The sequence below is a fragment of the Streptococcus sp. ALY_208 genome (genome assembly GCF_058314295.1).
Map to the genome: position 1 here is coordinate 57,672 of NZ_JBZFUI010000006.1, position 57,230 is coordinate 114,901.

The following is a 57,230-nucleotide window of genomic DNA, read 5'->3' on the forward strand; positions in this document are numbered from 1 at the left end:
ATAAGTTTCTCCTGCTTGCAGGTTTTTTGTGAAATTATAAGTAGCAATCTTATCATTGAGGTGGTATACCTCTGTGCTAAGCGTGATGTCTTGCGCTGCGTCTGTCGTATTTGTGAAATCTACATAAAGCTTAACATCTTCACCTTCTTGGTAGCTAGCTTTATCAGTGTTAACGTCAGCAATAGCTGTACCTGTTTGAGAATCAACAATGGATTTAGAAGTGTTGTTCTCAACGTCGTAAAAATCATTGTAACGCGCATCTTCAGGATTTGGTGCTTCTTGAATAGTAGCAATATCCTTAGGACGGTAGTTTTCAGCTACTTGTGACTCTGTAGCAACTGTGGATGCTGCTGCATCAGTGTTAGCAGTTGTTGTTAAGTCTGTTGGAGCTGTTTCCACCTGAAGCGCATTAGACGAACTTGGTGTTACTTCATTTGCAGTTGTAGAAACTTGCTGAGTTGCCGCTTCTGTCTGAGGAGCGTTTGTAGCTGCTACCTCATCTGCTTTTGCAACTTGTCCATTGGCATCTGCCATCATGGCAAAAGCAAGAAGTAAAGCAGCGCTTGGGAGAGTAAACTTTTTGTGTTTCACGTTCCTAAATTCCTTTTCTATTGTTTTTTGTAAATTGATTAGAACTAGCGATCAAGAGCTAGAACAAAAAGAAGTCAGTGTGTATTGTACTGGAATCAGCTCAAAACACAACCCGTATTCTAACAAACACTTTCTAAAAATTACCCAAAACCTAACCTAATCCTCCCTTAAAAAGAGACCCTATTTCTGAACACAAAAAAAGCTAGTCTATTGAAAAACTAGCTTTTTAGTATTTGCATAAAACTTAAAACTCGCTGCATATTTCTTTTATATTACAATTATTAGACAGTTTGTTAATTGAAATATTTCAACTGTTCAATCAAAGTTAATAAATCCCTTGAAATCAATGTTTTCAAAGCATTTCTTGAGTATCTAGTAGAATGGTCACAGGACCATCATTGGTCAATGTTACTTGCATATCAGCGCCAAATATTCCTGTTTGGACTGAAAGCCATTCAGCCAACTGACTATTGAAAGCATCATAAAGATGGCTTGCCTTTTGAGGTGAAGCCGCATCCGTGAAAGCCGGGCGATTGCCTTTTTTGACATTGGCAAAGAGGGTAAATTGTGAAATCGATAAAATTTGACCGCCGATATCTTTTACAGATAAGTTCATTTTCCCAGCTTGATCGGGAAATATCCGCATATTCACAATCTTTCTAACAGCATACTCAATATCTGCTTTATCATCATTAGGGGCAATGCCCACAAACAAAAGTAAACCGCGATCAATTCGACCGACGGTTTTAGCATTAATCTCCACTTTTGCATTTTTTACTTTTTGCAAAACAATTTTCATAAAACTGGTACCTTACTTGGGAGTTTTCTTTAAATTATTAGGGTTTTAGGGTCCTTTTAGGATCGTTTTAGCCATTTGTCCGTTTAACCGAATAGACATCAGGAATTACTTTTATTTTATCCACAACTGTTGTTAAAGCTGTTAGATTAGGGATTTTGAAACTAATATGGATAGTTGCAAACTTCATATCCTTGGTAGGCTGGGCATTGACTGTCGAAATACTCTTGGTTTGATTCGATATAATCTGCAAGACATCATTCAAAAGACCTGAGCGATTGAGCCCATAAATATCAATTTCAGCCAAGTAGTCTGTGCCTAGATTACTGGTATCGTCCCAGGCTACTTCGATCAAACGTTGCTCATAGCCTTCTTGACTCTTAATATTGTGGCAATCTGATCGATGGATAGCTACGCCTCGTCCCTTAGTAATGTATCCCTCAATAGGATCTCCTGGAACAGGATTGCAACATTTGGCGATGCGCATGAGCAAGCCAGATGACCCCTGGATGATGACACCATTTTCACTCTTTACCTTGAGGACATTTTTATTCTCATGCTTGACTTCGCCGCCCTTCATCAATTCTTCCGCTTCAGCCTTAGCTTTGGCACGTTCTTCCTCTCGGCGCTCTTTTTCTGTCAGACGATTGTAGACTGAAGCAGGATTGATTTCACCAAATCCGATAGCTGCATAAAGAGCCTCTTCATTACGTACACTGAGGCGAGGAAGAATTTCTTCTATATGCTTCTTATCCAAGTATCTATTAGCAACGCTGCCTTGTTCTTGGAAGTAAGCCACTAAGAGGTCACGTCCCTTACTGATGGACATTTCCCTGTCTTGATTTTTAAAGAATTGGCGAATTTTATTCCTGGCCTTGGTTGTCTTAACCAGTTTGATCCAATCTCGGCTAGGTCCAAAGGAATTGCTATTGGTTACAATTTCGACAACATCACCTGTCTTAAGTTTTGCGGTTAAGGGAACCATACGTCCATTAACCTTGGCACCGACGGCTTTTTCACCCACTTGCGTGTGAATAGCATAAGCAAAATCAATAGGACCAGAATCCTTAGGTAATTCTTGGACATCTCCAGATGGGGTAAAGACATAAATCCGCTCTGAAAAGATATCTTCTTTTACGGAATCGACAAATTCTTGAGCATTGCCGTTGGAGCCAGCTTGTAATTCGACTAGGTCTTGGATCCAATTCATCCCAATAGCCGATTCGCTAGGATCTACCTTATTGGTAATTCCTTTTTTATAAGCCCAATGAGCTGCAACCCCATATTCAGCAACATCATGCATTTCTTGGGTACGAATTTGAATTTCGATAGGACCTGTAGGGCCATAAACCGTTGTATGGATTGATTGGTAACCATTCGATTTAGGGTTGGCAATGTAATCCTTGAAGCGACCAGGCATTGGCCGCCAAAGTTCGTGGATATAGCCTAACATAGCATAGACATCACTCGGAGTATCCATAATACAGCGTATAGCAATTAGGTCATAAATCTGATCAAAGCGTTTTTTCTTGTCATGCATCTTCCGATAAATCGAGTAAATATGCTTTGGACGGCCATAAACCTTACCTATAAGTCCTTGTTTTTGGGTATACTTTTCTATTTTAGCAACAATTTCTTCTACCAAAGACTCACGCTCACGGCGTTTTTCACTCATCATATGAGATATACGGTAGAATTCCACCTCATTCAGATAACGAAAAGCTAGATCTTCTAGTTCCCACTTGATGGCACTGATCCCTAGGCGGTGAGCAAGGGGGGCATAAATCTCCATGGTTTCACGTGAAATCCGTCTTTGTTTATCAGGACGTAAATGTTTTAGGGTACGCATATTGTGGAGGCGGTCAGCTAACTTGACTAAAATAACACGAATATCCTTAGACATGGCCATAAGCATCTTGCGATGATTTTCGGCTAATTGCTCTTCATGTGATTTGTACTCGACCTTACCAAGTTTTGTAACCCCATCGACGATCTGGCGAATATTAAGGCCAAACTCTGCCTCCAAGTCATCTAAGGTCGCTTCAGTATCTTCCACAACATCATGCAAAAAGCCACATGCGACGGTTACAGAATCCAACTGGAGATCAGCCAAAATCCCAGCTACCTGAATAGGATGTATGATATAAGGCTCACCTGAGCGACGCTTTTGCTCCTTATGAGCCTCGGTTGCGTACTCCAATGCTTTTTGTACTAGGTCAGCATCCTCTGACGTCAAATAAGTACGAACTTTTTCAACGACTTCGGGACCTGTGACATTAGGTTTCTCTGCCATAAGCTTACCCCTCACTTGATTATTGACTTCATTTTAACACTTTTCATAAGGGAATAAAAGATGAACACCCTTATGAAAGTCCTTAGTAAAAGGTCTCAAAAGTTCTGGAATCGAACCTTTCACAATACGAATCTTTTCTTTTTGACTGTAAACACACCATAAACCACTACCAAAAACTTTTATGAGTTTTGGGGATCAGAATCAGATATATGAAGAAACATTGGTATTCACCATAACTTCCTCATCGCTAAAAATCCTAATACCTTTCATTTCGGTATAAAATAATGGACAAAGATCAGTAAACTGTGAAGGGATCACGGTTTACTGATCTTTGTCCTACTCTATTTACGGTTCATTTCTAATTCATAACTGATAGCACTCAAGGCATATAGGGGAGCTGTTTCAGTTCGCATAATACGAGGCCCCAATCCTACACTTAAACCTCCTGCTTGTTCAAAAATTTCAATTTCTTTGGGTGAGATTCCACCTTCCGGTCCAAATATTAATAGGAGCTTATCAGATGACCTAACCTTTGCTAATTCCTGTGCTAGAATAGCCAACTCCCCTGACTTAGCTACCTCTTCATAGGCAATAAAAATCTTGTCAAAATCTGAGAGATGGGCTAAGAAATCCGCCTGTTTTTCAAATAGTTGAACTTTAGGAACATAATTGCGCTTGGACTGTTGGGCTGCACCTAAGGCAATTTTGGTTAACTTTTCTTCTTTTTTTGCTAATTTCTTTTTATCCCATTTGGTTACAGACCATTCAGCCGGATAAGCCCAGATGGCGCTGGCACCTAACTCGGTCGCTTTTTGAGTGATCATATCCAGCTTATCTCCCTTAGGAAAGCCAGAGGCGATTGTCACTTGAACAGGTAATTCTACCCAATCAGGCAAGACTTTGAGAAGCTCAAAGCTATGACTATCTCGGTCTAAAACTTTAGCCAAATGCTTGATACCGTCTTCAAAAACTAGTATAAGCTCATCATCTTGGTTTAAGCGCATGACTTGAAACATATGTTTTAGGGTATCCTTATCCGTAATAGTGACCGGATTTTGGGGGGATCCTTTGACAAAATATTGTTGCATTTAGCCTCCAATCACACCTGAAATATCAGCTGTTTTCTTAAAGATACAAGCATGCCACTCTCCTTGAATCATGTGGGTCTCTAAAAAGAATCCTGCTTTCTCAGCAGATTGCTCAACCATTTCCCATTTCTCTGATATAATTCCAGACATGATCAAGTACCCTTCATCCTTAACCAAGCGATAAGCATCATCTGTCAGATTAATGAGGATATCCGCTAAAATATTGGCGACAATAACATCAGCCTCTTGCTCAACTCCCTTGAGGAGATCACCAGGGGCCACCTGAATACTATCAGTATTGGGATTGAGGTCAATATTTTCTTGCGCCACGCGCACAGCTACTTCATCTAAATCATAAGCGTAAATGTCTTTAGCACCTAGCAAGGCACTAGCAATGGAGAGAACTCCTGATCCTGTTCCGACATCAAGAACTGTCTCACCGCCACGCAGGACTTGCTCCAAGGCATAAAGGCTCATTTTGGTTGTTGGATGGGTCCCTGTCCCAAAAGCCATACCCGGATCTAGGCGAATAATTTTTTCATCCTTGCTTGGTTTATAGTCTGTCCAACTAGGAACAATGGTCAAATCGTGGGTGATACGGGTCGGCTCATAGTATTTCTTCCAATTTTCAGCCCAATCTTCCTCAGCTAATTCCTGTGTTTCAAGTGAAACCTGACCAGTCTTTAACCCAAAATCCGTTAAGTCCTCTAGACTCTGGGATACTGTCTTAGTGAGCGCTGCCATATCAACATTTTCTGGGTAGTAGGCGGTGATCTTTACGGTGTCAGACTGAGCAACTTCAGGGAAAAGCTCTCCATACTTACCAACAGGGCCCAGATAATCCGCTGTATCTTCAATGGCTACACCTTGACTGCCCGATTCGATCAAAATATTGGTAGCCGCTTCCTCAGCCTCTCGATCAACTGTGATCGTTAACTCTTGCCACTTGTCCATTATACTGCCTCCTGCTTTGCTTAGTATCTCGGGTAAGGGTAAAACTGTGTCTCCTCCAAGTTGGTAAGACCTGCTTGAAAGGCAGCTTCATCCCAAACAATCGCAAACTCTTGAAGGTCTTCGTCCTCCAAAAAATCCATAAGATGGCTCAATCCATCTGTCGCAACTTGGTTGAGACTTTTAGCAAAATACGCTAAAAACTCACGCGAGAACCCCTTTTTAGGATCAAAAGGTAGGGTCACGAGATAATCGTCAGCATCGAATTTAGATTTATTTGGATTGTAAAAGAGAACATAATCTTCAAAGAGAATATCCTCAGCAGATACCTCTCCCTTATCATCCACTGTTTGTACTCCAGATCTATTTTGTGCTTCTAGGATAAAAGTCACTTCTAAGGCGTGATTCTTCTTTTGCCAATCCATAGCAAAATCAAAATCTAGGTACTTGTCTAGTTCCTCTTCAAGGACTGATAAAAAACCATAGTCTGCCATTGTCTACTCCAATTCCTTATTTCTATTTATTATAACATGAGCAGGGAAGTTAGAGGCGATTATTGATTGCTTCTACCATCTGGATCATCAGGCTATAACATAACAACACTTCTATCCGACCATCAAAAAAGAGGCTGAGACAAAAGTCATCAGCCGTATCTATTTAGTCAATTTCACTGACTAGGCGCAGTGGTTGGGAGTAAGACTTGTTGGCAAGCCAAGAAGTCTTACCCCTGCACAGTCCATTAGGTGCTTTAGCACCAATGAACCACTTCTCTTTTGGTAACTATCGCCAGTAAACATAGTCGGTATCCGGCGTGACATATACCAGCTTGTGTGTTGACTTTTGAAAAAGCAATAGGAGCTTTTGATCTGAGTATTGGTAAACATAATATTTGTCCAAACTCCCCATCGAGTAATCTGCTGCCCCAGCATAGAAAGCTCTTGCTTCCTCTTGCGTCAGCTTTTGCTTCTTGAACAAGGCAACAATGCGTTTTTGCTCACCTTGCTTTAAGAGAGATGCCATTGTCTCTGTATCTGTGACTTTTTTGGATGGTTTGCCTAAAATATCCTCAACTGTTTGATTGGTATAGCCCTCAAAATTAGGAATAGAAGCCGTAAATCCAGAACTAGAAGATTCATAGTAGATTTCACTACCATCTGTAGCATAGATTTTATCCTTAGGTGCTTCACTAGCATTTTTCGGTAAATCTTGCGGCTTACGCTTCTTATCAAACTTTTTCGTATCCCCCAACTCATTTCCATCTGCCTGTTGTGCACTTGGAGACGGTTGGGGTTTTTCTATGCTCGACTGTTTAGGACTACAAGCAACTAATAGTATACTGAGACCTAATATCCAGAGCAGGTAAAAACTCTTTCTTTTCATTCATAACCCCTTAGTAAAGAAAAAAACCTATCGACTAGGCTTTGCTCATCAACTATCCTCCCTGTAGGGCTCGAACCTACGACCCACGGATTAAGAGTCCGCTGCTCTACCAACTGAGCTAAGGAAGGTTAATAGCTGTATTGGTACCGATGATCCACGTTTTGTATTGAACCCGCAAAATAAGCAGGTGGGCAACTCGCTCTTACTTAGCTGCTTCCGCGTGAGACGGCCTGCATACTGTAAGGAGACTTATGTTTCCCAAAATACAAAGATTTAGTCGGTCAACACTTGAATGTGGATTCGTATACCACAGCAATTGTATTTTTATAATAACACTTTTAAAAAATATTTCAAGAGAAAACTTAAAAAATTTATCTGCTCTGTTGAGATAGTTTGTCAATGCGGTCTTTATTAGCCCCTAGTGCTCTCTCGTATTTACCCGTTTCATTGGCTTGGAAATAATCTGCTCCGACTAACTTATCTGGAAGATATTGTTGCTTAACCCATTTTTCAGGATAAGCATGAGGATAACGATAATCTACACTATTGCCCAACTCCTTACTGCCAGCATAGTGACCATCTCGCAGATGCCGGGGAATAGGAAGATTGCCCGACTTTTTGAGATCGGCTATAGCCGCATCCATGGCCATGTAGGCCGAGTTTGATTTGGGAGATAGAGCCAGATCAATAATGATATTAGCAATAAGAATCCTTGCCTCTGGAAAGCCGACCTGTTTGGCAGCTTCTAGGGCTGTCACTGTATGTATCTGCGCTTCTGGATTAGCTAGACCAATGTCTTCGTAGGCGATAACTGTCAAACGTCTTGCGAGACTAGGAAGATCACCCGCTTCAATCAAACGAGCGGCATAGTGGAGACTGGCATTAACATCTGAACCACGGATAGATTTTTGCAAGGCTGATAGGACATCGTAATGCCCATCACCATTTTTATCCATTGTGATATAGCTGCGCTGCAAGCTGTTTTCTACGGTGTCCAGCGTAATGTGACGGCTTCCCTGATCATCAGGCTTGGTAGACATAATAGCTAAATCAAGGGAATTATAGGCCGAACGCAGATCACCATTGGTCGCTGTGGCGATAAAATCTCTAGCCTCCTCATCGATACGTACATCAAAATCAAAACCTCTCTCCTTATCGGATAAGGCTCTATCGATTGCCAGCTGAATATGGTCTGTCGTCAAGGGCTCTAGCTCAAAGATCTGCACGCGGCTGCGAATAGCGGGAGTGACTGAGAAAAAAGGATTCTCGGTCGTTGCTCCAATCATGATGATATTACCATTTTCTAACAGGGGCAAGAGGAAATCCTGCTTGGTCTTGTCTAGGCGATGGATCTCATCCAACATCAGAACTAAGCCACCTGAAAATTTGGCTTCCTCAGCGATTTCCTGAAGGCGTTTTTTAGTATCTGTGGTAGCGTTAAAGGTCCGAAAGGCGTACTGGCTGGTACCGGCAATGGCACTGGCGATAGACGTTTTTCCGATACCGGGTGGACCGTATAAAATCATTGAGGACAGCTTGTTGGCTTCGACCATTCGGCGGATAATTTTTCCTTGACCCACCAGATGTTCTTGACCAATAATTTGATCAATGGTCGTCGGCCGCATGCGAAGGGCAAGATTCTCAGGCATGTTTCCTCCTTTTTTGATTCTGTGTTTTATTACAGCTATTTTAGCATAAATATAGAAAGAGTAGCACTTTGAGAAATTCTTCTGTTTTTCCAATAAACTAGGATCAACTGCTTAAGATTTTTTGATATAATAAGGGCTAATAAAAAGGAATGGAGACTCTTTATGACTGCACAGAAAATGAGCGCACAAGAAATTATCGCTTTCATCGGAAATGCTGAGAAAAAAACCAATGTCAAAGTCACCTTTGAGGGGGATTTGGCTGGAGATGTCCCTGATACAGTAACAAAGCTAGGCAATGTTCTCTTTGGTGATTGGAAAGTTATCGAACCCTTGCTGGCTAACTTGACTGAGAATAAGGACTATGTCGTAGAGCAAGATGGTCGTAACTCTGCTGTTCCCTTACTTGATAAGCGTCATATCAATGCTCGTATCGAGCCCGGTGCCATCATCCGAGACCAGGTGACTATTGAAGATAATGCCGTTGTCATGATGGGGGCTGTCATCAATATTGGAGCAGAAATTGGTGAAGGAACCATGATTGATATGGGGGCTATCCTAGGTGGCCGTGCAACTGTTGGGAAAAACAGTCATATCGGAGCTGGTGCTGTCCTTGCTGGTGTTATTGAGCCGGCTAGTGCTGAGCCTGTACGTATCGGTGACAATGTCTTGGTCGGAGCTAATGCGGTTGTTATCGAAGGGGTGCAAGTCGGTCACGGCTCCGTCATTGCTGCTGGAGCTATCGTGACTCAAGATGTCCCAGAAAATGTTGTTGTTGCTGGTGTACCTGCTCGTGTCATCAAAAAGATCGATGCCCAAACTCAGCAAAAAACGGCTTTGGAAGACGCCCTGCGCAACCTGTGAGTTTAAGTTAGCTAAAAAGAGTGAGACGAGCTTGGGACTTGTCCCACTCTATTTTTTAATATTAGAAGGATAAAAAAATGACACTTGATTTAATTAACATTCGCCGTGACCTCCATCAAATTCCTGAAATTGGTCTTGAAGAATACGAAACACAAGATTATCTGTTGAAGCGTATTGCCGACATCACTTCTGGCAAGGATTTTATTGCCCAAAAAACTTGGCGAACAGGTATCTTGGTCTTCCTAAAGGGATATGATCCCCAAAAAACGGTCGGCTGGCGAACAGATATCGATGGTCTGCCTGTCACCGAGGATACTGGTCTTGAATTTGCTAGCAAACATAAAGGCCGCATGCATGCTTGCGGTCATGATATTCATATGACTGTGGCTCTTGGCCTGCTTGAGCAAGCAGCAGATCACCAACCTAAACACAACTTGCTCTTCCTTTTCCAACCAGCTGAGGAAAATCTAGCTGGTGGTAAACTTATGTATGAAGAAGATGCCTTTGGCGATTGGAAACCCGATGAGTTCTATGGCCTTCATGTCCGCCCAGATCTCAAGGTTGGCGATATTGCTACCAATACTCATACACTCTTTGCGGGTACCTGCGAAACACGGATCACCTTCAAGGGTATTGGTGGCCATGCTGCCTTTCCTCACAAGGCAAACGATGCCTTGGTAGCTGCTGCTCATTTCGTCACCCAAGTCCAAACGATTGTCAGTCGAAATGTAGATCCTATCGAAGGAGCTGTTGTTACTTTTGGCTCCATGCATGCTGGTACTACCAATAATGTGATCGCTGAAGAGGCTCAGCTGCACGGCACTATTCGTACCTTAACACAGGAAATGAATCTGCTCACGCAAAAGCGCTTAAAGGAGATTGCCCAAGGTGTAGCTGCTGCTTTTGACATGACTGTTGAGGTTGAGCTCATACAGGGAGGTTATCTTCCAGTTGAGAATCATCCGGAACTAGCCAAAGACCTCATGCAATTCTTTGACCAAGAGACTGATGCTAATTTAATCGATATCCTACCTGCTATGACTGGTGAAGATTTTGGCTATCTCCTGCATAAGATACCAGGTGTTATGTTTTGGCTGGGTGTTGATTCTGAAGCACCACTTCATAGCTCTAACATGAGTCCTAAGGAATCTGTTATACCATTTGCGGTGCCTAACATTGCAAAATTTTTAAACTATCGTGCCAATCACTAAATATTTCTTACCGCTTAGGATATGTTCGCTTTCTTTGACAGCTAGTGTCAAGGCTTTGATAAACTTGACAAGTCTATGACAAGCCCAGCTAACTTTTTTAATACTAACTATGATGCTAAGCGAGCAGAAAGGTAATAGATGTTTCTATGTCAAAAAAAGAATTACGCCAAAAGATTTTAGCACAGCTCAAGAACCAAGATAGTGCTTATAAAAATCAGATGGACGAAAAGTTATTGACAGAGCTTATCGCTACTTCTGAGTATCAAAAAGCTCAGGTCATTGCGACTTATCTGCCCTTTGATTTCGAGTATAATACCCAATTATTTATTCAAGAGGCTATTAAAAGCCATAAAACTATCCTGATCCCTAAAACTTTTACAGCAGGGCAAATGGTCTTTACAGTATATGATCCTACCCACCTAGAAAAAAATGCTTTTGGCTTACTTGAGCCAAGGATTTGGCAAGCGGTTGACAAGGATCAGATTGATCTTATCCTTGTGCCTGGCATTGCTTTTAATCCGCAGGGGTATCGGATCGGATTTGGCGGTGGCTTCTACGATCGATATCTGTCAACCTATCAGGGAGCTACTATAAGTACGATTTATCCCTGCCAATTAACAGACTTTACACCAGATTTACATGATATTGCTGTTAGAAAGATGCTTACCTATGAAAAATGATATTAAACGTTACCCTATGACCTTATCTCTTCTTTTATTAACAACTATAGTATTTCTAGTGACCAATCTGGGGAATGTCGTGCTCCCTGGATTTGACCGTATCATCTATTCTACCTTTGGGATGATCGGTCAAGCTTTACGGCTTGATCCTAGCCAACTATGGCGTTTAGTGACACCGATTTTTATCCATTTTGGCTTAGAGCACTTCGCCTTCAATGCCATTTCTCTTTATTTTGCTGGTAGAATTGCCGAGCAACTCTGGGGTAGTACTCGTTTCTTCTTCATCTATATATTGTCTGGGATTCTAGGAAATATTTTGTGCTTTTATTTCACTCCCCTCACCCTATGCGCCGGTGCATCGACATCAATCTTTGGAATTTTCGCAGCTATTGCTCTAGCTGGTCTCTTTGAAAACCATTTGGCTCTTAAAGAGGTTAGCCGTCAATTTTTCATCTTGATTGCTGTTAATCTCGTTTTTAATCTTATGGATGCTTTCTCTCAGAATCCTAGTATTAGCCTCAGCGGGCACATTGGCGGGGCTCTAGGAGGAGCTCTTTTAGGCCTTGCTTTTCCGCTTCGTAACCTGTCTTCATCTATCAAGCCAGGTCTGCGAGTTGCTGCAGCCCTAGCTTATATTGCTTCTATCATGATCTTCTTTATCTTTCAGCTCTAATCATCATTTATCGAGGTTGTCACTATGATATTTTTAATTCCAACTGCTAAAGAAATGAAACGCGTTCCCTCGGTGGCTCCTAAGCCCTTATCAGTAAAAACACAGGTCATTCTCAATCATCTAGCCAAGGCCGATGTTAAGGAACTCTCAACTATTTATAAGATATCTGAGACTGCTGCACAGACTGAACAGGATAGGTTGAGCGCTCTCTATCACGGTCAGGCTGAAAGTTACCCTGCGCTCCAGCTTTTCAACGGACTCATGTATCGCCATATCGATCGCCAGATGACCGAGGAACAGCAACTATTTACACAAGATAAGGTCTATATCACCTCATCATTTTATGGTATTATTCCTGCTTTTACCCCTATCAGTCAACATCGTCTAGACTTTAACTGTAAACTAAAAATTGATGGTCAATCTTTGAAAAACTATTGGCGTAAGGATTATGATCAATTTATACAAGAGGCTAAGACTCCTGTTGTCTCTCTTCTGTCAAGTGAATTTGAATCCGTCTTTTCGCCCCAGATTTCTAAACAGTTTATCCGAATTACTTTTCATGAGGCCAAGGGGGATAGGCTAAAAACTCACTCAACAATCTCCAAAAAAGCAAGAGGAGCTTTTTTAACACAGGTCATCAAGCAAGGCATTCAAGACGAAGCGTCCTTAAAAACCTTGAGTTTTGATGGATTTAGCTATCGTGATGACTTGTCTCTTGACAAGACACTCGTTTTTGTAAAACAGGTCTAGGTATTTAGCGATACTATAAAAAAAGCATAAAACTTTTACACGAAGTTTTATGCTTTTTTATAAGAGATCTTTTCTGTCCAATTGCTGGTAAGTCTGCTGACCATCATTTAATTTATCCCAAAGGACGACCTCTCCTTTAGCCAAGGATTTTTTGACATCAATAATACGTTGATTAGAAGATCCCCTGAATTGAAGGAGGAGGTTCTTCTTGCTTAGATCGAAACGGCCGTCAACAAGAATGTCAACTTCCTGTAAAAGCTCAAACTTATCGCTGGTTTCTAGCATCAATTCCTCCCAAGTATAACCTGTCCATGACCAGATATCTTTCCCAGGCAATTCTTGGCGCACGCGCCTAACCAAGGGAAGAAGGATCCCTGTATTTAAAAATGGTTCCCCGCCCAGTAAGGTTAATCCTTGGACATAAGGTTGTGCTAAATCATCCATAATTCTATCCTCAAGCTCTTTGGTATAAGGAATACCTGCATTGAAAGACCAGGTCGCCTGATTGTAACAACCTTCACAGTGGAACATACACCCACTAACATATAAGGAATTACGGACCCCCTCTCCATCGACAAAGTTAAAGGCTTTGTAGTCTATGATGCGGCCTTGGCTTAATTCTTCTGATTTCCATTCTTGAGGTTTTGGGTTATTCATCTATTTTCCCTCTAAATTTATCCAATAATGCTCAATACCATCAGCACAAGTCACTAGCTCTCCGCCACAGTCCTGTATCACCTTGCGACTGGCTTGATTGTTCTGATCGCACGTCAGCAAAATCTGTTTGAGATTCTTTTGATTAGCTAGGGTGAGGGTCTGTCTCAAGATCTGATGGGCCAAGCCCCTACCACGATGGTCTGGCTTCACATAGTAACCAATATGTCCGCCTTGCTGACGCAAGGGATCATTTAATCTTAGCCTTAGTTGACTGAAACCCAGAGCCTCAGTTCCTTCAAAAGCCACTAGCTGTATGGAGGGAACCTCATCCTCTTCTAAGTACAATCCTAGCTCTCGCCTAGCATTTGCTGTCAACCAATCCAGATAAGTGAGCTCATCTATGTGTCCCTTGGTCTCCAGCATATAATCTCTGAGTAAGTCCATAACACTTGCTTGATCTGATAATTCTGGTCTGCGTAAGACGAGCATGTCATTCTCCTTGTGGCAACTGTAAATCAAGTTTTCCCCATGCCGAAGGACTTGTATTAATTTGGTGACAAATCCAGTGACTCAACAGGCTAGACTCAACCTTGACAGGATTGACAGAGGTGTTAATGGCCTGTAAAAAGGCTGTGATTATAGACTCAAAGCCGCGCTTATAGAGAGTTGTATCCCAGGAGCCAAAACGGTCATTAATTATACGGTTTCCTTGATAAATAGACAATTCTTCTAAATTGTCAAGCTGGTAAGAGGCTGCTGGCGTTTGTACTTCCATTGTCTCTTTACGACTACCTGACTGCAGATTCATGCTCACTACAAGAGAGGTTGATGGAGTTTCCATGGTCACCTGAACCCGTGTTAATAGGCCTTCCTTATCTGTATGATAATGAAATTCTCCACGGTAGGGTTCTTCATCAGCTAGGTAAAGGGCTGTATCCAAGGGGTGGATAAAAAAATCAAACAGTTTGAAAGTCAGAGGGCCTGGTCTATTTCCATCATTTTTTTCCACTCTGATATAGGTTTTTTCTTTCTGCTCCTTCATCAGCTCTACCTTGGGGGCAAAGCGACGGTTAAAACCTGCTACAAGAAAAGTATCTCTCTCCTTGGCCAGTCTATACAACTGCTCAGTCTGGTCGTAACTTTCTGTCAAGGGCTTGTCCATATAGACTGGAATCCCTTTTTCTAGGAAGGACTTTGCCGTCTCGAAATGGGCTACTGTCGCTGAGTGAATAAAAACACCATCTAGGTGAGCTTCTACTAGCTCATCTAGACTGTCGTAGGCAACAGATTGACCAAAAAGACTCTCTGTCTGCGCTAAGGTTTCCGAATTTCTTGTAAAGAGATGCCAACGAATATCTGGCAACTGGCGCATAAAAGGGAGGTAGGCTTTTTGTGCGATACCTCCGATTCCAACGATTCCGATATCTAACATAACCTGACCTCCCAAAGTACTATTTTTTATTTTGATATTGGCGTAATAAAGCTTTGACACGGTCCTTTTGACTGGGTCTAATCCCTCTTGACTGGTCCTCGTGGTATTTTTCTACCTGCTTGATTCCTTTATAATCTAATTGATATTTTCCCATAATAATCTTTTCCTTTTCTCATCTTCTTGTGACAGCAGTCTAGTATTTGCAGCTGGTATGCATTTATCTAAGATTTTGTCCATCTGTCACTATGGTTGAACCATTCATATGCTTGACACGTGCTGCAATCTCTTTATGACGACCGTTGACCATTGGACGAGCCTGTGGATTACCAAGATAACCACAGGTTCGCTTGACCACATCGACTGTCTTTGGGTCACTGTTGCCACAGTTTGGACACTTAAAGCCACGCTCGGTCGGTTCAAAATCTCCTTCAAAGCCGCAAGCATAGCATTTATCAATCGGGGTATTGGTGCCCAAATATCCCACTCGGTCATAGGCGAAGTCCCAGACTGCCTCTAGGGCTTTAGGATTTTGCTGGAGGACAGGATATTCACAATAATGAATAAAGCCACCGCTGGCTCCCAATTCAGGATAATCCTTTTCAAACTCCAACTTCTCAAAAGGAGTCGGCTTCTTACGAACATCGTAATGAAAAGAATTGGTGTAATATTCCTTATCTGTAATGTCCTTGACCAGACCAAACTTCTCTGTATCTAGGCGACAAAAACGATCGGTTAGGCTCTCAGATGGTGTTGAATAGATAGAAAAATGATAATCATATTCATCTGACCAAGTCTCAACCAAACTTTTCATCTCTTTGATAATGGTCTTGGTGAACTCCTTAGCTTGGGGATTGGTTTCCCACTCGCCACCGTAAAAGACTGTAGCCACTTCATAGAGACCTATATAGCCCAAGGAAACAGTTGCCCGGCGTTTATTAAAGAGCTCATCAACGTCATCCGTCTTTTCTAGCCTTTTCCCAAAAGCACCATACTGATAGAGTATGGGGGCATTAGCTGGACTTGCCTCTTTAACACGCTGGATACGATAAACAAGGGCATCCTTTGCGATCTGCATCCGTTCATAAAAAAGTGACCAAAAGTGATCCTTATCACCTTGTGATTCCATGGCAATTCTAGGAAGGTTAACCGTCACCACTCCTAGATTCATCCGACCAGAATTGATTTCTCGTCCCTGCTCATCCTTCCAACCTTGCAGAAAAGAACGGCAGCCCATAGGAGCCTTGAAGGAACCTGTCAACTCTGTAATCTTATCATAAGATAAAACATCTGGATACATCCGCTTGGTCGCACACTCTAGGGCCAGTTGCTTAATATCATAATTAGGACTGTCTGGCTCTAGGTTGAGTCCACGCTTAAGTGTAAAGATCAATTTTGGGAAAATAGCAGTCCGCTTCTCACTGCCCAAACCTTCAATACGGATACGTAAGATAGCTTTTTGAATTTCACGTTCCAGCCAAGACCTACCTAATCCAAAACCTAGTGAGGTAAAGGGGGTCTGTCCATTGGACGTAAAAAGGGTGTTAATTTCGTACTCTAAGCTCTGCATGGCATCATAGATATCTTTGATGGTCTTTTGACGAGCATAGGCTTCTTGCTTTTCTTCTGCCACCCACTCTTTAGCATCAGCTAGGTGTTTAGCATAGTTGCACTCAGCATAGGGAGCTAGGACTTCATCGATTCGATCGGCTGTACAGCCACCGTACTGGCTAGAGGCGACATTAGCAATAATCTGAGAAATCTGAGCTGTAGCTGTTTGTATGGATTTAGGACTTTCTACCTCAGCATTTCCAATCTTAAATCCTTGGGCTAACATACCTTTAAAATCAATCAAACAGCAGTTTGTCATAGGAGTATAAGGACTGTAGTCCAAGTCATGGAAGTGGATATCTCCCTTTTGATGGGCATTAGCTACATGAGGAGGTAGCATCCTGAGTCCAATGGCTTTACCAACGATACCAGCCGTTAGATCTCTCTGAGTATTAAAAACATCACTATCCTTATTGGCGTTTTCATTGACTACAGACTGGTTCTTGTGCAAGAGCTGATTAATACGAACATTGATATCAGTGGCCTCTTCACGTTGGCGACTCTTTTCTCGATCGTAGCTTGCGTAAGCTCTTGCTAGGCTGGAGAATCCCTCTTTTTCCAGACTGGTCCGAATCAGTTGAGAAATCGTCTGGCTATCGATCGGCTGATCTTGTCTCGCTAGATCAACCATCAGTTGATCGACCAGATGCTCTAGTTCTTGATCGATCTCCAATGAATCCGATGCCTGCTGATTTGCCCGCTGGAGAGATTGTAAGAGCTTTTCTCTATCAAATCGTACCAAGCGACCATCACGCTTTTTAATACTATCTCTGTTTAATATCGTCGCTACCACCATGCTACAGGCCTCCTTTATTCGCTCTTCATTATAGTACAAGCCCACATAAAAATCAATATCTTGTGGTATGATTTTAAGACACACACAAGATATTGATTTTTTCTCTATTTTTTATGATAGACAATAAAGTGATCGGCACCCTTGATCGGTGTTTGTTGGTAGGTCTCTTCGATCACTTTTTTGATGCTGACTGGTAGCTTGTCTGAAGTATTGACGACAATGTACTCAGCGCTATCATCCAATAACTCATCCTGCATTTTCTTATTGTTATCCCGACTAGCTGTATTAAAAGCGGGAAGAGGGAATTGCGACGTCGAAGGGATCGAGGCATCTAGATAAATTTTAGCACTGGTATCCCAAACATAGATTTTATCTTTACTCTCGGTATGATCCACTAGGTAATTTGAGATAACTTGACGTTCCTGATTAATTCCAGTAGATGAGATTCCTTGAAAAATAGGATAGAGAATACCTGCGAAAATGACTAAGACTGGTAAATAAAGATGCTTTCTAAAGAAGAGACGTGAATAATTTTCTTGGAACTGGCGCTGGCGACGGCGCTTGAGAGTCTTTTTAGGCTCTTCTTCTCTCTCAGCTTGTTCATGAATTTCTAAAGCGGACAATATAAGTCCAAAAGGCATAACCTGAAGTAAATTGTAAAGCGTAAAGCTATGTGACAGCAAAATATAAGGTAGGTTAATCATAATAGCTAGGGCTGCGATCCATTTTAAGGCCCTATGCTCATGATGAATATGACGCTGGGCAATCAATCCGAAAACACCGAGCAATAAGCCTGCAGCTGCCATCACCAAAAGCTGGAAGGGCAGACTGAGCGTCATAGAATAGCGGTCAATAGCCAGATGGGTGAAATTATACAGAAGCGCTTGCGCAATATAATCCCATAGGTTTCCCATCAAGAAAACAAAATAACCCACACTATAGTAGACTAGAAGTGATCCAAAAATCATACATAAAATTTGGTAGAAGCCTCTAGCAAAATGTTTATGGTAGCTGTTATAGCAAGCAACAACAAACAAGACAATCACCCAGAGCAATAGCGTCTTAGGCTCAATCAGTGCCGCTAAGGTAGCTAAAAAACCAAAATAGATAAAACGCTCATCTCGTACAGTCTGTGTAAAGTAAGTTGCTAATAGCCATAAGCAGAGTAAAACTAAGGCCATAGCGAACTGAATCGGATAAAGACCGCCAAACCCTAATCCTAAATTGAGTAGGTAAAAAATGACTGTAAAATTGAGACCCAGACGTTCGCGCCCTGTTGTAAAGGTGATTAGCTTGTCAAAATAAATTCCTGAGATATAATAGGCTAGCCCTTGTAGAAGCATCAACCAGGCACTGCTGCCAAGCATATAGCTGGCTGCAATCATCAGGTAATACAAAATGCCCCCTGTCGCAAAGGTATGCGTATAAGGCAAGGCCCCTTCTAAGAGAGCATGACCTGTATATAGAGCATGTGATTGGTAAGGGGAGGCAAAGTTCGCCATCAAGGGATTGGCTACTGATAACACAGTCAGCAGCAGACTAAACAGGGCAATGATTGTCTTGTGCCTAGTACTTAGAGCAAATCTCTTAGCAGTTCCGTATGAATTTTGAGTCTCCGTATCAGATGATGTCGTCCTAGAAGTTCGATGACTGGCTGTCACCTGCTGATCATCCTTCTTAAATTCAGCCATATTACTCCTTACATTTAATAATCTATCAGAAATTTCCTATTGTCGTTTAAGGGGTTAAATCCCTTCTAGTATATCAGAAATTAATGGTTAGTCAATTTCACTAGCCGAGGGCACGCCATTAAAAAAACAGGCCGAAGCCTGTTCTAGGTCACTTACTCTTCATCCATAAAGCTATTGAAAACTTCTTCAATCATATCCCACTCAGCATCCGAGTCTTCCGGGATAGGTTGCAAATCTCCTTCTGTCCCATCTTCATTTTCTGTAAATGAGTAGGCTTGAATTTCAATCTCACCGTTTTCATCTTCTGTTGCACCAGATGGTACTAGCAAGACATAATTTTTACCAAATTCCTCACGACCATCGATGGTCAATAAAATTTCAAAAAGTGTCTCATTCCCTTGCTCATCAACCAAGGTAATCACTTCATGCTCATGATTGTGTTCGTGTGCCATGCAATATCTCTCCTCTAAATATATGGATCTGTAGGTTTTAGAACATTCGATCTAAATAATTTTGTAAAATCAACTGCGCAGCCAGCTTGTCGATCACTTTCTTTCGCTTACCACGGCTCACATCTGCCTGCTCAACCAGCATCCTTTCGGCTTGCACAGTTGTCAAACGTTCATCCTGGTACTCTACTGGCAGATCAAAAAGCTCTTTGATCTTTTCGCCATAGGATCGGCTGGCTTCGACACGTGGACCACTTGTATTATTCATATTCTTAGGAAGACCCACTACGAATTTGTCAACCTTGTAAGTCTTAACCAGTTCTCCTAATCGCTCAAAACCAAGATCATCCTGCTCTTCATCAATCTTGATGATCTCTAAGCCCTGCGCTGTAAATCCTAAGGGATCGCTAACAGCAACACCAACTGTCTTAGAGCCAACATCTAAACCCATGATTCTCATTATAAGTCGATCCCATTTCCTTTAAGATAGAAACGAACAAGCTCTTCGACGATTTCATCACGCTCATATTTTCTGATCTTATTACGGGCATCGTTGTAACGGGGCACATAAGCTGGATCTCCACTCAATACATAACCAACAATTTGGTTGATCGGATTGTAGCCTTTCTCCTCGAGAGAGCTATAGACAGCTGTCAACGTATCACTGATTTCCTGCTTGCTCCCATCCTCAAGATTGAAGCGAACGGTCTCATCTGTAAATCCCATAGGTGCACCTTCTTTCTAAATGGCAGTTAATCGCTATTATTATACCTTATTTCATTAGGTAATTCAACGAAAAGAGCCTTATTGACTATTGATCAACTGGTCTTGCTCCTCCTCTTTCCATTACTAAAATATATTCTAGAGGAGTGTAGCGATCAATAGCCTCCCAATTGACTAGTGTATCAGCTTTTTCTGCTGCATCACGATCAAGATTTTTCATGTCAAAGGTCATCTCTATCTTAGTTTCATAATTTTTAGTTACGTCAACTTTTACTGTTAATCCCTTGACCTTTTTCATATCTTTTATAAATTTTTCCTTCTCTAGCTCTGGGACAATAGCACCTCTTACCTCGTTAAAATCAAGGCTTTTAGCCTTTTGCTTAACATCATTTGGCATTGGCTGATAGTAGGTGTCTTTTATGGTCTCATACTCATCATCCTTGTAAGTAATTGCCTCAATAATGTGCCCTTGTTCAGCCTTTTCTCCTACTATCTTTATTGACTTTGTTCCTGAAACTGACTTCACATCTGTAGCCGTTGATTTTTTCTTTTCAACTTTTGGACTATCTTGAGCGTCACTAGATGAGTTTGAGTTCGAACAGGCTGCTAAACTGAACGTGAGAATGGCAAGAATGGGTAGCACGTAAAGTTTTCTTTTCATAATGATTGTCTCCTTAAAAAATACTTACAACCATTATAGCCTATTTTAGATAAAAAAAGAAGAGCCCTAGGCTCTCTTTTCTTATCTTTTAAAGAACTGCACGCATGCGTGCTTGGTTGTTTTCAACCTCTCGAATCGCCCTTGGTAAGAAGGCTCGGATATCATCTTCCTTATAGCCCACCTGCAATCGCTTATCATCAATCAAGATAGGGCTCTTGAGAATGCGTGGATTGTTCTGGATAAGATCCACAACCTGACTCAAACTCAGGTCTTCAATATCAAAATCAAGCGCTCTGGCATAGCGGTTTTTTGAGGATACGATGCTCTCCACACCATCCTCGGTCTTAGATAGGATAGTGAGGATCTCTTCCTTAGTCAATCCTTCCTTGCCTAGATTTTGTTCTTTATAGGGTAATTGGTGGTTGTTCAACCATGTTTTAGCTTTTTTACAACTTGTACAACTAGAAATTGTATAAATCTTAATCATGTCTCTTCTCTCTTTCTATCGCATGATAGACATATTATAGCACGCTTTTCTGGAAGAAAACATAGGTCGGAGGACCTATTTTAAAATTGTCAACTAAAAAACTTAAAAACAAAACGAAAAGGACTCAGTCCAGTACAATAACAGGACTAAATCCCTTCAACATGCTTGTCCAACTTTTTAAAGTCAGTACAAGATAAGCTTTTTAATCTTCAATTTCGATGGTATCTAAATCTAAAGCCAGTTCTTGATTATCATCAGCTTCTTGTGCTGACTCTTCTTGTAGGGGCGCTTCTGATTTTTCAAGATCCTCAATTAAGCCATATTTTATACGAACTTGGCGATCGATCTCTTCGAAAATTTCTGGATTGTCTGCTAGGAATTTCTTAGCATTTTCAGATCCTTGACCAATCTTTTCTCCATTGTAAGAATACCAAGCTCCCGCTTTTTGGATGATATCCATGTCCGTTGCAATCTTGACCAATTCACCTGTGCGTGAGATGCCTTCGCCATACATGATTTCCACTTCGGCTACCTTAAATGGTGGCGCTACCTTGTTTTTAACAACCTTGATTTTTGTTTCTTTACCGATGCTCTGGTCTTTTTGCTCACCTGTTCCCTTGATCTGTGTGCTTCCACGAACGTCTAAGCGAACGGAAGAATAAAACTTAAGGGCACGTCCACCGGGAGTCGTCTCAGGATTTCCGAACATGACACCCACTTTTTCACGCAACTGGTTGATAAAAATAGCAATGGTTTTGGTCTTATTGATAGAGGCAGAGAGCTTGCGCATAGCCTGACTCATCATACGAGCCTGCAATCCCACATGGCTATCACCGATATCACCATCGATTTCAGCACGTGGAACAAGGGCTGCAACCGAGTCCACAACAACCAAGTCAACAGCACCAGAATCAATCAGCTTACCTGCAATTTCCAATCCTTGTTCACCAGAATCCGGTTGAGACAAGAGAAGTTCGTCAATATTAACTCCTAAAGCTGCGGCATAAGCGGGATCAAGGGCATGCTCAGCATCGATAAAAGCAGCGATCCCACCTTCTTTTTGGGCTTGAGCTACAGCATGAAGGGCGACAGTCGTCTTACCTGAGGACTCCGGTCCGTAGATTTCAATGATACGTCCTTTAGGGTAGCCGCCTACTCCTAAAGCAATATCTAGAGCCAGGCTACCTGAACTCATGACTTGAACCTTTTGCTCAGCACGCTCACCAAGCTTCATAATAGCACCTTTACCAAAGTCTTTTTCGATATTTTTTAAGGCATCATCTAAGGCTTTTTTGCGCTCATCCCCAAACTTTTTGGATACTTCTTCAGTTTTTTTTGCTTTTTTCGCCAATGTCACTCTCCTAGTTTTTTTTCTGTTTAGTATTAGTTATTATACTAAATTTTTATCATTTAATAAAGTTTTTCGTATGAAATCAAAGGCATGTAAAACAGCGATATCTCGAACATCTGAGCGGGAGCGTCCTGCGATGTTAATTTCTTTGCTGATCGTTTGAGTAGGGGTAGACAGTCCAATGAATACTGTCCCTGCTGGATGCCCCTCTAAAGCATCTGGTCCTGCTGCACCTGTCAAGGATACAGCAATATCAGCTCCTGTTTGAACACGGGCACCCTGTGCCATTTGCTCCGCTGTATACTTGCTCACAACCCCATGCTTGGTCAAGGCATCTAGATCAAGACCTAGCATTTTAGCTTTTTCTTCTATACTATAGGTGATAAAACCACCGTTAAAAATCTGAGAAGCTCCTGGAAAATCTGCGACTCTAGCTTGAAAACGACCGGCTGTCAAGCTCTCCGCAGCACTCAATGTCAGCCCCCGTTCTTTAAGGAGGGTTACCACTACTTCAGCTAGAGAATTATCATCTCCATAGCCGTAAAAATAATCGGACAAGGGCCGGTCTTCGAGGGATTTGATCGTCATGATCTGACGCTCTAGCCGTTCTAACTTATCATCAGCTGCTGACTGGCTCTCTGCCTTTGTTGATAGGCGGAGTGTCACCTCACCTGTCTTAGCGTAGGGGGCTAAAGTAGGGTCTGTTTGAGACTGAATCAGATCATCTAAAGCAGTAACCAACTGGCTCTCTCCGATACCAAAAAAACGCAATACTCGGGAGTAAAGCTGCTGATGATGCTTGTCTAGCATAGGAATAAGCTGCTCTTGGACCATGGGCTTTAGCTCACTTGGAGGGCCAGGTAAGATGATGTAAGTCACCCCCTTTTCCTCCAAATAGCCTCCAACTGCGAGACCTGTCCGATTGGGAAGCGGCTTAGCACCGTCAATAATCTGGGCTTGTCGCTCATTGTTTGGCGTACGAGAGCTGGATGGCCGACTAGCAAAAAACTGATCTAAACGCTCTTGCGCTTGTGGATCAAAGACCAAGGACTTTTCTAAATAATTAGCCAAGGTTTGCTTGGTTAAATCGTCCTCAGTTGGTCCCAGCCCCCCGCATAGGACAATAAGGTCACTGCGATGACTGGCTAAATCAATAACTGATAGCAGGCGCTCTTCATTGTCTCCGACAGCTGTCTGGAAGTAGACATCGATTCCCAGCTCAGCAAACCTCTCTGATAAATACTGGGCATTGGTGTTGACGATCTGACCTGTTAGAATTTCTGTACCGACAGCAATAATTTCTGCTTTCATGATGCCTCCTCTTATTTATACGTATTTTATTTTCATTGTAACAAAAAAAGTTACTTATATTCTCTTCCTGATAGGCTATTTTCAGAAAAATTCTGCAGAATTCAGAAATCTCTATGCTTATTGTCTCATCAATAAGAGAGGTCTTGAGGTATTTTGAATGAGTAATTTTTGAAAAAATCGATTTATTTTGACCGTTTAGGGTGAAAAATGAACCGTTCAGGCAAAAGTGCTATATCAATCTAAATTTTAGGTATAATAAATGAGTCGGTAGATGCCGAAAACATGAAGATAGAGATGTTGAATGCCTTACAGATCTATTTTTATCAAAACTAACAAGGAGATACTATGAGTATTTTAGAACTAAAACGGATTCGTAAATCTTATTATTTAGGTAAGGAAGAATTTCCTGTTCTTAAAGGGATTAACCTAACTTTTGACCAAGGGGATTTTATCAGTATTCTTGGAGAATCAGGTGGTGGTAAATCAACCTTGATGAACATTATCGGCGGCTTGGATCGCAACTATTCAGGAGAAGTCATTGTCAACGGCCAACGCCAGAAAGGTAAGCGTGAGAAAGCCATGGATGACTACCGCCGAAAAACAGTCGGCTTTATCTTCCAGTCGTTTAACTTGGTCAACTATCTCAGTGTTTTAGACAATGTCTTGACCAGTCTAAAAATGACCAAGCTTTCTCATAAGGAGCAGATTAAACAGGCTGAAAAATTATTGAAGCAGGTTGGGCTTTATGATCATCGTAAGAAAAAGCCGAGTCAGCTCTCTGGCGGTCAGAAGCAAAGGGTGGCTATTGCTCGTGCCCTAGCGAGTGACCCTGAGATTATCATTGCAGATGAACCAACAGGGGCTCTGGACCAAAACAATACCCAAGAAGTTCTGAATCTGTTACAAGATATTGCTAAATCTGGTAAAACAGTTATCGTCGTTACCCACTCTCAAGATGTAGCCAAGGCCGGTACACGCATCGTTCACTTAGATGACGGTATCATTACGGATGATGAGCGTTTACGCGAACCTTTTGCCCAGCCCGATGAAATCTCAGAGCTTCCATCTAAGCCGCTGAATCGCTCAGCTAGTTGGAAGATGGCTTGGTCACACTTCAAAAATGCCTGGAAGCAAAATTTGATCATTACTATCGGGATGGCCATCGGACTTTTTTCAGTCATGTTCTTCCTAGGATTAGGGACTGGGGCTAGAAATTATATGGATAGTTTTATTGGGGACATCGCAAACCCCAAGGCCTTCCAGGTAACGCTAAGGGACATAGACGCTGCCACTAGCACAGGAATGAGCACGGCTGATAAGAAAAAAATTGATAAGGTAGATCATGTTACAAAGACTGAGTACGGCTATGTTGCCAATACCTTTAATTTGTCTTATAAAGGTAAAACCGTACAGTCTAGCCTTTTGCAGAGCGCCAATGATACGATTCCTAAAGACACCCTGTCTAATAAAAAGATGCCTAAGGGAAACGAAATCGTTATTGATAGAGCTTATGCCAAGAAAAATATCGATAAAGATACTAAAAAGGCTATTGGTAAAACCGTTACTTTGAGTATCACAGCCCTAGGAACTAACAAGCAGCCTGTCACTATCACCAAGGACTATAAAGTCGTGGGAACCACTGATCAAATGACCATTGTCTCCTACGACAGCTTAAAAGAAGCTGCTACTGAGCAAAAGGCTCAACTCAATCCTAATTTTATAACGGTCAGCGTTGATGATCTCAATCATACTCAGACTGCTGAAGATGCGATCAAGGGTATGAAAAAAGATGGTAAGGCCATTTACAGCATCACTGGTATCGGTGAAAGTTTAGATTCTATCAAGGAAATCACCTATATTGTCGGTGTCGTCCTTGCTCTAGTTGCTGGTATCTCACTGCTGGTCAGCATTCTTATGATCGTGGCGACAACTTATATGAGTGTCTCTGAGCGGACGAAAGAAATTGGTGTGCTTCGGGCTATGGGGGCTCGTCGCAAAGATATCCGCCGTCTCTTTGTCAATGAAAGTTTACTGCTTGGAATTAGTGCTAGTCTCTTGGCTATTTTAGTTGCCTTTGGCGTACAAATCCTAGTCAATAAATTGGTTTACAGCACTATCAAGTTTGACATTATCCAAATTACGGCTGGTACGCTTATTGCTACCGTGCTGATCGGGCTCTTAATTGCTCTTATCGCTAGTCTGGCGCCATCTAGTAAAGCAGCTCGTCTTAATCCTATCGATGCTTTGGCCAGCGAATAATTTTCTGAATACTATTAAAACCCTAGAGGAGATTAATCCTTCTAGGGTTTTTGTGATTTTTGATACCCATATAGTGTATTGATCTATTTTGCTTTGAGGGATTTCAGTCATTAATAACTAACCAAAGAAAAGCTATGTGGTCTTTTGGATTGTCGTAGTAATTGTTGGAAGTTGTTTGTCCTTAGATATGTTATAATGTCGTTGGCACAAGTAACACCGCCTTAGATTGGAGGTGAGTTGCCAATGTGGCACGATATCTTCATATATGTCATCGCACCGATTGTAGTCGGGGTAGTGTTAGCACTATTCTCTAATTGGCTAGATAAGAGAGACGATGATTAGTGTGCCTCTGGCCCGGACGCAGTATTCGCAGCTGCGCAAAAAAAGCCTTAGCTTGGCAGAGCTAGGGCTTTTTCCGTTGCCTAATGTTAAGGCACGACATCTTCATTCGCAGTATTATTGTATGTCTTTATTTTGTTTTTGTCAATTTTATTAGTTTTTCTAGGATAAAAAAATTTTTTAAAACTGTAGAAATTCTGGTAAGGAATAATAAACTTTTGGCTATAAATGAAGATTGGAGGAGTTCATATGACAGAGATTTTGGTAACATGTTCTCAAAAGGATAGTTTAGAAAGTATTATTTATAATCACACGTATCTTCATGATCATTGATCAAGCCTGCGGCTTGCAGGAAGGAATAGACACAGACGGGACCTACAAACTTGAATCCTCGCTTTTTCAACTCTTTAGAAACCTGTTCGGACAGCGCTGTCTTAGCTGGGACTTTGCGATAATCCTGAACCGAATTGTTAATGGTCTTATTATCAACAAACGACCAAATATAGCGATCAAACGATCCATAATCTTTTTGAATATTGAGGAAGGCTTGCGCATTGGTTCTGGTCGCATAGATTTTCAGGCGATTGCGAACAACAGCTGGATTTTCTAAGATAGCTTCTAGATCATCATCACTCATAGCAGCGACGCTAGCAGCGTGATAGTCGTGGAAAGCTGCTTTGAAAGCCGCTCGCTTGTTGAGAATGGTCTCCCAAGATAAACCAGCTTGATAGGTTTCTAAGCAAAGAAGCTCAAATAATGCCCGCTCATCATGAAGGGGCTTCCCCCACTCTTGATCATGGTAGCTGACATATAAAGGATTGGTTAGCTTGGCCCAACCACAGCGCTTACTCATAAGGGCTCCTTTCTCTTCTTAGGTCTTATTTCATTAGCATCTTGAGAGCTTGCTTGATATAGTTCTCAGTACTTTCTTGTGTGCCTTCAAAGAAGGCTTTTACCTTCTTAAGCTCTGATGCTTTGTAGCCCAGAGCTTGTAAGGCTTCCATTGCTTCGTCTAGTTCCTGGTTAACCGAACTTAAAGTTGCTGAAGAAGCTGTATCAGACTGTGATAAGGCCACAAATTTACCAGCAAGATCCAGTACCATTTGCTGGGCTGTCTTTTTTCCGATCTTGGGAAACTTGCTTAAGTACTTGATATCACTATTTTCGATAGCTGTCACCAAACCGTCATTGTCATTAACAGCTACAATGGCCAAAGCTGTCGTAGGACCGATACCGGATACGGAAATTAGCTTAAGGAAGACGTTTTTTTCTGTCTCACTGTGAAAGCCATAGAGAAGCTGGGCATCCTCACGGACTACATGATGGAGGTAGATCTGAACAGCCTGATTCATCTGGTCAGAAAATGAATAAGGGTTAGCTACATTGATGACATAGCCGATACCTCCGGCTTCCACTACGATATAAGTGGCCGTAATTTTAGTTAACTGGCCCTTAATATAATCATACATGACTGATCCTCTCATAACTATTGATTTTACTATTGTATCACAAGTCTATAAAGGCATGTGTCAACTTGAACTTAAAGGCTCAGTGTCATTATCCCTGGGCCAAAGAATTAGGCTAATACTTCCCTAATTCTCTCAGACTAGTATGATTCTCTTGAATGCGGCGAAACATCTTTTCCATGTCTGCTTGAGTAAAGTTGACAAGTACTGGTCGACCGTGCGGGCAGTTATAAGGATTTTGACACTGAGCTAATTGAAGGAGAAGGTGACGAGCAGAGTAATCATCAAGAGCATGATTAGCCTTGATAGAACGTTTACAGCTCATCATGATGGCCAATTCTGCTCGGTACTTCTTGATAGAAACCTCATCGGTTAGTAACAACATGTCGCACATCTCATAAATACCAGATTCGATTTCTTCTTCTTTCATCCAAATGGGATGTTCACGCAGAATAAAAGTATTATCTCCATAAGGTTCAAGATAAATGCCCACTTCATTTAAGACAGACATTTTTTCCTGAAGATTGATGGCATCATCAGGCATAAACTCGAACAGATAAGGAACCAGCAACTGTTGTAAACTGCTGTCAACTTCACCGATCTTTTCTCGGTAATATTCATATTTTACCCGTTCTTGGGCAGCATGCTGGTCGATAATATAGAGACCGCCCTTACCTTGGGCAAAGAGGTAGGTTCCTTGCATTTGTCCAAAATAATCTAATTCTGGAAATTGTGACGCTTCTTCATTATCTAAACGCTCTAATAAGCGCTCAGCCTGAGTTTTTTTACTAAAATCTATTTCAGGATGTTCGTGGCCATCTGTATGATGGCTTGATCGTTGAGCCCGCTTAACTTTTGGCTTGACAGGGTCTGATAATGGCTTGTCATCATTGTCAATTTGGTTGACAGAAGAATCAGAATGACTTTCTGCAATAGTTGTCACTAAATCTTGATCTTGACTAGCATAAGAGACATCAGCTTGTCTAAGAGGTAGGCTTGTCTGAATCGTGGTATTTTTTTGACGTACACTTGATTTAGCCAGGTTGTCAAGTGCATCTGGAATCAGATCTTGCTCACGAAGACTAGCTGCTATAGCTTGGCTGATCAGGGCCATCAGCTCACGTTCTTTAGAAATCCGAACCTCTTGCTTGGTCGGGTGGACATTGACATCGGCTAAGTAGGGATCAATCTGAATATCAAGAACTGCCAGCGGGAATCGCCCGACCATGAGTTTGGAGCCGTAGCCATCAAGAATGGCTCGGTTAAGCAGAAAATTTTTGATATAGCGGCCATTAATCAAAATCGTGATGTAATTCCGATTAGCCCTCGTCAGCTCAGGTAAACTGATATAACCTGACACCTCAAAATCGAGATCCGACGCTGATATCTCAATCATTCTCTTGGCTGTATTAATCCCATAGATACCTGCAATTGCCTGACGGAGGTCCCCACTGCCTGCGGTCTTGGTCAGTTCTCGACCATCATGCCTCAGGGTGAAAGCTATTTCCGGGTGAGCCATACTTTGGCGATTAATCACATCAACTATGTGGGCCAGTTCTGCTTGCAAGGATTTCATATATTTGAGACGGGCTGGTGTATTATAAAAGAGATCCTCCACAGTAATCTTGGTCCCTACAGGCGTACTGATAGGCTCTTGCTTTTCGATCTCACCACCCTTTGATACAAGCAGGGTTCCATGCTTTGCCCCTTGAGTAGCCGTCTTAATCGTCAGATGACTAATGGAGGCGATAGAAGGAAGAGCCTCGCCCCTAAAACCAAGCGTTCGGATACGAAAAAGATCGGCTTGATTTTTGATTTTACTTGTTGCATGCCTGCGTAAACTCAAGGCAACATCATCTTCTTCAATGCCTTGGCCATTGTCTATGACCTGAATTTTTTTAAGCCCCGATTCCTCAATTTCCACTGTGATTTGATTGCTGCCAGCATCAATAGCATTCTCTACTAGTTCTTTGACGACACTGCTGGGTCTTTCGATAACCTCACCTGCAGCGATCTGATTAGCCAACACCTCAGGTAGCTCAATAATATGTGACATGTTTTTCCTCACTTTGCTAAGCTAGTTCTTTAGCTTCTTTAGATCAATTTTTTAAGTTCAAAGAGGGCATTCATGGCATCTAGGGGAGTCATATTAACCACGTCTAGATTTTTTAAAGTTGCTAGCAACTGAGCTGTATCTGGCTCTTCTTCAAAGAGAGACAGCTGACCATCAGGTTGACGCTCTTTGATCTGACTAGCTGAACTACCTAGGCTTTCTTTTGGCCTTAAATCAGCCGCATGTGCTTCTAAGTCTGTCAAAATATTATCAGCACGTCCCAATAACTCAGTCGGTAGACCAGCAATTTTAGCTACATGGATACCATAGGACTTGTCCGCAGGACCATCTGTTATTTTGTGTAAAAAGGTGACATGGCCGTCTTTCTCAAGTGTTGCAACATGAACATTGACTAACTTTGTCAAGCTGTTTGACAGAGCTGTCAACTCATGATAATGGGTTGCAAACAGCGTTTTAGCCCCAATGTGATCATGAATATACTCGATAATCGACTGAGCCAGAGCCATCCCATCGTAGGTAGCTGTTCCTCGACCGAGCTCATCAAAAAGAATCAAGGATTGTTTTGTGGCACGTTGGAGCGCCATATTGGCCTCCATCATCTCTACCATAAAGGTCGATTGCCCAGAAATCAGATCATCCGCCGCTCCTATACGGGTGTATATAGCGTCAAATACTGGAAGACTGGCGGACTCAGCTGCAACAAAAGATCCTAATTGTGCCATGATAACACTAAGGGCCAACTGTCTCATATAAGTGGACTTCCCACTCATATTTGGCCCTGTGATGAGCTGAATAGCTGTTTGGCTGTCCAATTTAATTGTATTAGGGATGTATTCTTGAGTCCCCATGACTTTCTCAACAACAGCATGGCGGCCTTTTATAAAAGCAACTTGGTCTTGGCTGTTGAACTCGGGGCGGACATAGTGATTAGTTTCCGCTACACTAGCTAGACTTTGGAGGACATCCACCGATGCAATTCCTTTGGCCAGGTCTTGAAGACGCTGGATGTATTTTTCAACCTGATTGCGTATCGTCATAAAGATGTCGTATTCTAAGTTAGCTGATTGCTCACGCGCTTCCAGAATATCGCCTTCAATCTTGGCTAATTCTTGAGTACCAAATCGTTCTGAATTTTTCAGTGTTGCCTTTCTGAAAAAGTGGTCAGGGACTAGATCCAAGTGGGAGTTCGTGACATGAAAGTAATAGCCGTCCTTACGGTTGTAGTCAATCTTGAGCGTGGCTATGCCACTAGCCTTGCGCTCCTTGGCCTCTATATCTGCTATCCAGCTCGTCCCTTCACGCATGACTTGACGGTAATGATCCAAGCGCTCATCAAAGCCGGTCTTGATCATACCGCCATCTGTAATCGTCGCTGGAGCATCGCTATCTATTGCTGAATGAATCAGATGTTCCAGCTCTACTAGGGGATCAATGGCCTGATTTAGCTCATCGATGGCAGGATCATCAAAACTGTCCAAGATAGCCTTGATCGTCGGTACTTGGGACAAGGTTTGCCCTAACTGCAGCAGATCCTTGGGGTTGGCCTTGCCAAAAGATACACGACTCGCTAAGCGCTCGATATCGTAAACACCTTTAAGACTGTCTGCTAAATCACTGCGCTCAAAAAAATGCGATAGGAAGACCTCAACGACTTCCTGACGCTTTGTAATCTTCTCTAAACTCACCAAGGGACGATCGATCCAAGTGCGCAAGAGACGCATCCCCATAGCCGTCTTGGTGTCATCTAGCAGCCAAAAGAGGGAACCATGTTTTTTATGCGTCCGTGCATTCTCAAGAAGATCCAAGCTAGACTTGGTCGCATAGGTCATTTGTAAATAGTCCTTGATTTCATAATGGACAAGCTTTTGCAGGTGGGTCAGCTCACGCATCTGGGTCTTGTGGACATACTGCAATAATTTACCAGCCACTTGTCTTTCCACCTCTGTCAAGCTCTCATCAAGCAACTGGGCATGGTCAAGCACACTATCTTCTGGTGATAGCAAGAGATTCATTTGCTTAGTCAGCACTGCTTCTTGTTTGTCATCCAGTGTAAAGCCAAGAACGACTTCACGTGCCTTAAGATTTTGAATCTCACTGCAAACAGCACTAAAGTCACTCAGACTCGTGGCATAAAACTCACCAGTTGATAGATCCATATAAGATAGACCAAAATCCCCGTCCAGATAGTCAATCGCAACCAAAAAGTTATTGGCACTATCAGGCTTAGTCGAGTCAACAGCTGTCCCTGGTGTAATGACTTGGACCACCTCTCGCTTAACAACACCTACAGCCTTCTTAGGATCCTCCATCTGTTCTGCAATGGCGACCTTATAACCCAGATCAACTAGGGTATCAATATATTGCTGAGCAGAGTGGTAGGGGACTCCTGCCATGGGAATGGGATTTTCAGCATTTTTATTGCGGCTGGTCAGACTGATCTCTAGTATCTGGGCCGCCTTAGTCGCATCCTCATAAAAGAGCTCATAAAAATCTCCCATGCGAAAAAGCAAAAAAGCATCAGGGTAATCTTCCTTGATGTCTATATATTGCTGCATGCCTGGTGAAATTTTAGCCTGGGCCATGGGTCAACTCCTTGTTTACTTTCTCTTCGATGGTCTTGGTTACATATTGCAAAAGGTCACTGGCATCCTGCATTTTTTCCCGATAATCTTGGACAATAGGCAATTCTGATAAGTTATGCTCCAAATCATCCGCTTGTCGGGCAGCATATCCTGCAGCATTGGGTTTATCGATCTTGTCAAACAAGACTGCCTCCTGCTGAAATGCTTTCATCTGTCCTGATAACTCTTGTAAATCTGGTAGGGCTTGAATCTTAGCCTCAGCAGCCTGATAAGCACGAACGCTCTCATGGGAAGCCAGCAGATTTTGCAAGACTGCTATTTCTTCCTGTAAAGCGCTCATGCTTGCAACTCACTCTCAATAGCTTGCGCCTTGCTATCATCTTTGCAGATAATGATCAGGGTATCTGCACCTGCCAGTGTGCCTAGGATCTCTTCTCGCTCCTCTTGATCGATAATATTAGCTAGGACATCTGCTTCCCCTAGCTCTGTTGAACAAACTACGATAAAACTAGCCCTTGAAACTTTTTTGATATGACTCTTAGCAGCATCTGCCAGATAAGACTGGGGTTCGTCTGCCAAGCTGTAATAGAGCTTACCATTATCATCACGACGCTTGAGCAATCCAATTTCTCTCAAGTCTCTCGATAGGGTCGCTTGGGTAACAGCAATACCTTGTTCAGATAGATAATTTTTGATTTCTTCTTGGGTTCCTACACGCTCATTTTGGATAATGGTTTTGATTTTATCTTGACGCTCTCGCTTGTTCATAATAACCCTCGTAATTTTCTCTTGAATGTGCTTGTATTATACCAGAAATAGAGGATTTTTTCATGGCGTAAACCCTTAAGAAACCAGTGATTTTAGGGGAAAAATCGGGCCGTTTATGTTACAATGAATTGAAATACTATCACAGGAGAACATCATGGATCACAAACTTCTTATTGCTCAAGAAATCAATACGGCTCAACCTGATCTAGCCCTTGAAGATATCATCAATCTATTAGAAACACCTAAAAATGCTAGTATGGGGGACCTTGCCTTCCCTGCCTTCTCTTTGGCAAAATCCTTACGCAAGGCACCGCAAATCATCGCCAGTGATATAGCCGATGCCATCAACCCAGAAAAATTCGAAAAGGTTCAAGCAGTCGGGCCTTATGTCAACTTTTTTCTCGATAAATCTGTCATTTCGCAAACTGTCCTCCATCAAGTCATCTCACAAGGCAGTCATTACGCTGACCAAGATGAAGGGCAAGGGCGCCATGTCACTTTAGATATGTCCAGTCCCAATATTGCTAAGCCTTTTTCCATCGGTCATCTGCGCTCCACTGTTATCGGCGACAGCCTGGCTCATATTTTTGAAAAGATGGGCTATCAGCCTGTAAAAATCAATCACCTAGGCGATTGGGGCAAACAGTTTGGTATGCTGATCGTCGCTTACAAAAAATGGGGAGACGAGGCAGCAGTCCGAGCCAATCCAATCAGTGAATTGCTCAAACTCTATGTTCGTATCAATGAGGCTGCCAAGGAAAATCCAGCATTGGATGAGGAAGCACGTGATTGGTTCCGCAAGCTAGAAGCTGGCGATCAGGAGGCACTCTCGTTATGGCAATGGTTCCGAGATGAAAGTTTAGTAGAATTCAACCGTTTGTATGATGAGTTAGGAGTGGACTTTGATAGCTTTAATGGTGAAGCCTTCTACAATGATAAGATGGATGAAGTCGTTGCTATCCTTGAAGATAAGGGCCTCCTCAAAGAATCACAGGGAGCACAGATCGTTGATCTAACAGATGATGGGATCGAGCAGCCTGCTTTGATCAAAAAATCTGATGGGGCCACCCTCTATATTACCCGTGATATCGCTGCTGCCCTCTATCGTAAACGCACCTATGACTTTGCCAAGTCCATCTACGTCGTCGGGAACGAACAAGCCGGTCACTTCAAACAACTCAAGGCTGTTTTGAATAAGATGGGATATGACTGGTCAAATACCTTGGTACATGTGCCATTTGGCCTAGTCACAAAGGATGGTAAGAAACTCTCAACCCGTAAAGGTAATGTTATCCTTCTGGAACCTACTATCGCAGAGGCTATCAAACGTGCCCAGGATCAGATCAATTCTAAAAATCCTGATCTTGCTAACAAAGATAAGGTCGCACATGCCGTCGGGGTCGGTGCCATCAAATTCTACGACCTCAAAACCGATCGTCTCAACGGCTACGACTTTGATCTAGAAGCCATGGTCTCCTTTGAAGGGGAGACCGGTCCCTATGTTCAGTATGCCTATGCGCGTATCCAGTCCATCCTTCGCAAGGCTCAGTTCTCGCCTAATTCCCAAGCTGATTACTATCTCAATGATGATGAAAGCTGGGAAATCATCAAACTCCTGCAAGACTTTCCACGTCTGATTCAGCGAGCAGCCAACAATTTTGAGCCCTCAATCCTAGCAAAATTCGCTATTAGCTTGGCTCAAGCCTTCAATAAATATTACGCCCATACACGCATCCTAGATAATGGTCCAGAGCAGGACAGTCGCCTAGCTCTCAGCTACGCTACAGCTACTGTTCTGAAAGAAGCCCTGCGTCTCTTAGGCGTCCAGGCACCAGAAGAAATGTAATAAATCGCCTTTAGTTGGGAAATGTTTACAATTTTTGCTAGAAGGCACTTGCTGCTCGCTATGTTAGCAAAAGGCACAAAAAGACCTCTCCTTGAAGGAGAGGTCTTTTTATCAACTCTGATTGTCATCTGCAAAGCGGCCAAGGATATGAACATCCTCAGAGATAGACACAAAGGCCTTGGGATCTGCTTTTTTCATGACATCTTTGAAATCTGGGTATTCTTCTCGAGTTATGATTGTGATCAAAACTGATTTTTGCTCATGTTTATACGTTCCTTCGGCATCATTGATCCGTGTCACCCCCCGATGGAGCTGCTTGTGGATCTTCTTGATGACATGGTCAGGACAGCTGGTGACAATCAGTGCCTGCATTTTCTTTTGTTTCGTAAATAGGGCGTCTGTCATCCGGCTGGAAACAAAGATAGTCACCATAGAATATAGGGCGTACTTCCATCCAAACAAAATGGCTGCCAAAATCATGATAACACCGTTGACAGCTAAGGAAATCGTTCCAACATCCCGTCCTGTTTTCTTACGTACATACAGACTGATAATATCCGTTCCACCACTTGAAATTCGGGCACGTAGACCGTAACCTATGCCGATTCCCATGATTAAACCACCAAAAATGGCGTTAATCATAGGATCTGATGTTAGAGAAATCTGGGGCATAAACTGGATAAAGAGGGAACTAACTGTTACGGTTATAAAGGTAAAGATGGTAAAACGATGCCCAATTCGATACCAGGCTAAAAGCATCAAGGGGATATTGATAGCGTAAAAAGCAAGGGCTACCGGTATTGTAAAGCCAATAAAACGCTCACTAATAGCAGATAGGACCTGGGCAAAGCCCGTTGCACCACTGGAATAGACATGACCGGGCTGAAAGAAGAAATTAACCGCAATACTAGAAAGCAGACCATATACCAGAGAGGCTGAAATCTTCTCAGCATACTTCTCCTTAGAAATACTTCTCACCGCATGCCAAAGTCCAACTTTTTTAGCCGCCTTACCGACAAGATATTTAATATGTCTTTTAGAATCGTTTGCATTCATGATGATTAATCTTGTTTAGCAGCTACCTCAAGGGCTAATTCGTCTAATTGTTTACCTGACACTAGACTTGGGGCTTGGGTCATAGGATCTGATGCCTTATTATTCTTAGGGAAGGCGATCACTTCACGGATATTATCCTCACTAGCTAAAATCATGACGAAGCGATCCAAACCAATAGCAAGTCCGCCATGAGGAGGGAAACCATAGTCCATAGCTTCAAGTAAGAAGCCAAATTGCTCATTAGCAGACTCAGCGCTAAAGCCAAGTGCTTTCAGCATGCGCTCTTGCAAGTCTTTCTGATTGATACGCAAGCTACCTCCGCCAAGCTCATAGCCATTCAGGACAATATCATAAGCCACAGCACGAACTTTGGCTAAATCGCCTTCAAGTTCATGAGCAGACTCTGCTGTCGGCAGGGTAAATGGGTGGTGGGCTGACATATAGCGCCCTTCTTCTTCAGACCATTCAAACATTGGCCAGTCAACTACCCACAGGAAGTTGTAAAGAGAGGCGTCAACCATGTCAAGGTCCTTAGCTAAGCGAGTTCGCAAACCACCCAGAGTAGTATTAGCTACCTCAAGTGTGTCAGCGACAAAGAGAATCAAGTCATTGTCAACAGCCTGTAAACGATCTGTCAAATCACTGGCAATAGCTGTTAAAAATTTGGCCACCGGTCCAGTAAGCTCACCATCGGTGACCTTGACCCAAGCCAAGCCTTTAGCACCGTATTGTTTGGCCACTTCTGTCAATTTATCAATATCTTTACGAGAATATTTATCGGCAGCATCCTTAACCACGATAGCTTTAACGGCTGGAGCTTCTGCGAAAACCTTAAATTCACTATCTTTTACAAGATCTGTCAAATCTTGTAAGAGCATATCAAAACGTGTGTCTGGCTTATCTGAGCCATAGTTGTTCATGGCATCATCATAGCTCATCCGTGGGAATGGCAGGGAAACGTCAATCCCTTTAGTTTCCTTCATAACACGCGCAATCAAGCCCTCTGTAATATCTTGGATCTCTTGATCATCAAGGAAGGAGGTTTCCAAGTCAATCTGTGTAAACTCAGGTTGACGGTCTCCACGTAGGTCTTCATCACGGAAACACTTAACGATTTGATAGTAGCGGTCAAAACCAGCATTCATCAGTAGCTGCTTGGTTATCTGTGGACTTTGTGGCAAGGCATAGAAATGTCCTTGGCTAATACGTGAAGGCACTAGATAATCCCGTGCTCCTTCTGGGGTTGACTTGGTCAACATGGGAGTTTCCACATCGATGAACTCAAGCTCGTCCAAGTAGTTGCGAACACTGTGAGTAACCTTGGCACGGAGCTTTAGATTGTCCAGCATCTTAGGTCTACGCAGGTCAAGGTAACGATAACGCAAACGGTTATCATCCGTCATTTCCGCATCATCCTTGATTTCAAATGGCGTTGTCTTAGCTGAATTTAGCACTGCTAGATCGCTGACATGTAATTCAACATGACCAGTAGGCAACTTATCATTAGCTTGCTCACGCGCCTGAACAGTACCTGCCACTTCGATAACATACTCGCTACGCAGACTCTCAGCCGTAGCCATCACCTCGCTAGAAACTTGCTCAGGATTAATGACTAACTGCATAATGCCTTCGCGGTCTCGCAGATCAATGAAGATCAAACCACCAAGGTCACGACGGCGGGACACCCATCCCTTTAAAACCAACTGACTGCCAATATGCTCACTACGGACACGCCCCGCATACATACTACGTTTCATACTTGAAATACCAAGCCCAGTTGGGCTTTTTCCTTTCTCTATCTGAGTTTTTGCATTCCTATCTATTATAGCAAAATGCACACTAAAACCCCACCCATCGTGTGAGGTTTTTCTTACTTTCCAAAAGCTGCTAGCAAATCGCTAGTGTCTACAAATTCTTCCTGAAATTCCTCAATGTCATCAAACTCATACTCAGCTTCCTCAGCCAAGTGGTTCCAGCGAAAACCATAGACATCCTCTATAGTCACGCCCCATTCGTCAGTCTCCTCGTCATATTGCCAGCCTAAATAGCGCTCAGCTGGCTTAAAGACAAGGACAACTGTCTGGTAATCGTGCTCCCATTGCTGTCCTAAGAACTGTTGGCACATGGCATGATCACTCGCTTTTTCACCGTTAAACCATGGGATTTCATGCTTGTCTAAATAAGCAATCAACTGCCAAAATTGCTGCTGAAAGTGAATCGGCTGATGACGGTCAAAGCCCAGACTAAAGGTTTGTTGTTCTTTCAATAACTGTTCAATACTGGTCACGATACTCTCCTATAGGCTTAAACCTTGTTCTTATTTTTGAATTTTTGCCAAAACCGCAACAAAGTCTGTCGTAATTTCCTCAAAGCTAGCAAGTACTTCTTGGCGTGTTTGATTGTCTTTGATGGCAACTTCACCGGTTTCAACTTCACTCTCACCCAAAGTTATGATCGTCTTAGCCTTGAATGTATCTGCTGACTTGAACTGGGCCTTGATCTTACGGCCTAGATAATCACGCTCAGCCTTAAACCCTTGCTGACGAAGGGCTTGAACGATCTCGAGCGCCTTAAGATTAGCACCATCACCAAGAACGGCTAGGTAGACATCCAGATCTTCATCGATTGGAAGTGAGATGCCTTGCTTATCCAGAACCAGCAAGAGGCGTTCAATCCCTAAACCAAAGCCAAATCCTGGAGTTTGCGGACCATCAAAATACTCAACTAAGCTATCATAACGGCCTCCCGCACAGATCGTTAGCTCTGTTTTATCAATAGTCGTGATGAACTCAAATATCGTATGGTTGTAGTAATCCAGCCCACGCACCATGTTGGTGTCAATCACATAAGGAATTTTTAAGGTCTCCAGCATCTGACGGACAGCGTCGAAATGCACTTGACTCTCTTCATCCAAGTAGTCCAAGATCGATGGCGCATGCTCAACAGCTGATTTATCCTCTTTTTCCTTAGAGTCCAGCACACGTAAAGGATTTTCATCCAAGCGTCGCTGACTGTCTTTTGAGAGCTGCTCACGCATGGGTTCCAGATAATCAATTAGGGCTTGACGATAAGCCAGGCGACTCTCAGAATTACCAAGGCTATTGAGGTGCAGGGTGACATTCTTAATACCCAGCTCATCAAAAAGCTGATAGGCCATGGCAATCGTTTCAACATCAGTTGCAGGATTGCTAGAACCAAAATTCTCTACGCCTATCTGATGGAACTCACGCAGACGGCCAGCCTGCGGACGCTCATAACGAAACATTGAGCCGATGTAGTACATCTTGGCAGGCTTCTGCACTTCAGGGGCAAAGAGCTTGTTTTCTACAAATGAACGCACAACTGGAGCTGTCCCTTCTGGACGCAAGGTGATGTGTCGGTCGCCCTTGTCGTGAAAATCGTACATCTCCTTGGTCACAATATCGGTCGTATCCCCGACCGAACGGCTGATCACCTCATAGTGCTCAAACATAGGGGTGCGAATCTCACCATAGTTGTACTTTTTAAACGTTTCACGTGCAACATTTTCTACATACTGCCACTTAGCACTCTCGGTAGGCAAGATATCCTGAGTTCCTTTTGGTTTTTGAAGTTTCATCATTAAATACAAGGGTCGAAAAAGCAGCGGTTAAAAATCTGAGAAATGATCCGTCATCTTGATACCTAGACTGGTCCATTTCCCATGCTTTCCGACCATATTCTATTCCTTTCATAGATTTCTATCAATGTCTTAAGGTGTGGCATGAATCACCGCCTGTATCACTACCAGGATTGATTTCAGTGCCCTTCTTTTATACCCATAGTTCCTTTTATTCTACCATAAAAACAGCTCCTCTAACAGCTAAAGTCATGTAAAAAGCCCCTAAAGGAGCTTTTGATAAACCGATGATTCTATTGCAACTTCGTATTGATAGCACCGATATCCCTTTTAATCATCACGTAGTTAAAGGTATAGATCGCCACATAGATAAGGCTGATGAGACCCAGCATGCCAAGCAGGCTTGTCACACTCAACTGGAACCATCTCAGATACCAGCCCGCTGCTAGAAGCGGGAGTACAATGCAGCTATAATGTAGACAAGTCAGCCAAAGTAAGGAATGCTTTTCTGCCTGGCGAAAGACAGAGCCAGCTACCCCCTGAGCCATGCCTAAGCCAGCAAAAATAACAAGCTGGATACCAACTGCGCTGATATCAGACTGAAACTGTTCCATAAAGGCAGGGACGGCGGGTGAAAAACCTCTACCGACAACGACGCTAGCAAAATAGGTGGCTAAATTACCCATCCCTAACCCCATTAAAGCATAGGCTAGCAATTTTCTGAGTATTTTCATGATATTTCCTCCTTCTCTAGTCATTACAACCCTAATGTCTCTTTAAAGGTCTTGAGAGAACGGCGGGAGACAAAGCTCTCACCACCAGTTTTCAAGGTGAGCTTGATCGTCCCTTTGATACTGAGATCCAATTTTTGGATAGCCCTGATATTAACAATCTCACCTTGAGAAATCTTGATGAAGTCTTTGGTCAGCTGCTCCTCTAATTGATAAATCCGGTATTTAGTCGTATAGAGCTTATCTGCTGTCTCTAGGAAAACTTTCTTATTCTCACTATAAATACGGATAATATCGGGGAGAGCTAAGAGATATACCTTTTCCATCCATACACCGGGCAGGTAGTCTGACTTCCCTTCGGCAAGATTGATAATCTGTTGAGTCTTACGATCAATGTGGGCTGCATAAATCTTGATCAATGTCTCTGCTAATCGAGAGTCTTTAATGACTTCCAGTTTCATGATAGCTCCTCCTTTTTTATTTAGTATAACTTATATTCTTTAGGAGGCCTATGACTTTCAGATAAACGGTTAATTTTTATGGATAAGCGGTTATATTAGGCAGAAAAACTGATTTTTTCTGTCAAGTAACTTTACTTTACAAAAATAATATGATAGACTGTTAGAGTTGATTTAAAATCAAGATTAATCTATTGGAGGAAACATACAAATGGCAGTACCTGCACGTCGCACGTCAAAAGCGAAAAAAAATAAACGTCGTACACACTACAATTTGACAGCTCCAACTGTTAAATTTGATGAAACTACTGGAGATTACTCACGTTCTCACCGTGTATCCCTTAAAGGATACTACAAGGGACGTAAGATCGCCAAAGCTAACGCAGCTGAATAATAGAAGGGAGATACCATGCGCGTCAATATCACACTTGAACACAAAGAATCTGGTGAACGCTTGTACCTTACTTCAAAAAACAAACGTAACACTCCAGACCGTCTGCAGTTGAAAAAATACTCACCAAAATTGCGTAAGCATGTGGTGTTCACTGAGGTGAAATAAAATAACACAAATAAAGCCTATGAAATCAATGTTTCAGGGGCTTTTTTGTTGACTATTAGTTTCAATTCTTAAAGAATTGATAAAAGTTTGGCATCAGTTGTGTAACGAGCTGTGTTGGCTCATAAAGGACGAATTTTTTAGCTTTTGTTGTTGTTAATAATTTAGCCTCTTTTAGAATCTGCAAATGTCTGGACACGCTGGAATTACTCATTAATAAAACTTGAGCCAAAGATTGTGTTGTACTTGGCTTATCAATGACATAATTCATAATTTGCAAACGGACAGGGTCACTCAAAGCTTTAAAAATAGTGATGAGGCTTTCCGGAGTAGAATTATAGTAACTTGGCTGCTCAGTAATATCATAAGTAATGGCAAGTCCTTGGTCGAAAGTTTCAACAAAGAGGTGAGGCCAAATAAAATAACTTGGTAATAGCATAATAGAATCACTGTCTTGCAGTTGGATTTCTTGGTCAAACGGTTTAATAATGACCAACTCATCCTCTTTCCAATGGATGCGGTCAACCTGTAAATGATTAAACATTTCGATTAAACCGTTTTTTCTTAAAAAAGAAGATTGCTTCTGAATTTCATCTAGCAGTTTCTGCTGAATGGCTTTCTCTTCCCAAGTGTTATCAAATATTTCTCGTCGATACCAATTTATAAAAGAAAAAAGATGTTGATAAACACTGGAAGCATCCTTTCTCAAGTCGCTAAGTAACTGATTGTCCTTATGCAAAGAAAAATCTTTCCATTCTAGTCCTTTTGCTAATGTCGGAATGAAGGAGTTTTCTCGGTCATTTGTCACTTTCTCCAAATGCTCAATTAACTGAGCAGCAGGCAAGTCATTAAGAAATTTCTTTAGATTTTGTATTTCTTCTTCAATCGTTGTTGCATGATAGCGAAAATTACAAAGCAAGATAGGGGAAACACCAAGTTCATAAAATAGTTGAAAATAATGAAGGTTTTCATAGAATTCCTTAGTAAGTTTATTTTGTATCCCAATGACCCAATCGACATTTGTTCCATGGTGACGAGGATTCAATAAAACATGTAAACTTCTAAACAGTTCATTGAGCGGGGAGTAGACAAATTGTATCCTTTGCGTCAAAGTTTCCTCTGTTTTCAGAGCATAGTTACTGAATTGAATGGTAATTGCCAAATGTTATTCCTCCAAACGATTCGATATTTTTAGAATTGATTGATTATAGACTCTCTTCATTGTATCATATTCACAATTCTGATATAAGGAGAAGATGGATGAACAGGAGAAATCAAGATTCATTGATAACAGTTATCGCAGGTATGGGAATGTTGTTGTCCACCCTTGATACAGGTATTATCAATGTCGCCTTATCCTTTTTGAAGGGACAATTTCAAACGACAACTAACATAGCATCGTTTACAATAACTGGCTATACGTTAGCATTAGCTATCTCTATCCTACCTTTAGGAGTATTAAGCGATAAATTTGGAAAGTTAAAGATTTCCTACTTAGGATTTGTACTTTTCGGACTGAGCTCGTTATTCTGTGGATTTGCCAATAGTATTGGCTGGCTCATTGCTGGTCGGATTATTCAAGGTATAGGAGCTGCTGCTTTACAAGCTACTTCAGCAGCTTTGATTACTACTTTAGTTTCTGAAGAAAGCCAAAACAGCTCTATCAGCATTTTAGGTGTTATGATTGGCTTAGGGCCTGTCCTTGGCCCGTCTTTAGGAGGTATATTACTGTCTTTAAATCTCTGGCGCTTTATCTTCTGGCTAAATGTTCCTTTTTCAATCCTCGCAATAGTATGTAACCATTATCTTCTTAGTAAGCTCTTTGAGGAGACTAGCGAACGAACATTGGATAATCTTGGAATTGTTATAAATGCTCTGATGTTAGTTTTTCTTTTATTAGGGTTATCTTTACTAAGCAAACCTCATCTATTAATGGTTAGTCTTATCTTAATCATATCCAGCTTGTTTCTCGGGATCGTCTTTTACCATGTTGAATTTAGAAATAGACAGGCACTTGTTGATGTTGAGGGATTAAAAAACAACCCACAAGTAATCTCCTATCTTTTTCAGACGGTCTCCTTTGGTTTTGCTTCTGCCATGATATTTTTACTTCCGCCCTTTATTTTTGAACAATTATATCATTTAGGAGTGGGACAGACAGGCTTTCTTGTACTAGGAGCACCTGCAGGCCTGGTCCTTTTTTCAAGAATATCTGGTAAAATCAATGACGGTAGTAAAAATAAAGCTTTTAGTCATTTAGGTCTCGGGATTATTATTGCTTCTTTGCTTTTCTTTTTGCTTCTCACTCCTAGCTGGCCTTACCTATTTTTAACTTTAGGATTATTTATTTATGGCATTGGCGGAGGCTATTTTCAACCTGCCAATATCGCAAGTATTATGCAAGCCAGTCCCATGAAAATGCAAGGAAGCACAGGAGCTTTACAGCGAATGGTACAAAATGTTGCTATTTCGGCTGGTTCAGCCATCGGCTCAACTTGCTTAAATCTTTGGTCGAATAATCTATTATTAGCTACTCGAATTGGATGGGGAATAGCATTAATACTAGTTATTATAAGCCTAAAGGACATGATTTTTTTAAAACACAATAATTGACTATAAAAAAGATTTCAGTAAGTAGTCACTGAAATCTTTTTTTATATATAATTACCCCTTTTCAAACAATACTTTCACACGGGCTAACAAGCTACTCAATAACCCATCTGAAACATTTTCGATATACCGATAGTCTCTAGCATTGAAATCTATCGTCACCAACTGGTCGAGTAAAACTTTACCTGTTGTTTCGGTATCTTTCAGAAGAACATAAAAGGGGTAATCTCTTTTGGTATTGCTGATAGGGGCAAAAATAGCAATGTTAGAGTACTTCGTAACAACGCTATGACTTAAACAAATATAAGGTCGATAGCCTTTTTGTTCATGACCTTGTTTAGGATCAAGGTTAATTTTAATGATAGACCCTTGCTTAATACTTACCATTGTTCATTACCAACACTTTCAAAAATGACTGGCGTTACAGAAACTGGCTCACCCTGATAATCTTTAAAAAGGTCATCAACTGTTAATTCTGGGACTGTCGTTGCCTTTTTAAGAATAATCTTGTTCCCTGACACTTCATAATCAAGAATATCGTTGGTATGTAATTGTAGTTGCTGTACTAATTGTTTTGGGAGACGTATAGCTGAACTGTTCCCCCATTTATTAACTGTTAGTTGCATAATGCCACCTCCTCTTTTTGAATATTATATCACAAAAGTATCATTTTGTATATACTTTGAATTATATCAACTCTTCTTGTCTAATAGGTCTTGAATATTTACGATGTATTGCGCTTTTTGGTACAAATCTTCAATTTCTAACTCACTAAGAAATAAACTAAAATAGACTTATCCTATAAAAGGAGGAAAAGTCTATTTTTTAGCCTAATTCGTGATTATCCGGTACGGAGGAGGCAAAATGAAAACAGAAACAATTAAACGCAACAATAAAAATATTATCAAGAAAACCAAGAAAAATGGTGATATTAGCTACTCTCTTAAAGGGGCTTATCTGGGAATAGATGAAAAAACGGGTAAGCAAGTCACAACAACAATTACTGCTAAAACTTTGAAAGCTTTGGACAAGAGACTTATACAAGCAAAGTTAGATTTTGAGGCTAAGGGGGCTACCAAAAAGAAAAATTGGAAATTGACCGTTTTAGTGACCTTGTTGAAATCTGGTATAGTAGTTTTCAAACATGGGTAATATCACAAAACACTCTAAATCGAGTAAGAGGGTATATTGACACTTACATTCTCCCTAAATTTGGCGATTATAAACCAGATAAAATTGAATCTGCTGAAATTCAACTCTGGGTAAATGAATTAGCTCAAAAAGCGCAGAAATCTGTTAACAATGGAAATCGACGAGCTCCTAAAGGCAGTACTAAAGATTTTGGAGCTATTATCCATAAAGTTAGTGATATTTTTGATTTTGGGGTAACGAATTTTGGCTTGACCCTAAATCCTGCTAAAACAGTTAAAATCCCACCAAAACCAAAAGCGCAAAAAAAGCGCGTTATGGTACTTCATGATAAAGAATTAGCAATATGGCTAGCTTACTTAGATACTCTACCCGATACAAGAGCAAATAGGCGATTCAAAATTATTTGTGACACCCTGTTAGCCTCTGCTCTTCGTATCAATGAGCTATTAGCCTTGACTACTAAAGATTTGGATTTTGCAACGCATGAAATTATTGTGTCAAAAACGCTTATGTGGAAACAAGCAAATAGAAAATTGGGAATCAAAGGTCAAGTTGTTTGTAAAAATACTCCTAAAACTGACTCTGGGTATAGGAGAGTTCCTGTTCCAACCTATCATTTTGACACATTTAATTGATTTTCATAACGAAATGAATACCTATTTTAAAAAACACCAGTTACCAACAACTGATTTAATCTTTCCCACAATATACGGAAACTACATGTGTGATAGAAATGAAAGAACAACTTTAAAAAGAAGACTTTCAGAATTAGGTTTACCTGATTATGGCTTTCATCTTTTTAGACATACTCACGCCTCACTTATGCTTAATGTAGGAACTAACTGGAAAGAGTTACAAGTTAGAATGGGACATAAATCTATTACCACTACAATAGACTTGTATGCAGAATTAGCACCTGAAAAGAAATTTGAAGCAGTTGATCATTATCTTGATAAAATATCTAAACTTACAAGCTAATTTCATCTCTACTTTTTTCTCTTCCTTTTCTAAAAAGAAAAATCAGATGATTTATAAACCTTGATTTAATAATGTTTATAAGAGGCTAAATTTAGATTACCTCAGCCTTATTGAGGTTAAATAAGGCTTTCACTACTATTCAGTGAACGTCAAAAACCCTGATTTTACAGGTTTTTTTCTTTTTCCAAATTCACTGTAATGCAGTAAAATGAATTTTGAACTCTACATTTTACTCTACATTTTTTGATTTGATAGCCTATTAAAATGACGGTTACAACTCATCCACTGAATAGTACCTCCTATAAGCATTTTAACTAGACCGATTTGGCTGTGTTTATTTTACAAAAAGAAAGCAGCTATCCAACATCAAGAGAAAGTTGACTTCATTTTGAAATGAATTTTTAGTATAATGCCTGTAAATAAGAGCACTGACTACAAAGAAGGTAGTAAAGCTTTTGAAAAAGAATTAGAAGTGGAAGACGAATGGATAAAAAGGACAGTATCAATCTTGGACAAATGAAAAAAGCCATGGAGAATGCTGATTCAGCTGATGCTACATACTTGGAAAAGGCTAAATTTGCAAAAGAGGTATCTCAAATAGAACCTACTAATGAAGAGCTACCTTTTCTTCGTAAACATGTAGCACGAGTCTACAGTATATTCGCCCTTATGTTAGTCTATACAAGTGGGATTATTTGGTTTTTGTACTATCACCCCTCCCTCTATTTAAAAATTTTACAATTTACAACCCCATTCTAGTTGGACTATATGGGGATCATTGGGACTCCTTTTCTTATCTCTTATGATATGTGGGGTTTTTGAAAATCTTTTAATAAAGAGTATCAGTGCCTTCATCTTCCTAACTGGTTTTAGTATGATATCAACTATAGTTGGATTTATATATGAACCAGCGATTATCTTTAAAGCTCTAGCTGTGACCATAGCTATTTATATCGGAACCGCGCTATTTGGATTATTTACTAAAAAAAATCTAACTGGATGGGGGGCTCCTTTGTTCGGGGCACTTTTGGGTCTGATTGTAGCGGGACTTTTCCAAGGTTACTTTCATAATTCAACACTTGATTTCATTGTGACGCTTGTTGATATCGTTGTTTTTACTCTATATATCATGTATGACAATCAGATGATTAAAGTACGTTTTTTGGATAAATATAGAGACAACGTACCTGATAGCCTTGCTTCTTGGTGGGCATTATCGTTGGATAGTTCTATTGATATCTACCTCGATTTTATCAACCTCTTCTTAGATATCCTTTCTTTGTTGTCTAGTGATGACGATGATTAGTACTTGCATCCTAATACTTTTCCATTTTTTCTTCCCTTCTACTTTTAATGCTGAGACAAATCAGAAAGATCTCTAAGACAGAATGGGGCATAAGTCAATCACTGCAACTATGGACACCTATGCTGAGTTAGCTCCACATAAAAAAATTGAAGTAATTGGCACATTTCAAAGTAAACAAGAGGATTTAGGGAATAAGCAGTAACGCTACATTTATATTTACAGAGTTGTAAATATGCTGTAAAGTCAACAGTTGCAGCGTTATAATTTAACTTTTACAGGGCTTTTTTCAAATGTCACTGTAATGCACTAGAATGAGTCTTGAACTCTACGTTCTCTATACTATTTTAGGAGCAAGGATTGTTGGTAGTCCAACGCATGGAATGGATAAAGAAACTTGACAATGATATTTTTGAAATTCGCTCAAAAGTATCTTCTAATATTCAACGTGCTCTTTATTTTCATGTGGTTGATAACCGATATATTATCACGCATGGCTTTACGAAGAAAACACAAAAGACACCAGCTAGTGAAATTCGACACGCTAAGAAATTAAAAAAAGAATTCGAGGAGAGCGATCATGACAACCGTTAAATTTGATGATTCTTTACAAGATGAGCTGAAAAACAATGATTTCAAAGCTGGCTATCTGGGTGAAAAGGCTATTTTAGAAAGTGCGATCGCTGTCACTAATGCTAGACAAAAGGCTGGACTATCTCAGCGAGAACTTGCTAGCTTGTCGCATGTTCCCCAATCAACTATTGCACGAATTGAACGTGGCAATAATACCAGTATTGAAACTATGAGTAAAATTGCTTTCGCTCTTAACCAACCGCTCACTATTCATATTGGTTGATAATATAGTTTAAATTTAAAAAATCCTATGAAATATTAATTTTCATAGGATTTTCTTATGTAAACGTACGTTTTGTCTGATGGTAAATTCACATCATACTACTGGTTCTGTCGGTAAGTTCATTCCTTTCCAACCTTCAAAAGCTCCTGCCAATTCATAAGCCTTGAAACCAGCTTTATAAAGGGCAAGTAGCGCTTGTTTACCTAAAATTGTCCCGCCGTTCCAATCATAAACGACATAGGTTTTGGTTTTATCCAGATTTGACAAATGTTTGTGAAGTTCTTTAGCTGGTATTGCCTCTGCCCCTTTAATTTGCTCTTTCTTCATCGCAGCCGGGGCATTTCGGATATCTAAGATGATATAGTCTTCACTGCCGCTTTTCATAGCTTCTAAGAGGGTATGATGGTTGATATAAAGCCCTAAATACATTTCTAAAAATTCAACTTTGTCCATTGTTTTCCTTCACTTTCTTTTTGAAATACTGATAAAAACCTCTTTTTGCCAATCGGTGAGATTTGAAATAACACTTTTTTCTATCTGTCTCATCTCTTGCCACTTCTCTCTTACCAGATCTTCGCCTTTACTAGTTAGAACCACTAAATTTTGTCGTCTGTCCTTTGGATTTTGCTCGCGTTTCACAAGACTTTTTTGCTCAAGTTCATCAATTAATTGACCGACTGTCGTTCTATCGATCGACATGAGCTCTCCGATTTTGATTTGTGTCATAGCGCTGTGGGTTGTAAGGGTGACCAAAATACCATAACCTCTTGAATCTATGCCACAAGACAGCAGACTCTGTGAGAACAGCTTATCCATCTCTTGGGCTACTTTACTAAGGGCATATCCCCATGACTCCTCTAACCTCAAACAATCACCTCCTCTGATTATCAGTTTTACTGATTATATAGTTTATCCTGTCAATTGTCAATTAAAAAAGAGAAAGGATAAAAATCCTACTCTCTAAATAAATTCCTATCTAAGGTACCTCTAACTGATTATACTAACGAAGAAAATGAGATAGCTTATCAGAATATGTCTTCAAAAGTGATGGTGAATATACTTTTTCACCTGCTGAGTCTCTGACTTCTTGCCAAAGGAGGGAGGCTACTTTCATTTTATTTGAATATAAGGAGCTGTCAGGGTCTTTACAAAAATCTTTTAAAAATTGGTTCCATTGGCAAACCGAATGATCATATTTAGCATAGTCAGATTCCCCATAGTAAACCTTTAGCATATCCTGAATCGTAAAGTGAGTGTCTCCCTCTTTTTTGACCTTGCGCCAAGCCGTTGCCATATTAGCTGTAAATGTAAAGGGAGAAACACCGGTTAGAGTCGCAAAATAATCTCTAAAAGTCCTATTAAAGGAGAAGCCGCATTCTAGTAAGGGCCTGTCGATAGTTATGACGTCCATTGATTTCTCTTTGCGGTCTTTTTCTTTGGCTTGATGAGATTGCCCTTAAAGTATTCCTCTATCACATGATTCGGCTCTTGTTTAGTGCCCCGATGTTCCAATCCAAGAGACTTGCATAAGTGAGAGAGTTCATCTCGATACCAGTAGTACTGATTAAAGTCATCAAAAGATGTTAATTGTTCAAACTTAGGTCTGCTTGTTGTCATATCCGATCCCCTTAATCTTAATTACATCCAATCTTTTAAGCCTGGAAAGATTTTTTATTAATAAGCAATAGTCTCTTGATTAGCTAGAAGTCGAGTGAGGAAATTTCGATCAACAATGTGGATCTCTTGTCCTGATTTCCTTAAGGCATCCTTATCCATTAAAGCCTTGGTCAGCTTAGCTACTGTAACTGGATGGATAGCAAGGTAGTCAGCAATTTCCTGATATTTGAAGAATTTTGGCAAAGCATAGCGATCATTGACCCAGCGACTATGCTCTAGTAAAAAGCGGCAATAGCGTACGGAGACCGACTCGTCCATGAGACTTTTGAAGTGTTGGATAAGGTTAATATTATTTTGAGTCAATGTCTGAGTCACTATCGTCAAAAAGTCACTATCAGCTAGGAGGTCATCGAAGACTTGATGACTGATGCGATACACTTGGCAGATTGTCTTTGCTTGGATACTAAAAGATCCCCAGAAGACATCTGTCTGAACCAGTTGATGGTGAAGAAAGGGAGCAAAGCTGATCACCTTGGGGCCTGTATGGTAGGCGTATACCTTTTCACGTCCACTAGCTGATCCCGACAAGAGGGCACAGGTTCCACTTGCCAATAGATAGATAGCATCTGTGTTTCCGTCCTCATCAGATCTACTGATATAACTCCCCTTTTCAAAGGTCATCAGCGTCCCTAAGGAAAAATAATCACTTAAAGTTTTCATAAACCCTCAAAATCTTAGTCTAGACTATATTTTTTATTTTTATTTTACCGTAAACTAGGAGCATCAACAAGGAAGCGAGGACCATCTGATGAAAAAATTTTTGATCCCCCTTATAACTCTTATCGCCGTTGCTGTTTTAGCTATTGGATTTTTTGCCTTGAGGTCGACCAGCAGCTCTAGCCAGTCAAGCTCTACTGCAAAAACAACCCGTTCATCAACGACGCAATCTAGTATCGGTCAAGTCAACAATGCTTTGGCAGAAGACGAAGATACTCTCATTAGTGATACCAGCTCTAAATTCAAGCAAGTGGACTACACTGATGAAAAAACCGGTAAAACCATCACCTACAATGTCTATCTACCAGAAAATTACGATGAAAACAAAGAGTATCCAACCGTTGTCTTCATCGGCGACAGCAGCACAACTGGTGATGATGCTACTAAGTCTCTAACGCAAGGGCTAGGGGCTAACGTATGGGCTAGTGATGATTGGCAGTCAGTCAATGAAGCTATCGTTCTAGTTCCATCCTACCCTGAGACCATCTTGGACGATCACGGCAGCTATACAACGACTGAATATGTCGAGTTGACCAAGCGCTTTATCGACTATGCAAGCGAGAAGTACGCTGTTGATACTGACCGTATCTATGGTACTGGTCAGTCTATGGGAGCCATGACGACCTTGCTCCTTGCTAGCCAATACACTGATCTGTATGCGGGTATCATGATTGTCGATGGGCAGTGGGACATCAGTAAGCTCTCTGGACTGGAAGGTCAAAACATTGTCTATTTCGCTGCAGAAGATGATGAAAATGCCTGGGCTGGTATGCAGGAAGTCATGGACATGTATGATGAAGATGGTGAATCTTATAGCTATGCCCAATGGAACGGCTCTTGGACACCCGATCAGCTGACTCAGGCTAGTAAAAAACTGACATCCAATGGCAATAAAGCCTACTTCATCTCCTGGAAGTCTGGCACTATCGAAGCTGACGATTCGGGCATGGGCGGTAGCTCTGCTTACCATATGGCCAGCTTTGACTACGCTTATCGCTCCATTGCCATGATGGAATGGCTCTTCCAACAGGAGAAATAGTAAATCTTTAAAAGAGTGTGTGAAACAGTAATCAAGTCCAAATCTATGCTTGGTTACTGTGCACACTCTTTTTCTTTGTTCTTAGAGTTTTAGATTAGCACAGTCTATCAAGTAGGTTTACTCTGGGGTGACAATCTGGTTAAGATCATGCAAGGACTGTTGGAAGCTAATTATTTTGTATCATCAGGTTTTAGGTAGAGGTAAAAAGTTTTATGGTATAAGTCCTAATCCCTTTATTTGCAGGCTTTTTAAGCCTATGTGAGAATAATAATGGCTACAAAAAAGCTTGTCGTTTACCGAGTATTAGGGTGATGGAGCTTTTACTTTTATGCTATACTATTGTCAATTTAAAATCGCAAGGAGGTGTCAATATGTTTGTCAAGAAAATTGGTATTGTCAGTCTGTCTAGTGGCATTCTAGGAGAAAGCTTTGTCAAGCATGAGGTCGCAATTGGGAGTAAACGATTAGAAGATATGGGACTGGAAGTCACTTTTCTTCCCCACGCGCAGTTGGGAATAGACCAGTTAAGCCAACATCCTGACTATCGTGCACAAGACTTGCTCACGGCCTTTAGGGATGATAGCATCGATATGATCCTCTGTGCGATTGGTGGAGACGATAACTACCGTTTGCTGCCTTATCTGTTTGATCACAATGAATTAGCCCGTGTTGTAAAACCTAAGATTTTTCTGGGCTTTTCTGATACAACTGTCAATCACTTCATGCTTCATCAGCTGGGGCTTAAGACTTTTTACGGCCAAGCCTTCCTTACAGATATTTGTGAGCTATTTGATGATCTCCTACCGTACACCAAACACTATTTTTCAGAGTTGATCGAAACAGGTGGCATTAAAGAGATCCGACCCAGTCCTATCTGGTATGAGGAACGACAGGATTTTAGTCCCAGTGCTGTAGGGCATGCAATGCCTAGCCATCCGGACCAAGGCTTTATCCACTTGCAGGGTGCTAAAACGTTTGACGGAGAGATCTTGGGAGGTTGTCTGGATTCTATCTATGACCTTCTTAACGGAGATCGCTATCCTGATAGTCCTCAACTTTGCCAAAAGTATCGCCTCTTTCCTGACTTATCTGATTGGCAGGGCAAAATTCTTCTCCTTGAGACCAGTGAGGAAAAGCCAAGTCCAGAGAAGTTTCGGCAGATGATCCGTACTTTGGGTCATCAGGGGATTTTCGAGGTCATCTCAGGCCTACTCTTTGGGAAACCCCAAGATCAAGCTCATCAGGAGGCTTATCACCATATTCTCCTCGAAGAGATTGCCAATGATGACCTCCCTATCGTTGCCAACCTAAATGTCGGTCACGCCACACCAAGATGTATCGTCCCTTTGGGAATCCCTGCACAGGTGGATGTTATTAAGCAAAAAATTGTTTTTGGAACCTGGGTAGATCAATAACTGATTATTACTGTTTGAAGCATTTAATCGCTGTATTCTCTGAGAGCTAAGACTTTCGTCTTAGCTCTTTTTCTTGAGTAGTGTCTAGCATTAGCAGTAATAACATAGAGGAAGTGATCATCCTTCTATTCTCGGAAGAGAGATGCACGCCCTAAGTCCTGGATTTTGAAAAGTAAACAGGATGCTGCCTCCATGTAATTGAACGATTTGCTTACTAATCAAAGTTCCCATACCATGGGGTGCATAGTTACTGGTTTTATTATTAATTTCTTCAACTTTTTCAGGAGAAATATTCCCATCATCCTCAACAATTAGTTCAATACCTGTACTCTGCTTAACCAGTTTGATAAGTAGATTTACATTGTCATTATGCATCAAACTATTTGTTATCAGATTAGTAATGGCTCGGTTCAGTAGGTTTATATCTCCCATCACATAAACTTCCTCCTCTGGCAATTCAAAGGCTAAATTTACCTTTTGCTGATAATTATAAATATCAGCAATAATTTCTCTCAATAATCGGTTAATATTGACAGGCTGAGCATGGTCCCAAAAATCTTGTTTATCCAGAAGGTAACTCATATTAAAATTAGCTAAAATCTCTTCCATTTGGTGAACTTTACTCTCAATCTTTTCCAATCGAGGGTCTGCCCCTAGTTCTTGGCTTAACTGATTAGTATAGCTTAGGATTAGTGTCAAAGGATTGCGTAAATCATGACTCACTCCCCTGACCCAATGATTTTTCTTATCTTGATTATCCTGTAGGATCTGAGACGTTTGATTTAGAGCATGTTTAATTTCAGATAGCTCTCCTCTTTCATCTAAATTAACAGGTTGATATTTAGATAAAGATTTTAGTCCTTGACTCACTGGTTGAAAAGCTTGATGTAACCTCCACTGCGCTCTTAATGAGAATACGATATAAATAGTAACCCAAAGGATACCAATTCCTACCATTAACCAGAGCGTTCTATACAAATCTTGGATTAAGAAAAAATTCCTAGGAAATTTAAAATAGCTGTCCTTGGGATAACCAAGTATAATTAGTCGATCACTTACTTGATAGGTAAAAATAGGATAACCTCCCAAGTACCACCTACTTCCTTTGGCTATATCAATAACAGAATACTTGCGATCCAGTGAATCAGGAAGTCTGTAAGAGTCCGTAATTTCCCCTTTTTCAGTGACGGCCATCATCCAAACATCTTGCTGAGATAATAATCTTTTATCCTTAGAAGATAGACCTCTATACTCTCCATTTTCAATTAAATTCCCAGCTAAATTTTCTGGTGAAGTCGTTCTTTGCTCAGAATAGTGAAAAATTATTCCACTTCCTAAAAGAAGCAGTCCTAGAGATATAACTAGGGTTAGCAAAACAGTAAGAATATAGCGAAGAAATAGTCTGGAAAAATATGCTACTGTTGTCATTTAATCTACCTTCAACTGATATCCAAGTCCCTTGATTGTCGTTAAATATCTTGGTTTTGAGGGATCCTTTTCAATTTTTTGACGTATTTTACGGATGTGAGCCATTAAAGTATTTTCATATCCCATATAGCTTGCTCCCCAGACATTCGATAAGAGGTTGTCAAAAGTTACAATTTTATTACGATTATCTACTAATACTTTTAAAATCGCAAATTCTTTTGCTGTTAGAGAAAACTCCTGCCCTTCACGATTAACAAGAGCTCGCTCAAAATCAATCACCGTATCTCCCAATCTAATTTGATCAGTATACTGTGGATAGGACCGACGCAGTAACGATAACACGCGCAGTTCTAGCTCTCTTGGCCTAAAGGGCTTAACAATATAATCATCTGCTCCCATCTCAAACCCTTGATATTGACGCTCAATATCCGATACTGCTGATAGAAATAAAACAGGTATTGTAGAAAATTGGCGAATGGCCTTTAAGACATCAAAACCCGAACCATCTGGAAGCATAATATCTAATATCGCCAAGTCAACGCTTGTATGATTAATTATTTTCAGGGCATCATCCACAGATTGTGCTGTCAAAAGATGAGAAAATCCTGCAATTTTCATCGTTTCAACAACTAAGTCTAAAATTTCTTGATGATCATCTAAGATTAAGATTATTTTTTCCTGATAAGTCATATAGGTAGTATAGCACACTCTATTTCCTTACTTAAGAGAACAATTATAAATTAAGGCAAAAGTAAGGAAGAGATCAGGTTAGCATAAACACCTTAAGCTATACTCACTATTAGAAACAATAAAAGGGGGTCTCTCATGACAAATACTATCATTCTAAAGCAGCTCACTAAATCTTACCAAAATCACACTGTTGTCTCAATCGATCATCTCTGTATTAAGTCTGGTGAAATTTATGGATTTCTGGGGCCCAACGGAGCAGGGAAATCAACAACTATGAAAATGATCTTATCCCTTATTAAGCCAACGTCTGGGAATATTTACATCAACGGTCAAACTATTACAAGCAACAATCATTATCTTGATGAAATAGGATCAATGATTGAAGAACCATCTTACTATCCCAATTTAACGGGCTATGAAAATCTCCTGGTTTTCCAGAAAATGATAGGATTTGATTTAAATAATATTCAACCAACTTTGGAACTCGTAGGATTAGGGGAACAATTAACTGAAAAAAAACTTGTCAAAAACTATTCACTCGGGATGAAACAGCGTCTAGCTTTAGCATTCGCTCTAGTTAAACGTCCTAAAGTACTCCTGCTGGATGAACCAACAAACGGATTAGATCCTGCGGGAATTCATGATATTCGTCAACTTATTATCAAACTTGCAAAGGAACAAGGATTAACTATTTTTATCTCTAGTCATATTCTTTCTGAGATTGAGCACATGGCTGATCGAGTTGGCATTATTTCTAATGGTAAGCTAGTCTATGAAGGAAATCTTAAAGCTATTAAAGCTAATACTTGGATTGATATTCGAGGTTACTTTACAGAAGCTCGTATACAACAGCTGTTGGCTCAGCAGCCAAAGTTAACTATTTTAGAGGCTAGTCTTAATTATTTAAAGATTAAGGATATTGACGATGACTCTTTAGCCTACCTTGTTACTTTTCTAGTCCAGCAAGGTATCAATCTTTTTCATATTAGCCGTCAAAAAGAAAGCCTAGAAGAAATTTTTCTAAAATTAACCAAGGAGTCTTGATATGCATACAATTTTACAGATTGAGCAACTAAAAAATAAACGAACCAAGGCCTTTACATTAGTAAGCCTTATCATGATAATTGGACTATTTTGGTTACTTATAGCAAGTGGACGAAGTACTAGATCAGCCGCCTTCTTTTCTAATGTAGATACGCTGACTCTAGTTTTACCTTTAGCTATCAGCAGTTTTTGTAGTCGTATCACCAGCAGAGAAAAAGAAGGACATACTTTTAAATTGCAAGTCAGCAATGGTCAAACGTTTAGTACTATTTACCACAGTAAACTTCTTTTTGCAATGAGTTATTTTATTTGTATTACCATTATGTATGTTGGACTTGAAGTGGTAACACTATGGATTACACATCGACCTATGGTAGGGGCAACAGTCCTTATCGCCCAAATATTAAATATTATTTTAGTCAGTTTTCTTCAGATTTGTCTTTACTTAACTCTTGCATTGACACTGGATAAACAAGGTTTAGTCCTTGCTATGGGATTT

Annotated in this window: 60 protein-coding genes, 1 tRNA gene, 1 other RNA gene and 2 pseudogenes (2 of these 64 cut by a window edge); 20 read left to right on the forward strand and 44 right to left on the reverse strand. The window is 40.9% G+C overall.

All coding sequences use genetic code 11. The features are described from left to right. The 10 genes from AC4HAI_RS06850 to AC4HAI_RS06895 all read right to left on the reverse strand — a co-directional run. On the reverse strand, positions 1-591 hold the 5' portion of the coding sequence (locus AC4HAI_RS06850) for a glycoside hydrolase family 66 protein (protein WP_491110996.1). The gene continues 3,117 nt to the left of window position 1, outside the view; 591 of the gene's 3,708 nt are visible here — the first part of the coding sequence; it begins with the start codon at positions 589-591; its stop codon lies off the left edge, out of view. Between the two features lie 352 nt (positions 592-943). Continuing rightward, positions 944-1,390 carry a D-aminoacyl-tRNA deacylase gene (gene dtd, locus AC4HAI_RS06855; RefSeq protein ID WP_491110997.1) on the reverse strand — a complete coding sequence of 149 codons (447 nt, stop codon included), beginning with the start codon at positions 1,388-1,390 and terminating at the stop codon, positions 944-946. Between the two features lie 67 nt (positions 1,391-1,457). Beyond that, positions 1,458-3,680, reverse strand: coding sequence for a RelA/SpoT family protein (locus AC4HAI_RS06860; RefSeq protein ID WP_491078617.1), 2,223 nt, complete (start codon positions 3,678-3,680; stop codon positions 1,458-1,460). Between the two features lie 341 nt (positions 3,681-4,021). Next, the gene (locus AC4HAI_RS06865; protein WP_491078618.1) at positions 4,022-4,768 is read right to left on the reverse strand and encodes a 16S rRNA (uracil(1498)-N(3))-methyltransferase; all 747 of its coding nucleotides are present in this window, start codon (positions 4,766-4,768) and stop codon (positions 4,022-4,024) included. Next, positions 4,769-5,722, reverse strand: coding sequence for a 50S ribosomal protein L11 methyltransferase (gene prmA / locus AC4HAI_RS06870; protein ID WP_491078619.1), 954 nt, complete (start codon positions 5,720-5,722; stop codon positions 4,769-4,771). 20 nt (positions 5,723-5,742) lie between these two features. Next, a complete protein-coding gene (locus AC4HAI_RS06875) occupies positions 5,743-6,213 on the reverse strand; it encodes a DUF3013 family protein (RefSeq protein WP_491078620.1) in 471 nt (156 codons plus the stop codon). Between the two features lie 286 nt (positions 6,214-6,499). Then, the gene (locus AC4HAI_RS06880; protein WP_491110998.1) at positions 6,500-7,099 is read right to left on the reverse strand and encodes a DUF4947 domain-containing protein; all 600 of its coding nucleotides are present in this window, start codon (positions 7,097-7,099) and stop codon (positions 6,500-6,502) included. A 55-nt stretch (positions 7,100-7,154) separates the two neighbouring features. Beyond that, positions 7,155-7,227: transfer RNA gene (locus tag AC4HAI_RS06885), tRNA-Lys, on the reverse strand. Continuing rightward, a non-coding RNA gene (gene ssrS, locus AC4HAI_RS06890) (6S RNA) lies at positions 7,228-7,418 on the reverse strand. It lies immediately after the preceding tRNA gene. Positions 7,419-7,470: 52 nt separating this feature from the next. Further along, positions 7,471-8,748, reverse strand: coding sequence for a replication-associated recombination protein A (locus AC4HAI_RS06895; protein WP_491110999.1), 1,278 nt, complete (start codon positions 8,746-8,748; stop codon positions 7,471-7,473). A gap of 162 nt (positions 8,749-8,910) precedes the next feature. Between AC4HAI_RS06895 and dapD the strand changes: the two genes are divergently transcribed. The 5 genes from dapD to yaaA all read left to right on the forward strand — a co-directional run bounded on the left by dapD (position 8,911) and on the right by yaaA (position 12,923). Beyond that, on the forward strand, positions 8,911-9,609 hold the full coding sequence (dapD, locus tag AC4HAI_RS06900; protein WP_491078623.1) for a 2,3,4,5-tetrahydropyridine-2,6-dicarboxylate N-acetyltransferase: 699 nt from the start codon (positions 8,911-8,913) through the stop codon (positions 9,607-9,609). 77 nt (positions 9,610-9,686) lie between these two features. Next, entirely contained in the window at positions 9,687-10,820 is a 1,134-nt protein-coding gene (locus AC4HAI_RS06905; protein ID WP_491111000.1) for an N-acetyldiaminopimelate deacetylase, read from the forward strand. Between the two features lie 146 nt (positions 10,821-10,966). After that, complete coding sequence (locus AC4HAI_RS06910) at positions 10,967-11,500, forward strand: 5-formyltetrahydrofolate cyclo-ligase (RefSeq protein ID WP_491111001.1); 534 nt, start codon at positions 10,967-10,969, stop codon at positions 11,498-11,500. Next, positions 11,490-12,173: a rhomboid family intramembrane serine protease gene (locus AC4HAI_RS06915; RefSeq protein WP_491111002.1), complete on the forward strand. Its 684-nt coding sequence runs from the start codon at positions 11,490-11,492 to the stop codon at positions 12,171-12,173. The genes AC4HAI_RS06910 and AC4HAI_RS06915 overlap by 11 nt, the downstream gene beginning before the upstream one ends. 24 nt (positions 12,174-12,197) lie before the next feature. Continuing rightward, the gene (gene yaaA, locus AC4HAI_RS06920; RefSeq protein ID WP_491111003.1) at positions 12,198-12,923 is read left to right on the forward strand and encodes a peroxide stress protein YaaA; all 726 of its coding nucleotides are present in this window, start codon (positions 12,198-12,200) and stop codon (positions 12,921-12,923) included. Between the two features lie 57 nt (positions 12,924-12,980). Here the strand turns inward: yaaA and nrdG are convergent, their stop codons facing one another. From nrdG to AC4HAI_RS06985, 13 genes are all read right to left on the reverse strand, one after another. Continuing rightward, complete coding sequence (gene nrdG, locus AC4HAI_RS06925; RefSeq protein WP_491111004.1) at positions 12,981-13,580, reverse strand: anaerobic ribonucleoside-triphosphate reductase activating protein; 600 nt, start codon at positions 13,578-13,580, stop codon at positions 12,981-12,983. Beyond that, positions 13,581-14,069, reverse strand: coding sequence for a GNAT family N-acetyltransferase (locus tag AC4HAI_RS06930; protein WP_491111005.1), 489 nt, complete (start codon positions 14,067-14,069; stop codon positions 13,581-13,583). 1 nt (position 14,070) lies between these two features. Then, complete coding sequence (locus AC4HAI_RS06935) at positions 14,071-15,012, reverse strand: Gfo/Idh/MocA family protein (RefSeq protein ID WP_491111007.1); 942 nt, start codon at positions 15,010-15,012, stop codon at positions 14,071-14,073. 19 nt (positions 15,013-15,031) lie between these two features. Beyond that, the gene (locus AC4HAI_RS06940; RefSeq protein WP_491078631.1) at positions 15,032-15,166 is read right to left on the reverse strand and encodes a hypothetical protein; all 135 of its coding nucleotides are present in this window, start codon (positions 15,164-15,166) and stop codon (positions 15,032-15,034) included. A 63-nt stretch (positions 15,167-15,229) separates the two neighbouring features. Further along, complete coding sequence (gene nrdD, locus AC4HAI_RS06945; protein WP_491111009.1) at positions 15,230-17,416, reverse strand: anaerobic ribonucleoside-triphosphate reductase; 2,187 nt, start codon at positions 17,414-17,416, stop codon at positions 15,230-15,232. A gap of 104 nt (positions 17,417-17,520) precedes the next feature. After that, positions 17,521-19,107: a DUF2079 domain-containing protein gene (locus tag AC4HAI_RS06950; protein WP_491111010.1), complete on the reverse strand. Its 1,587-nt coding sequence runs from the start codon at positions 19,105-19,107 to the stop codon at positions 17,521-17,523. A gap of 152 nt (positions 19,108-19,259) precedes the next feature. Next, positions 19,260-19,559, reverse strand: coding sequence for a DUF1292 domain-containing protein (locus AC4HAI_RS06955; RefSeq protein WP_491078634.1), 300 nt, complete (start codon positions 19,557-19,559; stop codon positions 19,260-19,262). Between the two features lie 37 nt (positions 19,560-19,596). Then, the gene (ruvX, locus tag AC4HAI_RS06960) at positions 19,597-20,016 is read right to left on the reverse strand and encodes a Holliday junction resolvase RuvX (RefSeq protein ID WP_491078635.1); all 420 of its coding nucleotides are present in this window, start codon (positions 20,014-20,016) and stop codon (positions 19,597-19,599) included. Beyond that, positions 20,016-20,282 (reverse strand): IreB family regulatory phosphoprotein, encoded by a 267-nt coding sequence (locus AC4HAI_RS06965; protein ID WP_491078636.1) that lies wholly within the window; start codon positions 20,280-20,282, stop codon positions 20,016-20,018. The genes ruvX and AC4HAI_RS06965 overlap by 1 nt, the downstream gene beginning before the upstream one ends. Positions 20,283-20,367: 85 nt before the next feature. Beyond that, positions 20,368-20,940 (reverse strand): SP0191 family lipoprotein, encoded by a 573-nt coding sequence (locus tag AC4HAI_RS06970; protein ID WP_491111012.1) that lies wholly within the window; start codon positions 20,938-20,940, stop codon positions 20,368-20,370. An 88-nt stretch (positions 20,941-21,028) separates the two neighbouring features. Further along, positions 21,029-21,427, reverse strand: a complete 399-nt coding sequence (gene spx, locus AC4HAI_RS06975) for a transcriptional regulator Spx (protein WP_491111013.1) — start codon at positions 21,425-21,427, stop codon at positions 21,029-21,031. A gap of 202 nt (positions 21,428-21,629) precedes the next feature. Next, complete coding sequence (gene recA, locus AC4HAI_RS06980) at positions 21,630-22,778, reverse strand: recombinase RecA (protein WP_491111014.1); 1,149 nt, start codon at positions 22,776-22,778, stop codon at positions 21,630-21,632. 39 nt (positions 22,779-22,817) lie between these two features. Then, positions 22,818-24,089 (reverse strand): competence/damage-inducible protein A, encoded by a 1,272-nt coding sequence (locus AC4HAI_RS06985; RefSeq protein WP_491111016.1) that lies wholly within the window; start codon positions 24,087-24,089, stop codon positions 22,818-22,820. A gap of 345 nt (positions 24,090-24,434) precedes the next feature. Here AC4HAI_RS06985 and AC4HAI_RS06990 point away from each other — a divergent pair, with 345 nt between their 5' ends. Then, positions 24,435-26,348, forward strand: coding sequence for an ABC transporter ATP-binding protein/permease (locus AC4HAI_RS06990; protein ID WP_491111017.1), 1,914 nt, complete (start codon positions 24,435-24,437; stop codon positions 26,346-26,348). Between the two features lie 243 nt (positions 26,349-26,591). Further along, positions 26,592-26,690, forward strand: coding sequence for a type I toxin-antitoxin system Fst family toxin (locus AC4HAI_RS06995; RefSeq protein WP_491078722.1), 99 nt, complete (start codon positions 26,592-26,594; stop codon positions 26,688-26,690). Between the two features lie 295 nt (positions 26,691-26,985). Here AC4HAI_RS06995 and AC4HAI_RS07000 read toward each other — a convergent pair whose 3' ends face one another. The 6 genes from AC4HAI_RS07000 to argR form a co-directional block, all read right to left on the reverse strand. Next, positions 26,986-27,540 (reverse strand): DNA-3-methyladenine glycosylase I, encoded by a 555-nt coding sequence (locus AC4HAI_RS07000; protein ID WP_491111018.1) that lies wholly within the window; start codon positions 27,538-27,540, stop codon positions 26,986-26,988. A 25-nt stretch (positions 27,541-27,565) separates the two neighbouring features. After that, positions 27,566-28,156, reverse strand: a complete 591-nt coding sequence (gene ruvA, locus AC4HAI_RS07005; RefSeq protein ID WP_491111020.1) for a Holliday junction branch migration protein RuvA — start codon at positions 28,154-28,156, stop codon at positions 27,566-27,568. 112 nt (positions 28,157-28,268) lie between these two features. Continuing rightward, the gene (gene mutL, locus AC4HAI_RS07010) at positions 28,269-30,209 is read right to left on the reverse strand and encodes a DNA mismatch repair endonuclease MutL (protein WP_491078644.1); all 1,941 of its coding nucleotides are present in this window, start codon (positions 30,207-30,209) and stop codon (positions 28,269-28,271) included. A gap of 38 nt (positions 30,210-30,247) precedes the next feature. After that, complete coding sequence (gene mutS, locus AC4HAI_RS07015; protein WP_491111021.1) at positions 30,248-32,809, reverse strand: DNA mismatch repair protein MutS; 2,562 nt, start codon at positions 32,807-32,809, stop codon at positions 30,248-30,250. Beyond that, positions 32,796-33,149 (reverse strand): YlbF family regulator, encoded by a 354-nt coding sequence (locus tag AC4HAI_RS07020; RefSeq protein ID WP_491111022.1) that lies wholly within the window; start codon positions 33,147-33,149, stop codon positions 32,796-32,798. Before AC4HAI_RS07020 ends, mutS begins: the two co-directional genes overlap by 14 nt. Then, positions 33,146-33,577 (reverse strand): arginine repressor, encoded by a 432-nt coding sequence (gene argR / locus AC4HAI_RS07025; RefSeq protein WP_491111023.1) that lies wholly within the window; start codon positions 33,575-33,577, stop codon positions 33,146-33,148. The genes AC4HAI_RS07020 and argR overlap by 4 nt, the downstream gene beginning before the upstream one ends. Positions 33,578-33,731: 154 nt before the next feature. Here argR and argS point away from each other — a divergent pair, with 154 nt between their 5' ends. Further along, the gene (argS, locus tag AC4HAI_RS07030; RefSeq protein WP_491111024.1) at positions 33,732-35,423 is read left to right on the forward strand and encodes an arginine--tRNA ligase; all 1,692 of its coding nucleotides are present in this window, start codon (positions 33,732-33,734) and stop codon (positions 35,421-35,423) included. Positions 35,424-35,534: 111 nt separating this feature from the next. On the opposite strand, the gene AC4HAI_RS07035 is transcribed toward argS, so the two are convergent. The 6 genes from AC4HAI_RS07035 to AC4HAI_RS07060 all read right to left on the reverse strand — a co-directional run bounded on the left by AC4HAI_RS07035 (position 35,535) and on the right by AC4HAI_RS07060 (position 41,269). Next, on the reverse strand, positions 35,535-36,479 hold the full coding sequence (locus AC4HAI_RS07035) for a YitT family protein (RefSeq protein ID WP_491078649.1): 945 nt from the start codon (positions 36,477-36,479) through the stop codon (positions 35,535-35,537). A gap of 5 nt (positions 36,480-36,484) precedes the next feature. Then, positions 36,485-38,236, reverse strand: a complete 1,752-nt coding sequence (gene aspS, locus AC4HAI_RS07040) for an aspartate--tRNA ligase (RefSeq protein ID WP_491078650.1) — start codon at positions 38,234-38,236, stop codon at positions 36,485-36,487. A gap of 113 nt (positions 38,237-38,349) precedes the next feature. After that, positions 38,350-38,766 carry a hypothetical protein gene (locus tag AC4HAI_RS07045; protein ID WP_491078651.1) on the reverse strand — a complete coding sequence of 139 codons (417 nt, stop codon included), beginning with the start codon at positions 38,764-38,766 and terminating at the stop codon, positions 38,350-38,352. 30 nt (positions 38,767-38,796) lie between these two features. Continuing rightward, positions 38,797-40,077, reverse strand: coding sequence for a histidine--tRNA ligase (gene hisS / locus AC4HAI_RS07050; RefSeq protein ID WP_491078723.1), 1,281 nt, complete (start codon positions 40,075-40,077; stop codon positions 38,797-38,799). 293 nt (positions 40,078-40,370) lie between these two features. Continuing rightward, positions 40,371-40,811: a DUF3021 domain-containing protein gene (locus AC4HAI_RS07055; RefSeq protein WP_491078652.1), complete on the reverse strand. Its 441-nt coding sequence runs from the start codon at positions 40,809-40,811 to the stop codon at positions 40,371-40,373. Between the two features lie 23 nt (positions 40,812-40,834). Continuing rightward, on the reverse strand, positions 40,835-41,269 hold the full coding sequence (locus AC4HAI_RS07060; protein ID WP_491078653.1) for a LytTR family DNA-binding domain-containing protein: 435 nt from the start codon (positions 41,267-41,269) through the stop codon (positions 40,835-40,837). Between the two features lie 208 nt (positions 41,270-41,477). Here AC4HAI_RS07060 and rpmF point away from each other — a divergent pair, with 208 nt between their 5' ends. After that, the gene (rpmF, locus tag AC4HAI_RS07065; RefSeq protein WP_027975257.1) at positions 41,478-41,660 is read left to right on the forward strand and encodes a 50S ribosomal protein L32; all 183 of its coding nucleotides are present in this window, start codon (positions 41,478-41,480) and stop codon (positions 41,658-41,660) included. Between the two features lie 15 nt (positions 41,661-41,675). Beyond that, entirely contained in the window at positions 41,676-41,825 is a 150-nt protein-coding gene (rpmG, locus tag AC4HAI_RS07070) for a 50S ribosomal protein L33 (RefSeq protein ID WP_001265622.1), read from the forward strand. A 61-nt stretch (positions 41,826-41,886) separates the two neighbouring features. Here the strand turns inward: rpmG and AC4HAI_RS07075 are convergent, their stop codons facing one another. Continuing rightward, positions 41,887-42,984 (reverse strand): ArsR/SmtB family transcription factor, encoded by a 1,098-nt coding sequence (locus AC4HAI_RS07075; protein WP_491078654.1) that lies wholly within the window; start codon positions 42,982-42,984, stop codon positions 41,887-41,889. A gap of 98 nt (positions 42,985-43,082) precedes the next feature. Between AC4HAI_RS07075 and AC4HAI_RS07080 the strand changes: the two genes are divergently transcribed. After that, complete coding sequence (locus AC4HAI_RS07080; protein WP_491078655.1) at positions 43,083-44,435, forward strand: MFS transporter; 1,353 nt, start codon at positions 43,083-43,085, stop codon at positions 44,433-44,435. Positions 44,436-44,486: 51 nt separating this feature from the next. Here the strand turns inward: AC4HAI_RS07080 and AC4HAI_RS07085 are convergent, their stop codons facing one another. Further along, complete coding sequence (locus tag AC4HAI_RS07085) at positions 44,487-44,819, reverse strand: type II toxin-antitoxin system PemK/MazF family toxin (protein WP_491078656.1); 333 nt, start codon at positions 44,817-44,819, stop codon at positions 44,487-44,489. Further along, the gene (locus AC4HAI_RS07090; protein ID WP_491078657.1) at positions 44,813-45,058 is read right to left on the reverse strand and encodes an AbrB/MazE/SpoVT family DNA-binding domain-containing protein; all 246 of its coding nucleotides are present in this window, start codon (positions 45,056-45,058) and stop codon (positions 44,813-44,815) included. Before AC4HAI_RS07090 ends, AC4HAI_RS07085 begins: the two co-directional genes overlap by 7 nt. A gap of 238 nt (positions 45,059-45,296) precedes the next feature. Here AC4HAI_RS07090 and AC4HAI_RS07095 point away from each other — a divergent pair. The 5 genes and pseudogenes from AC4HAI_RS07095 (at position 45,297) to AC4HAI_RS07115 (ending at position 48,721) form a co-directional block, all read left to right on the forward strand. After that, positions 45,297-46,562: pseudogene (locus AC4HAI_RS07095) on the forward strand (tyrosine-type recombinase/integrase). A gap of 483 nt (positions 46,563-47,045) precedes the next feature. Continuing rightward, complete coding sequence (locus AC4HAI_RS07100) at positions 47,046-47,321, forward strand: hypothetical protein (RefSeq protein ID WP_491111026.1); 276 nt, start codon at positions 47,046-47,048, stop codon at positions 47,319-47,321. 7 nt (positions 47,322-47,328) lie between these two features. After that, complete coding sequence (locus AC4HAI_RS07105) at positions 47,329-47,868, forward strand: Bax inhibitor-1 family protein (RefSeq protein WP_491078724.1); 540 nt, start codon at positions 47,329-47,331, stop codon at positions 47,866-47,868. Positions 47,869-48,243: 375 nt separating this feature from the next. Then, positions 48,244-48,459 carry a type II toxin-antitoxin system RelE/ParE family toxin gene (locus AC4HAI_RS07110; protein WP_491078725.1) on the forward strand — a complete coding sequence of 72 codons (216 nt, stop codon included), beginning with the start codon at positions 48,244-48,246 and terminating at the stop codon, positions 48,457-48,459. Beyond that, entirely contained in the window at positions 48,446-48,721 is a 276-nt protein-coding gene (locus tag AC4HAI_RS07115) for a helix-turn-helix domain-containing protein (RefSeq protein ID WP_491078659.1), read from the forward strand. Before AC4HAI_RS07110 ends, AC4HAI_RS07115 begins: the two co-directional genes overlap by 14 nt. Before the next feature lie 93 nt (positions 48,722-48,814). Here the strand turns inward: AC4HAI_RS07115 and AC4HAI_RS07120 are convergent, their stop codons facing one another. From AC4HAI_RS07120 to AC4HAI_RS07135, 4 genes and pseudogenes are all read right to left on the reverse strand, one after another. Next, positions 48,815-49,174 (reverse strand): rhodanese-like domain-containing protein, encoded by a 360-nt coding sequence (locus tag AC4HAI_RS07120; protein WP_491078660.1) that lies wholly within the window; start codon positions 49,172-49,174, stop codon positions 48,815-48,817. Between the two features lie 9 nt (positions 49,175-49,183). Then, positions 49,184-49,588, reverse strand: a complete 405-nt coding sequence (locus AC4HAI_RS07125; protein WP_491078661.1) for a MarR family winged helix-turn-helix transcriptional regulator — start codon at positions 49,586-49,588, stop codon at positions 49,184-49,186. Between the two features lie 133 nt (positions 49,589-49,721). Then, positions 49,722-50,338: pseudogene (locus AC4HAI_RS07130) on the reverse strand (SAP domain-containing protein). Positions 50,339-50,395: 57 nt separating this feature from the next. After that, positions 50,396-51,058 carry a Crp/Fnr family transcriptional regulator gene (locus tag AC4HAI_RS07135; RefSeq protein ID WP_491078662.1) on the reverse strand — a complete coding sequence of 221 codons (663 nt, stop codon included), beginning with the start codon at positions 51,056-51,058 and terminating at the stop codon, positions 50,396-50,398. 88 nt (positions 51,059-51,146) lie between these two features. On the opposite strand from AC4HAI_RS07135, the gene AC4HAI_RS07140 reads away from it, so the two are divergent. Together AC4HAI_RS07140 and AC4HAI_RS07145 are read left to right on the forward strand one after the other, a co-directional pair. Next, a complete protein-coding gene (locus AC4HAI_RS07140; RefSeq protein ID WP_491111028.1) occupies positions 51,147-52,154 on the forward strand; it encodes a carboxylesterase family protein in 1,008 nt (335 codons plus the stop codon). A 371-nt stretch (positions 52,155-52,525) separates the two neighbouring features. Beyond that, on the forward strand, positions 52,526-53,569 hold the full coding sequence (locus AC4HAI_RS07145) for a S66 family peptidase (RefSeq protein WP_491111030.1): 1,044 nt from the start codon (positions 52,526-52,528) through the stop codon (positions 53,567-53,569). Positions 53,570-53,686: 117 nt separating this feature from the next. Here AC4HAI_RS07145 and AC4HAI_RS07150 read toward each other — a convergent pair whose 3' ends face one another. Both AC4HAI_RS07150 and AC4HAI_RS07155 read right to left on the reverse strand, forming a co-directional pair. Then, complete coding sequence (locus tag AC4HAI_RS07150; protein ID WP_491111032.1) at positions 53,687-54,997, reverse strand: sensor histidine kinase; 1,311 nt, start codon at positions 54,995-54,997, stop codon at positions 53,687-53,689. After that, positions 54,998-55,687 (reverse strand): response regulator transcription factor, encoded by a 690-nt coding sequence (locus AC4HAI_RS07155; protein WP_491111034.1) that lies wholly within the window; start codon positions 55,685-55,687, stop codon positions 54,998-55,000. A gap of 135 nt (positions 55,688-55,822) precedes the next feature. On the opposite strand from AC4HAI_RS07155, the gene AC4HAI_RS07160 reads away from it, so the two are divergent. Both AC4HAI_RS07160 and AC4HAI_RS07165 read left to right on the forward strand, forming a co-directional pair. Further along, positions 55,823-56,731, forward strand: coding sequence for an ABC transporter ATP-binding protein (locus tag AC4HAI_RS07160; RefSeq protein ID WP_491111036.1), 909 nt, complete (start codon positions 55,823-55,825; stop codon positions 56,729-56,731). A 1-nt stretch (position 56,732) separates the two neighbouring features. Further along, positions 56,733-57,230 carry the 5' portion of an ABC transporter permease gene (locus AC4HAI_RS07165; RefSeq protein ID WP_491111037.1) on the forward strand. It continues 234 nt past the right edge of the window, so the window shows 498 of its 732 coding nt (coding positions 1-498); it begins with the start codon at positions 56,733-56,735; the stop codon falls past the right edge of the window.

Coding starts and splice junctions, on each gene's coding strand:
- AC4HAI_RS06905 (WP_491111000.1), top strand. CDS start 9,687: ATGACACTTGATTTAATTAACATTCGCCGTGACCTCCATCAAATTCCT.
- AC4HAI_RS07060 (WP_491078653.1), bottom strand. CDS start 41,269: ATGAAACTGGAAGTCATTAAAGACTCTCGATTAGCAGAGACATTGATC.
- rpmF (WP_027975257.1), top strand. CDS start 41,478: ATGGCAGTACCTGCACGTCGCACGTCAAAAGCGAAAAAAAATAAACGT.
- AC4HAI_RS07080 (WP_491078655.1), top strand. CDS start 43,083: ATGAACAGGAGAAATCAAGATTCATTGATAACAGTTATCGCAGGTATG.
- AC4HAI_RS06950 (WP_491111010.1), bottom strand. CDS start 19,107: ATGGCTGAATTTAAGAAGGATGATCAGCAGGTGACAGCCAGTCATCGA.
- AC4HAI_RS07155 (WP_491111034.1), bottom strand. CDS start 55,687: ATGACTTATCAGGAAAAAATAATCTTAATCTTAGATGATCATCAAGAA.
- AC4HAI_RS07100 (WP_491111026.1), top strand. CDS start 47,046: ATGGATAAAAAGGACAGTATCAATCTTGGACAAATGAAAAAAGCCATG.
- dtd (WP_491110997.1), bottom strand. CDS start 1,390: ATGAAAATTGTTTTGCAAAAAGTAAAAAATGCAAAAGTGGAGATTAAT.
- AC4HAI_RS07055 (WP_491078652.1), bottom strand. CDS start 40,811: ATGAAAATACTCAGAAAATTGCTAGCCTATGCTTTAATGGGGTTAGGG.
- AC4HAI_RS07140 (WP_491111028.1), top strand. CDS start 51,147: ATGAAAAAATTTTTGATCCCCCTTATAACTCTTATCGCCGTTGCTGTT.
- ruvA (WP_491111020.1), bottom strand. CDS start 28,156: ATGTATGATTATATTAAGGGCCAGTTAACTAAAATTACGGCCACTTAT.
- AC4HAI_RS07000 (WP_491111018.1), bottom strand. CDS start 27,540: ATGAGTAAGCGCTGTGGTTGGGCCAAGCTAACCAATCCTTTATATGTC.
- AC4HAI_RS07035 (WP_491078649.1), bottom strand. CDS start 36,479: ATGAATGCAAACGATTCTAAAAGACATATTAAATATCTTGTCGGTAAG.
- AC4HAI_RS07150 (WP_491111032.1), bottom strand. CDS start 54,997: ATGACAACAGTAGCATATTTTTCCAGACTATTTCTTCGCTATATTCTT.
- AC4HAI_RS06955 (WP_491078634.1), bottom strand. CDS start 19,559: ATGGCACACGAACACAATCATGAGCATGAAGTGATTACCTTGGTTGAT.
- rpmG (WP_001265622.1), top strand. CDS start 41,676: ATGCGCGTCAATATCACACTTGAACACAAAGAATCTGGTGAACGCTTG.
- AC4HAI_RS06910 (WP_491111001.1), top strand. CDS start 10,967: ATGTCAAAAAAAGAATTACGCCAAAAGATTTTAGCACAGCTCAAGAAC.
- AC4HAI_RS06940 (WP_491078631.1), bottom strand. CDS start 15,166: ATGGGAAAATATCAATTAGATTATAAAGGAATCAAGCAGGTAGAAAAA.
- yaaA (WP_491111003.1), top strand. CDS start 12,198: ATGATATTTTTAATTCCAACTGCTAAAGAAATGAAACGCGTTCCCTCG.
- AC4HAI_RS06965 (WP_491078636.1), bottom strand. CDS start 20,282: ATGGGATTTACAGATGAGACCGTTCGCTTCAATCTTGAGGATGGGAGC.
- AC4HAI_RS06990 (WP_491111017.1), top strand. CDS start 24,435: ATGAGTATTTTAGAACTAAAACGGATTCGTAAATCTTATTATTTAGGT.
- nrdG (WP_491111004.1), bottom strand. CDS start 13,580: ATGAATAACCCAAAACCTCAAGAATGGAAATCAGAAGAATTAAGCCAA.
- mutS (WP_491111021.1), bottom strand. CDS start 32,809: ATGGCCCAGGCTAAAATTTCACCAGGCATGCAGCAATATATAGACATC.
- AC4HAI_RS06995 (WP_491078722.1), top strand. CDS start 26,592: ATGTGGCACGATATCTTCATATATGTCATCGCACCGATTGTAGTCGGG.
- AC4HAI_RS07020 (WP_491111022.1), bottom strand. CDS start 33,149: ATGAGCGCTTTACAGGAAGAAATAGCAGTCTTGCAAAATCTGCTGGCT.
- nrdD (WP_491111009.1), bottom strand. CDS start 17,416: ATGGTGGTAGCGACGATATTAAACAGAGATAGTATTAAAAAGCGTGAT.
- hisS (WP_491078723.1), bottom strand. CDS start 40,077: ATGAAACTTCAAAAACCAAAAGGAACTCAGGATATCTTGCCTACCGAG.
- AC4HAI_RS06970 (WP_491111012.1), bottom strand. CDS start 20,940: ATGAAAAGAAAACTTTACGTGCTACCCATTCTTGCCATTCTCACGTTC.
- AC4HAI_RS06930 (WP_491111005.1), bottom strand. CDS start 14,069: ATGCTCGTCTTACGCAGACCAGAATTATCAGATCAAGCAAGTGTTATG.
- AC4HAI_RS06935 (WP_491111007.1), bottom strand. CDS start 15,012: ATGTTAGATATCGGAATCGTTGGAATCGGAGGTATCGCACAAAAAGCC.
- aspS (WP_491078650.1), bottom strand. CDS start 38,236: ATGAAACGTAGTATGTATGCGGGGCGTGTCCGTAGTGAGCATATTGGC.
- AC4HAI_RS06860 (WP_491078617.1), bottom strand. CDS start 3,680: ATGGCAGAGAAACCTAATGTCACAGGTCCCGAAGTCGTTGAAAAAGTT.
- AC4HAI_RS07120 (WP_491078660.1), bottom strand. CDS start 49,174: ATGGACAAAGTTGAATTTTTAGAAATGTATTTAGGGCTTTATATCAAC.
- AC4HAI_RS07090 (WP_491078657.1), bottom strand. CDS start 45,058: ATGCAACTAACAGTTAATAAATGGGGGAACAGTTCAGCTATACGTCTC.
- AC4HAI_RS06915 (WP_491111002.1), top strand. CDS start 11,490: ATGAAAAATGATATTAAACGTTACCCTATGACCTTATCTCTTCTTTTA.
- argS (WP_491111024.1), top strand. CDS start 33,732: ATGGATCACAAACTTCTTATTGCTCAAGAAATCAATACGGCTCAACCT.
- AC4HAI_RS06865 (WP_491078618.1), bottom strand. CDS start 4,768: ATGCAACAATATTTTGTCAAAGGATCCCCCCAAAATCCGGTCACTATT.
- AC4HAI_RS06895 (WP_491110999.1), bottom strand. CDS start 8,748: ATGCCTGAGAATCTTGCCCTTCGCATGCGGCCGACGACCATTGATCAA.
- spx (WP_491111013.1), bottom strand. CDS start 21,427: ATGATTAAGATTTATACAATTTCTAGTTGTACAAGTTGTAAAAAAGCT.
- mutL (WP_491078644.1), bottom strand. CDS start 30,209: ATGTCACATATTATTGAGCTACCTGAGGTGTTGGCTAATCAGATCGCT.
- AC4HAI_RS07110 (WP_491078725.1), top strand. CDS start 48,244: ATGGAATGGATAAAGAAACTTGACAATGATATTTTTGAAATTCGCTCA.
- AC4HAI_RS07160 (WP_491111036.1), top strand. CDS start 55,823: ATGACAAATACTATCATTCTAAAGCAGCTCACTAAATCTTACCAAAAT.
- prmA (WP_491078619.1), bottom strand. CDS start 5,722: ATGGACAAGTGGCAAGAGTTAACGATCACAGTTGATCGAGAGGCTGAG.
- ruvX (WP_491078635.1), bottom strand. CDS start 20,016: ATGAGAATCATGGGTTTAGATGTTGGCTCTAAGACAGTTGGTGTTGCT.
- AC4HAI_RS07085 (WP_491078656.1), bottom strand. CDS start 44,819: ATGGTAAGTATTAAGCAAGGGTCTATCATTAAAATTAACCTTGATCCT.
- AC4HAI_RS06875 (WP_491078620.1), bottom strand. CDS start 6,213: ATGGCAGACTATGGTTTTTTATCAGTCCTTGAAGAGGAACTAGACAAG.
- AC4HAI_RS07145 (WP_491111030.1), top strand. CDS start 52,526: ATGTTTGTCAAGAAAATTGGTATTGTCAGTCTGTCTAGTGGCATTCTA.
- AC4HAI_RS07115 (WP_491078659.1), top strand. CDS start 48,446: ATGACAACCGTTAAATTTGATGATTCTTTACAAGATGAGCTGAAAAAC.
- dapD (WP_491078623.1), top strand. CDS start 8,911: ATGACTGCACAGAAAATGAGCGCACAAGAAATTATCGCTTTCATCGGA.
- AC4HAI_RS07135 (WP_491078662.1), bottom strand. CDS start 51,058: ATGAAAACTTTAAGTGATTATTTTTCCTTAGGGACGCTGATGACCTTT.
- AC4HAI_RS06985 (WP_491111016.1), bottom strand. CDS start 24,089: ATGAAAGCAGAAATTATTGCTGTCGGTACAGAAATTCTAACAGGTCAG.
- argR (WP_491111023.1), bottom strand. CDS start 33,577: ATGAACAAGCGAGAGCGTCAAGATAAAATCAAAACCATTATCCAAAAT.
- AC4HAI_RS06880 (WP_491110998.1), bottom strand. CDS start 7,099: ATGAAAAGAAAGAGTTTTTACCTGCTCTGGATATTAGGTCTCAGTATA.